General features: G+C 36.7%; 56 protein-coding genes and 1 other RNA gene (1 of these 57 only partly in view). 49 read left to right on the top strand and 8 right to left on the bottom strand.

What is annotated here, in order from left to right; all coding sequences use genetic code 11:
• The 3 genes in view from HMPREF1495_RS06455 to HMPREF1495_RS06445 are tightly spaced (each overlapping or abutting the next) and all read left to right on the top strand, a layout consistent with a single transcriptional unit that may run on beyond the window.
• Nucleotides 1-95: the 3' portion of an Lrp/AsnC family transcriptional regulator gene (locus HMPREF1495_RS06455; protein WP_007593174.1), read on the top strand. Its footprint begins 388 nt before the window's first position; the window shows 95 of its 483 coding nt (coding positions 389-483); its start codon lies off the left edge, out of view; it ends in the stop codon at nt 93-95.
• Nucleotides 92-1,252, top strand: a complete 1,161-nt coding sequence (locus HMPREF1495_RS06450; RefSeq protein WP_034213040.1) for an aminotransferase class I/II-fold pyridoxal phosphate-dependent enzyme — start codon at nt 92-94, stop codon at nt 1,250-1,252. Before HMPREF1495_RS06455 ends, HMPREF1495_RS06450 begins: the two co-directional genes overlap by 4 nt.
• Nucleotides 1,249-1,746 (top strand): tRNA (cytidine(34)-2'-O)-methyltransferase, encoded by a 498-nt coding sequence (locus HMPREF1495_RS06445; protein ID WP_034213039.1) that lies wholly within the window; start codon nt 1,249-1,251, stop codon nt 1,744-1,746. Before HMPREF1495_RS06450 ends, HMPREF1495_RS06445 begins: the two co-directional genes overlap by 4 nt.
• A gap of 51 nt (nt 1,747-1,797) precedes the next feature.
• Here HMPREF1495_RS06445 and HMPREF1495_RS06440 read toward each other — a convergent pair whose 3' ends face one another.
• A complete protein-coding gene (locus tag HMPREF1495_RS06440; protein WP_034213037.1) occupies nt 1,798-2,577 on the bottom strand; it encodes a hypothetical protein in 780 nt (259 codons plus the stop codon).
• Nucleotides 2,578-2,691: 114 nt separating this feature from the next.
• Between HMPREF1495_RS06440 and HMPREF1495_RS06435 the strand changes: the two genes are divergently transcribed.
• From HMPREF1495_RS06435 to ftsZ, 13 genes are all read left to right on the top strand, one after another.
• Nucleotides 2,692-3,240 (top strand): HD domain-containing protein, encoded by a 549-nt coding sequence (locus HMPREF1495_RS06435; protein ID WP_034213036.1) that lies wholly within the window; start codon nt 2,692-2,694, stop codon nt 3,238-3,240.
• Nucleotides 3,237-5,174, top strand: coding sequence for an NAD(+) synthase (locus HMPREF1495_RS06430; protein ID WP_034213034.1), 1,938 nt, complete (start codon nt 3,237-3,239; stop codon nt 5,172-5,174). The genes HMPREF1495_RS06435 and HMPREF1495_RS06430 overlap by 4 nt, the downstream gene beginning before the upstream one ends.
• Before the next feature lie 14 nt (nt 5,175-5,188).
• A complete protein-coding gene (locus tag HMPREF1495_RS06425; RefSeq protein ID WP_034213033.1) occupies nt 5,189-5,971 on the top strand; it encodes a TrmH family RNA methyltransferase in 783 nt (260 codons plus the stop codon).
• Between the two features lie 70 nt (nt 5,972-6,041).
• Nucleotides 6,042-6,989, top strand: a complete 948-nt coding sequence (gene argF / locus HMPREF1495_RS06420; RefSeq protein ID WP_034213031.1) for an ornithine carbamoyltransferase — start codon at nt 6,042-6,044, stop codon at nt 6,987-6,989.
• Nucleotides 6,979-7,266 (top strand): hypothetical protein, encoded by a 288-nt coding sequence (locus HMPREF1495_RS06415; protein WP_034213029.1) that lies wholly within the window; start codon nt 6,979-6,981, stop codon nt 7,264-7,266. Before argF ends, HMPREF1495_RS06415 begins: the two co-directional genes overlap by 11 nt.
• 156 nt (nt 7,267-7,422) lie before the next feature.
• Nucleotides 7,423-8,358, top strand: coding sequence for a 16S rRNA (cytosine(1402)-N(4))-methyltransferase RsmH (gene rsmH, locus HMPREF1495_RS06410; protein WP_007593149.1), 936 nt, complete (start codon nt 7,423-7,425; stop codon nt 8,356-8,358).
• Nucleotides 8,359-8,865, top strand: coding sequence for a hypothetical protein (locus HMPREF1495_RS06405; RefSeq protein ID WP_034213027.1), 507 nt, complete (start codon nt 8,359-8,361; stop codon nt 8,863-8,865).
• Nucleotides 8,834-10,867 (top strand): peptidoglycan D,D-transpeptidase FtsI family protein, encoded by a 2,034-nt coding sequence (locus tag HMPREF1495_RS06400; protein WP_034213025.1) that lies wholly within the window; start codon nt 8,834-8,836, stop codon nt 10,865-10,867. Before HMPREF1495_RS06405 ends, HMPREF1495_RS06400 begins: the two co-directional genes overlap by 32 nt.
• 15 nt (nt 10,868-10,882) lie before the next feature.
• Nucleotides 10,883-11,851 carry a phospho-N-acetylmuramoyl-pentapeptide-transferase gene (gene mraY / locus HMPREF1495_RS06395; protein WP_007593144.1) on the top strand — a complete coding sequence of 323 codons (969 nt, stop codon included), beginning with the start codon at nt 10,883-10,885 and terminating at the stop codon, nt 11,849-11,851.
• An 8-nt stretch (nt 11,852-11,859) separates the two neighbouring features.
• A complete protein-coding gene (gene murD, locus HMPREF1495_RS06390) occupies nt 11,860-13,206 on the top strand; it encodes a UDP-N-acetylmuramoyl-L-alanine--D-glutamate ligase (RefSeq protein ID WP_007593142.1) in 1,347 nt (448 codons plus the stop codon).
• Nucleotide 13,207: 1 nt separating this feature from the next.
• Complete coding sequence (locus HMPREF1495_RS06385) at nt 13,208-14,539, top strand: FtsW/RodA/SpoVE family cell cycle protein (protein ID WP_034213024.1); 1,332 nt, start codon at nt 13,208-13,210, stop codon at nt 14,537-14,539.
• A 1-nt stretch (nt 14,540) separates the two neighbouring features.
• A complete protein-coding gene (locus HMPREF1495_RS06380) occupies nt 14,541-15,239 on the top strand; it encodes a cell division protein FtsQ/DivIB (RefSeq protein ID WP_034213023.1) in 699 nt (232 codons plus the stop codon).
• Between the two features lie 123 nt (nt 15,240-15,362).
• Nucleotides 15,363-16,724: a cell division protein FtsZ gene (ftsZ, locus tag HMPREF1495_RS06375; RefSeq protein WP_034213021.1), complete on the top strand. Its 1,362-nt coding sequence runs from the start codon at nt 15,363-15,365 to the stop codon at nt 16,722-16,724.
• Nucleotides 16,725-16,769: 45 nt separating this feature from the next.
• Here ftsZ and HMPREF1495_RS06370 read toward each other — a convergent pair whose 3' ends face one another.
• On the bottom strand, nt 16,770-17,537 hold the full coding sequence (locus HMPREF1495_RS06370) for a type III pantothenate kinase (RefSeq protein WP_034213019.1): 768 nt from the start codon (nt 17,535-17,537) through the stop codon (nt 16,770-16,772).
• A 197-nt stretch (nt 17,538-17,734) separates the two neighbouring features.
• Between HMPREF1495_RS06370 and coaBC the strand changes: the two genes are divergently transcribed.
• The 7 genes from coaBC (at nt 17,735) to HMPREF1495_RS06335 (ending at nt 25,733) form a co-directional block, all read left to right on the top strand.
• Entirely contained in the window at nt 17,735-18,934 is a 1,200-nt protein-coding gene (coaBC, locus tag HMPREF1495_RS06365) for a bifunctional phosphopantothenoylcysteine decarboxylase/phosphopantothenate--cysteine ligase CoaBC (protein WP_034213017.1), read from the top strand.
• The gene (locus tag HMPREF1495_RS06360) at nt 18,935-20,521 is read left to right on the top strand and encodes a peptide chain release factor 3 (protein WP_034213015.1); all 1,587 of its coding nucleotides are present in this window, start codon (nt 18,935-18,937) and stop codon (nt 20,519-20,521) included.
• 12 nt (nt 20,522-20,533) lie between these two features.
• On the top strand, nt 20,534-21,937 hold the full coding sequence (pepV, locus tag HMPREF1495_RS06355; RefSeq protein ID WP_034213013.1) for a dipeptidase PepV: 1,404 nt from the start codon (nt 20,534-20,536) through the stop codon (nt 21,935-21,937).
• A gap of 8 nt (nt 21,938-21,945) precedes the next feature.
• Nucleotides 21,946-22,968 (top strand): methionine ABC transporter ATP-binding protein, encoded by a 1,023-nt coding sequence (locus tag HMPREF1495_RS06350; protein WP_034213011.1) that lies wholly within the window; start codon nt 21,946-21,948, stop codon nt 22,966-22,968.
• A 1-nt stretch (nt 22,969) separates the two neighbouring features.
• Nucleotides 22,970-23,617 carry a methionine ABC transporter permease gene (locus tag HMPREF1495_RS06345; protein WP_034213009.1) on the top strand — a complete coding sequence of 216 codons (648 nt, stop codon included), beginning with the start codon at nt 22,970-22,972 and terminating at the stop codon, nt 23,615-23,617.
• Between the two features lie 106 nt (nt 23,618-23,723).
• Nucleotides 23,724-24,599 carry a MetQ/NlpA family ABC transporter substrate-binding protein gene (locus HMPREF1495_RS06340; RefSeq protein ID WP_034213007.1) on the top strand — a complete coding sequence of 292 codons (876 nt, stop codon included), beginning with the start codon at nt 23,724-23,726 and terminating at the stop codon, nt 24,597-24,599.
• Nucleotides 24,600-24,602: 3 nt separating this feature from the next.
• On the top strand, nt 24,603-25,733 hold the full coding sequence (locus HMPREF1495_RS06335; RefSeq protein ID WP_034213005.1) for an N-acetylmuramoyl-L-alanine amidase family protein: 1,131 nt from the start codon (nt 24,603-24,605) through the stop codon (nt 25,731-25,733).
• Between the two features lie 71 nt (nt 25,734-25,804).
• Here the strand turns inward: HMPREF1495_RS06335 and HMPREF1495_RS06330 are convergent, their stop codons facing one another.
• Nucleotides 25,805-27,649 carry a VWA domain-containing protein gene (locus HMPREF1495_RS06330; RefSeq protein ID WP_034213003.1) on the bottom strand — a complete coding sequence of 615 codons (1,845 nt, stop codon included), beginning with the start codon at nt 27,647-27,649 and terminating at the stop codon, nt 25,805-25,807.
• A gap of 142 nt (nt 27,650-27,791) precedes the next feature.
• Between HMPREF1495_RS06330 and HMPREF1495_RS06325 the strand changes: the two genes are divergently transcribed.
• From HMPREF1495_RS06325 to nudC, 16 genes are all read left to right on the top strand, one after another.
• Nucleotides 27,792-28,559, top strand: coding sequence for a YARHG domain-containing protein (locus tag HMPREF1495_RS06325; protein WP_034213001.1), 768 nt, complete (start codon nt 27,792-27,794; stop codon nt 28,557-28,559).
• Nucleotides 28,560-28,568: 9 nt separating this feature from the next.
• The gene (locus HMPREF1495_RS06320; RefSeq protein WP_034212999.1) at nt 28,569-29,597 is read left to right on the top strand and encodes an N-acetylmuramoyl-L-alanine amidase family protein; all 1,029 of its coding nucleotides are present in this window, start codon (nt 28,569-28,571) and stop codon (nt 29,595-29,597) included.
• Between the two features lie 10 nt (nt 29,598-29,607).
• The gene (locus tag HMPREF1495_RS06315) at nt 29,608-30,312 is read left to right on the top strand and encodes an SH3 domain-containing protein (protein ID WP_034212997.1); all 705 of its coding nucleotides are present in this window, start codon (nt 29,608-29,610) and stop codon (nt 30,310-30,312) included.
• 202 nt (nt 30,313-30,514) lie between these two features.
• Nucleotides 30,515-31,021, top strand: coding sequence for a ribosome maturation factor RimP (rimP, locus tag HMPREF1495_RS06310; protein WP_009662356.1), 507 nt, complete (start codon nt 30,515-30,517; stop codon nt 31,019-31,021).
• A gap of 18 nt (nt 31,022-31,039) precedes the next feature.
• The gene (nusA, locus tag HMPREF1495_RS06305) at nt 31,040-32,227 is read left to right on the top strand and encodes a transcription termination factor NusA (protein ID WP_034212995.1); all 1,188 of its coding nucleotides are present in this window, start codon (nt 31,040-31,042) and stop codon (nt 32,225-32,227) included.
• Nucleotides 32,205-32,489, top strand: coding sequence for an RNase P modulator RnpM (gene rnpM, locus HMPREF1495_RS06300; protein ID WP_034212993.1), 285 nt, complete (start codon nt 32,205-32,207; stop codon nt 32,487-32,489). Before nusA ends, rnpM begins: the two co-directional genes overlap by 23 nt.
• Nucleotides 32,476-32,781, top strand: coding sequence for a L7Ae/L30e/S12e/Gadd45 family ribosomal protein (locus HMPREF1495_RS06295; RefSeq protein WP_007593108.1), 306 nt, complete (start codon nt 32,476-32,478; stop codon nt 32,779-32,781). The genes rnpM and HMPREF1495_RS06295 overlap by 14 nt, the downstream gene beginning before the upstream one ends.
• A gap of 3 nt (nt 32,782-32,784) precedes the next feature.
• Nucleotides 32,785-35,697 (top strand): translation initiation factor IF-2, encoded by a 2,913-nt coding sequence (infB, locus tag HMPREF1495_RS06290; RefSeq protein ID WP_034212991.1) that lies wholly within the window; start codon nt 32,785-32,787, stop codon nt 35,695-35,697.
• 15 nt (nt 35,698-35,712) lie between these two features.
• Complete coding sequence (gene rbfA, locus HMPREF1495_RS06285; protein ID WP_007593104.1) at nt 35,713-36,084, top strand: 30S ribosome-binding factor RbfA; 372 nt, start codon at nt 35,713-35,715, stop codon at nt 36,082-36,084.
• Nucleotides 36,077-37,024, top strand: coding sequence for a DHH family phosphoesterase (locus tag HMPREF1495_RS06280; protein ID WP_007593102.1), 948 nt, complete (start codon nt 36,077-36,079; stop codon nt 37,022-37,024). The genes rbfA and HMPREF1495_RS06280 overlap by 8 nt, the downstream gene beginning before the upstream one ends.
• The gene (gene truB, locus HMPREF1495_RS06275; protein WP_034212989.1) at nt 37,017-37,901 is read left to right on the top strand and encodes a tRNA pseudouridine(55) synthase TruB; all 885 of its coding nucleotides are present in this window, start codon (nt 37,017-37,019) and stop codon (nt 37,899-37,901) included. The genes HMPREF1495_RS06280 and truB overlap by 8 nt, the downstream gene beginning before the upstream one ends.
• Nucleotides 37,902-37,913: 12 nt before the next feature.
• Nucleotides 37,914-38,864 (top strand): bifunctional riboflavin kinase/FAD synthetase, encoded by a 951-nt coding sequence (locus HMPREF1495_RS06270; RefSeq protein ID WP_007593098.1) that lies wholly within the window; start codon nt 37,914-37,916, stop codon nt 38,862-38,864.
• A gap of 9 nt (nt 38,865-38,873) precedes the next feature.
• Nucleotides 38,874-39,197 (top strand): DUF1292 domain-containing protein, encoded by a 324-nt coding sequence (locus HMPREF1495_RS06265; protein WP_009662326.1) that lies wholly within the window; start codon nt 38,874-38,876, stop codon nt 39,195-39,197.
• A gap of 61 nt (nt 39,198-39,258) precedes the next feature.
• Nucleotides 39,259-39,864 (top strand): hypothetical protein, encoded by a 606-nt coding sequence (locus tag HMPREF1495_RS06260; protein ID WP_034212988.1) that lies wholly within the window; start codon nt 39,259-39,261, stop codon nt 39,862-39,864.
• 105 nt (nt 39,865-39,969) lie between these two features.
• Nucleotides 39,970-41,433: a nicotinate phosphoribosyltransferase gene (locus HMPREF1495_RS06255; RefSeq protein ID WP_034212987.1), complete on the top strand. Its 1,464-nt coding sequence runs from the start codon at nt 39,970-39,972 to the stop codon at nt 41,431-41,433.
• Nucleotides 41,434-41,458: 25 nt separating this feature from the next.
• Nucleotides 41,459-42,313, top strand: coding sequence for an NAD(+) diphosphatase (gene nudC / locus HMPREF1495_RS06250; RefSeq protein WP_034212986.1), 855 nt, complete (start codon nt 41,459-41,461; stop codon nt 42,311-42,313).
• 24 nt (nt 42,314-42,337) lie between these two features.
• Here the strand turns inward: nudC and HMPREF1495_RS14330 are convergent, their stop codons facing one another.
• Both HMPREF1495_RS14330 and HMPREF1495_RS06240 read right to left on the bottom strand, forming a co-directional pair.
• Nucleotides 42,338-42,727 (bottom strand): DUF2752 domain-containing protein, encoded by a 390-nt coding sequence (locus HMPREF1495_RS14330; protein ID WP_034212983.1) that lies wholly within the window; start codon nt 42,725-42,727, stop codon nt 42,338-42,340.
• A gap of 1 nt (nt 42,728) precedes the next feature.
• On the bottom strand, nt 42,729-43,103 hold the full coding sequence (locus tag HMPREF1495_RS06240; RefSeq protein WP_034212981.1) for a DUF4234 domain-containing protein: 375 nt from the start codon (nt 43,101-43,103) through the stop codon (nt 42,729-42,731).
• A gap of 363 nt (nt 43,104-43,466) precedes the next feature.
• On the opposite strand from HMPREF1495_RS06240, the gene rplS reads away from it, so the two are divergent.
• On the top strand, nt 43,467-43,817 hold the full coding sequence (rplS, locus tag HMPREF1495_RS06235; RefSeq protein ID WP_007593088.1) for a 50S ribosomal protein L19: 351 nt from the start codon (nt 43,467-43,469) through the stop codon (nt 43,815-43,817).
• Between the two features lie 48 nt (nt 43,818-43,865).
• Here rplS and lexA read toward each other — a convergent pair whose 3' ends face one another.
• On the bottom strand, nt 43,866-44,474 hold the full coding sequence (lexA, locus tag HMPREF1495_RS06230; protein ID WP_034212979.1) for a transcriptional repressor LexA: 609 nt from the start codon (nt 44,472-44,474) through the stop codon (nt 43,866-43,868).
• Between the two features lie 137 nt (nt 44,475-44,611).
• Nucleotides 44,612-44,949, bottom strand: a transfer-messenger RNA (tmRNA) gene (gene ssrA / locus HMPREF1495_RS13605).
• Between the two features lie 223 nt (nt 44,950-45,172).
• Between ssrA and HMPREF1495_RS06225 the strand changes: the two genes are divergently transcribed.
• The 3 genes from HMPREF1495_RS06225 to HMPREF1495_RS06215 are packed head-to-tail and all read left to right on the top strand — an operon-like array spanning nt 45,173 to nt 49,994.
• Nucleotides 45,173-45,856 (top strand): vitamin B12 dependent-methionine synthase activation domain-containing protein, encoded by a 684-nt coding sequence (locus tag HMPREF1495_RS06225; protein WP_034212977.1) that lies wholly within the window; start codon nt 45,173-45,175, stop codon nt 45,854-45,856.
• On the top strand, nt 45,849-48,215 hold the full coding sequence (locus tag HMPREF1495_RS06220; protein WP_034212975.1) for a homocysteine S-methyltransferase family protein: 2,367 nt from the start codon (nt 45,849-45,851) through the stop codon (nt 48,213-48,215). Before HMPREF1495_RS06225 ends, HMPREF1495_RS06220 begins: the two co-directional genes overlap by 8 nt.
• A gap of 6 nt (nt 48,216-48,221) precedes the next feature.
• Nucleotides 48,222-49,994, top strand: coding sequence for a bifunctional homocysteine S-methyltransferase/methylenetetrahydrofolate reductase (locus HMPREF1495_RS06215; RefSeq protein WP_034212973.1), 1,773 nt, complete (start codon nt 48,222-48,224; stop codon nt 49,992-49,994).
• Between the two features lie 58 nt (nt 49,995-50,052).
• Here HMPREF1495_RS06215 and HMPREF1495_RS06210 read toward each other — a convergent pair whose 3' ends face one another.
• Complete coding sequence (locus HMPREF1495_RS06210; RefSeq protein ID WP_034212971.1) at nt 50,053-51,186, bottom strand: cysteine desulfurase family protein; 1,134 nt, start codon at nt 51,184-51,186, stop codon at nt 50,053-50,055.
• Between the two features lie 184 nt (nt 51,187-51,370).
• Between HMPREF1495_RS06210 and HMPREF1495_RS06205 the strand changes: the two genes are divergently transcribed.
• From HMPREF1495_RS06205 to HMPREF1495_RS06180, 6 genes are all read left to right on the top strand, one after another.
• Nucleotides 51,371-52,381, top strand: coding sequence for a hypothetical protein (locus tag HMPREF1495_RS06205; protein WP_034212969.1), 1,011 nt, complete (start codon nt 51,371-51,373; stop codon nt 52,379-52,381).
• 8 nt (nt 52,382-52,389) lie between these two features.
• A complete protein-coding gene (locus HMPREF1495_RS06200; protein WP_034212967.1) occupies nt 52,390-52,872 on the top strand; it encodes a hypothetical protein in 483 nt (160 codons plus the stop codon).
• Between the two features lie 73 nt (nt 52,873-52,945).
• Nucleotides 52,946-54,037, top strand: coding sequence for a tRNA 2-thiouridine(34) synthase MnmA (gene mnmA / locus HMPREF1495_RS06195; RefSeq protein WP_034212965.1), 1,092 nt, complete (start codon nt 52,946-52,948; stop codon nt 54,035-54,037).
• Nucleotides 54,038-54,083: 46 nt separating this feature from the next.
• Nucleotides 54,084-55,361, top strand: coding sequence for a DUF6688 domain-containing protein (locus HMPREF1495_RS06190; RefSeq protein ID WP_034212963.1), 1,278 nt, complete (start codon nt 54,084-54,086; stop codon nt 55,359-55,361).
• Between the two features lie 286 nt (nt 55,362-55,647).
• A complete protein-coding gene (locus tag HMPREF1495_RS06185; protein WP_034212962.1) occupies nt 55,648-56,370 on the top strand; it encodes a LytR/AlgR family response regulator transcription factor in 723 nt (240 codons plus the stop codon).
• 329 nt (nt 56,371-56,699) lie between these two features.
• Complete coding sequence (locus HMPREF1495_RS06180; RefSeq protein ID WP_242832869.1) at nt 56,700-57,647, top strand: sensor histidine kinase; 948 nt, start codon at nt 56,700-56,702, stop codon at nt 57,645-57,647.
• Nucleotides 57,648-57,671 lie beyond the last annotated feature (24 nt).

Here is a 57,671-nt window from a genome sequence, read left to right as displayed (position 1 = left end):
CAACCGCAACACATTTTGTACTGAAAAAATATAAAGACCATGGAACAATATTATCTGCAAAGAAAAAAGATGAGAGGCAGCTGATAACACCATGAGAAATCCATTATCAAAAACAATAACATCAATAAAACCTTCAGGTATCAGAAAGTTTTTTGATATAGTCAATACTATGGAAGATGCAATATCTCTGGGAGTTGGAGAGCCCGATTTTGATACACCTTATTTTATAAGAGATGCAGGTATATATTCTCTTGAAAAAGGAAGAACTTTTTATACATCAAACTCAGGTTTGATGGAGCTTAGAGAAGAAATAAGAAAGTATCTTATAAGAAAGCTTAATGTAGAATATAATCCTAAAGACGAAATGATCATTACAGTAGGTGGAAGTGAGGGTATTGATATTGCGCTCAGAGCAATGCTTGATGCAGGCGATGAAGTTTTGATACCTCAGCCTTCATATGTTTCATATGAGCCTTGTACAATTTTGTCAGGAGGAAAACCTGTAATAATTGAACTCAAAGCCGAAGACGGTTTTAAGCTGAAAGCAAGTCAAATTTTGGAAAAAGTAACAGATAAGACAAAGATACTTATTTTACCTTTTCCGAATAATCCTACAGGATCAATACTCAATATAAATGAGTTAAAAGAGATAGCAAAAGTTTGTATAGAAAAAGATTTGTATGTAATATCCGATGAAATATACTGTGAACTTACATATGAAGGAGAACATGCTTCAATAGTTCAGGTAGAAGGAATGAAAGAAAGAACAATACTTATAAACGGTTTTTCAAAATCCTATGCCATGACGGGATGGAGACTAGGATACGCTACAGGTCCTAAGGAAATTATAGCTCAGATGACAAAGATTCATCAATATGCCATTATGTGTGCACCTACTACAAGTCAGTATGCCGCTGTTGAGGCTCTGGCGCATGGAGATGACGATGTGGCCAAGATGAGAGAGTCATACAATCAAAGAAGAAGATTTCTATTACATAAATTTGATGAACTTGGAATGACATGCTTTGAACCGCAGGGAGCATTCTATGTATTTCCGAGTATAAAAAGATTTAATATGACATCGGAAGAATTTGCAACAAGATTGTTGGAAGAGCAAAAGACCGCTATAGTTCCGGGTACGGCATTCGGTGCAAGCGGAGAGGGCTATGTCAGAGTCTCATATGCATATTCTATAGAAAGACTTAAGGAAGCAATCTCAAGAATTGAGAAGTTTGTAAGGAGTCTTTCATGAATATAGTATTACTTGAACCTGAAATACCTGCAAATACAGGCAATATCGGAAGAAGCTGTGTAGCAACGGGTACAAGACTTCATCTGATAGAGCCTCTGGGTTTTAGAATCAATGAAAAAGAGATAAGGCGCGCAGGTATGGACTATTGGAAGAATCTTGATGTTACAATATATTCAGATATAAATGACTTTTATGAAAAGAATCCTGCGGCAAGAGAGCATATGTATTTTGCAACTACAAAGGCGCATCATACGTATAAGGATGTAGAGTATAAGCCGGATGATTATATAATGTTCGGTAAAGAAAGTGCAGGAATACCTGAAGAGATACTTGCAGAAAATGAAGATACCTGTATACGAATACCTATGTGGGGAGATATCAGAAGTCTGAATCTGTCAAATTCGGTGGCAATTATCTTGTACGAAGCATTGTCACAAAACGGATTTGAAAAAATGCAGCTTACAGGAGAATTACACAGACTTACATATAAATAATAAAAAACTCCGGACCGTTTGGAATGGAGTTTTTTTATTATTTTAATTATATTAATGTTTTTCGTATAAATAGTCATCGTTTTTCTTAGGCGGTTTTTCATTTAAATTTCCGACATCGAAAGTAGTCTGATCGGAGATATCATTTTCATTATTTCCGGATTCTTCAACAGGAATATCATTTACTTCTGTACCTTCAGCAGAAACAAGTTTTGTCTGGTTGACTTCGCTGTTGTTAAATTCAACTTCTCCTTCATTCCCCGCCGTATCGGAAACATACGCCTTTATAGAGTAGGTATCAAATTCAAATGTAGCTCTGCCCTCTTCTTCATCTATTTTTGAAGGCTTTAACTTTCTGTCATCACTGTCTATTGCGTAGATGCTGTCATAGTCAATATCTGAATGTCCGTCTTCAAATGTTATATTAAGCACGCCTTTTTTCACCAACTGTGCAAATATAGTAGGTGCGGTGGAGTCGATATTATCTATTCTTTCATATATAGTCTGAGACATTGTATTCAGATTTGTAGCAACTACTTCCAGAGTACCGTTCTTTGTTGCTGTAGCCACATATGTATTACCGTTCTTTGTATATGAGAGCGGCGAGTCGTCAAGAGTCATTGTAAAACTTTGCAATGGGAAAAAGCTCTTTTGAGTCACTCTAATTTCTACAGATTTGGAATCGGAATCCGCAACTGTGGAAATTTCGAAATGAGGCTGTGAGGTTACAGCAAAAAATATGATTACATTTATGAATATAAATGCTATTATATATTTGAGTTTTGAAAACTTCCTTTTTTTAGGTTTTTCATTTACATTATTTTTATCTGCCATGGATTTTCCTCACTTTCAATTGTACAAGCAATCTTTGACTAGAATAACAGACTTAAAAAAAAACTTCAAGTTAAAAATTGACTTAAGAAAAATATAATAATTAAAGGAGTTGTTATGATAGAAAAAGCGGTGAAATTTGCGATTAAGGCACATGAGGGCCAATTCAGAAAGGGGAACACAATACCGTATATTACCCATCCCTTGGAGGTATGTACCATTGTATCCTTGATTACAGACAATGAAGAAGTAAGAGTAGCGTCATTACTACATGATACGGTTGAAGATACTTCCGTTACCATAACCGAGATAGAAAAAGAATTCGGGAAAAAAGTAGCGGCTCTTGTAGGAAGTGAATCTGAGGATAAGTCAAAGACATGGATTGAGAGAAAGATGCATACATTAAAAACTTTGAAAGATGAATCAATAGAAGTAAAGATAATAGCTCTTGGAGATAAACTGTCAAATATCAGAAATTCCGCAAGAGATTATCTTTGCCTCGGAAATGATTTTTTACTTAGGTTTAATGAGAAAGATAAGGTAAAGCAGGCAATGTACTATTATGGTATACTTGATGCATTGAAAGACCTTGAAAATAATGAGTTTTATAGGGAATATGAGAAACTTTGTGATTTTGTTTTTGGAGATGTGAAAGAGAAAATATGAGAGACGGTTTTATAAGAGTTGCAAGCGTATCACCTGATATCAGAGTATGTGATGTGGACTATAACAAGGAAAGCATAAAAAAGGCCATAGAAAAAGAATGGGAAAATAAAAGCAGTATTATAGTATTTCCGGAGCTTTGTCTGACCGCATATACATGTAATGATCTTTTTTTTCAAGATTCGCTTATCAGTGAAGCTAAGAAGGCATTGAAAGAAATAGTTGATTTTACAAAGGGACATAAATCTGTTATTTTTATGGGGCTGCCTTGGGATTATAAGGGAAAGCTTTATAATGTTGTAGCGGTTATATCAAACGGATTGATGCTGGGGCTTATAAATAAAATAAATCTGCCGAATTACGGTGAGTTTTACGAGGAGAGGTATTTTAACAGGGGATTTGAAAATGCGGTATGGGTTGATCTTTTTGATGATGTAATCCCTATGGGTTCAAAGATATTGTTTGAATGTACAAATATGCCCGGACTTGTTTTGGCAGGTGAGATATGTGAGGATCTTTGGGTTGCCGATCCGCCAAGTATAGGACATGCACTTGCAGGTGCAAATGTTATTATCAATGCTTCGGCATCAAATGATATAGTAGGTAAAAAAGCATACCGTGACAGCTTGATAAGCAATCATTCAAAGAAACTTATATGCGGTTATATCTATGCAAATGCAGGAGAGGGAGAATCTACTCAGGATCTTGTATTTGGAGGACAGGGAATAATAGCGGAAAACGGCAAAATTCTGGCCGAAAGTACAAGGTTTAAAAATGAAGCAGTAAGAATAGAGATAGATGTAAACAGGCTTAATTTGGAAAGAAGAAAGCAGACTACATTTAAAATAAGAGAAGGCAAAGAAAGTGATCGTAAAGATTACATGGTTATGGAGTTTGAGCTTGAGGATGAAGAGTTTGAACTTGAGAGAAACTTCGATCCGAAGCCTTTTGTACCTGATGATATGTCAAAGAGAAATGAAAGATGTGAGGAGATACTCACAATACAGGCACTCGGACTTAAGAAAAGACTCATGCATATCGGTGCAAAAAATGTTATTCTTGGAATTTCGGGAGGACTTGATTCCACTCTGGCACTTCTTGTATGTGTTAAGACTTATGATATGCTGGGACTTGATAAAAGCGGTATAAAGGCTGTTACAATGCCGGGATTCGGAACTACAGACAGAACATATAATAACGCCTGTGAACTTACAAAAAGCTTCGGTGCAACTTTGGAAGAAATCTCAATAGTTGAATCTATAAAGAGACATTTTCTGGATATCGGGCATGATATAAATGTAAAAGATATTACTTATGAAAATGCACAGGCAAGAGAAAGAACTCAGATTCTTATGGATATTGCTAACAGAGATAACGGTATAGTTGTAGGAACAGGTGATTTGTCCGAGCTTGTGCTTGGATGGGCAACATATAACGGTGATCATATGTCAATGTATGGTGTGAATGCTTCAATTCCAAAGACACTGGTAAGACATTTGGTAAATTACTATGCCGATACCACTGAGGATAAGAAGATAGCAAATATACTTTATGATATTCTTGATACACCTGTGTCTCCTGAGCTTTTGCCGCCTGAAAACGGGAAAATAGCACAAAAGACGGAAGATTTGGTGGGACCGTATGAATTACATGATTTCTTTTTATACAATGCACTCCGTTTCGGCTTTATGCCTTCAAAGATATACAGAATGGCAAAGAAAGCATTTAAGGATATCTATGATGCAGAGACAATTTTAAAATGGTTGAATGTTTTCTACTCAAGATTCTTCTCACAGCAGTTTAAGAGATCCGCACTGCCTGACGGCCCTAAGGTCGGAAGTATTGCAATATCTCCAAGAGGTGATCTTAGAATGCCAAGTGATGCAAGTAAGGCTTTGTGGATAAAAGACCTGGAAAATATAAAAATGGATCTGTAATATGGGAGAAGTTAATGATTACTTCATCAGGAAATAAGAAGATAAAAGATCTGGCGGCACTTATAAAAAAGAGCAATGCCAGAAAAAAACATAATGCCTATATTATTGAGGGCATCAGAATGTTTAGAGAACTTAAAAAGGATGAGATATTGGACGTATTTGCAAGTGAAAGCTTTGAGGCTGAAAACGGGGAAATATTGTCCGAAATCTATCCGGAGTATGAGACGGTCAGTGACAGAATATTTGAGTCCGTATCCGATACGAAAACTCCACAGGGTGTAATGGCTGTTGTAAAAAGAAAAGAATATACGCTTGAAAAAATATTGGAAAAAAGAGATACTCCACATAGTTTGCTTATTCTTGACAGCCTTCAGGATCCGGGAAATCTCGGTACCTTGGTCAGGGCCGGAGAAGGAGCGGGGATTACAGGTATAATAATGAATGAAACCACTGTGGATATTTATAATCCTAAGGTTATACGCTCTACAATGGGATCGGTTTTCAGAGTTCCTTTTATTTATGTAAAGGATCTTAAAGAAGTGATACAAAAGCTTTATTCAAAAAATATTAATATTTATGCAAGCAGTCTTGAAGGAGCAATTGAATACGACGCTTCGGATTATACAAAGGATATTGCATTTATAATAGGTAATGAGGCAGCAGGAATCTCAAAAGAAGTTTTAGATATAGTAAAAGATAAGGTTAAAATACCAATGCTTGGTGAGGTGGAGTCTTTGAATGCAGCGGTTGCAGGAAGTATACTGATGTATGAAGCTGCAAGACAAAAAAGAAAATGAATGAATCTTTATGCAGACAAATTTATATTTATATGATATACTGTTAAAATATTAAGAAAGGGGTATATTTATGAATTTATTTGGAAGACATTTTCTTACACTGAAGGATTTTTCAAGAGAAGAGATAGAATATTTATTGGACTTGGCTGCAAAGCTTAAGGATGAGAAGAAAAAAGGTATTACCGGAGACAGATTGAAAGGCAAAAATATAGCGCTCCTGTTTGAGAAGCCTTCAACAAGGACAAGATGTGCTTTTGTTGTAGGTGCAAGAGATGAAGGAGCATTTCCTGAATATCTCGGTAAGGATGATATACAGCTTGGACATAAGGAAAGCGTTGCCGATACGGCAAGAGTTCTCGGAAGAATGTTTGACGGTATAGAGTTTAGAGGTTTTAAACATTCCACGGTGGAGGAACTTGCAAAGTATGCAGGTGTACCGGTATGGAACGGCCTTACGGATGAGTATCATCCGACACAGATTCTGGCAGACCTGCTTACTATGAAGGAACATTTCGGAAAAATTGAAGGATTAAATTTTGTTTATGTCGGTGACGGCAGAAACAATATGGCAAATTCTCTTATGATCGGAATGACAAAACTTGGAGTAAATATGACGGTTCTGGCTCCGAAATCGCTGCAACCAAGTAAGGAACTCATAAGCTTGTGTGAAGGTTATGCAAAATCCTCAGGAGCAAAACTTCTTATAAGTGATAATACGGATGCTGTTAAGGATGCGGATGTAATATATACAGATGTCTGGGCTTCAATGGGTGAAGAGGATAAAGCGAAGGAAAGAATCGAACTTTTAAGGCCTTATCAGGTAAATACGGAACTGATGAAAAAAACAGGAAAGGAAAGTACAATATTTATGCACTGTCTGCCTGCCGTAAAGGGATACGAGGTAACTGAGGATGTGTTTGAAAGCGCAAAATCGGTGGTGTTTGATGAAGCCGAAAATCGTATGCACACTATTAAGGCAGTGATGGTAGCTACATTGGGTAAAGGAGATGACAGGTAGAAGAAAGCAGGGTTTTCTTTTGTTCAGGGATGTAATGCATGTGATACTTGCGATTGTTATCATAATGATGGTGGTATTTGCATTTTTATCACCAAATAAGTATGCAATATTTTTCCCTTTGATATTTTTATTGTTTTCAGTAAGTTGTCTGTTGGATGCAATAAAATATTTCAAAAATGAGGAACATTTAAAGTACAGTTTTATAAAAGCAATGATAATGTTTATTTTATTTTTGTTTATGCTTTTAATGTCGACTATAGGATTTTTAAATATTTAACTGATGTGCACCGGAAAATAAAGTTTATTTTCGGGTGCATATTAATTTTAAGAATATAAAAACTTGATTTTTTTACCGGAGTAGTCTAATATTCTTATAGTGGTGGAGTTGTGCTTAGGTATATCCTCCGCAGATATTATAGGGATGGGATTTATTATGACTTTCAATCACAAATCGGTGCTTTTGAATGAAGTGATAGAATCTTTGAATATAAAGGCCGACGGCTGCTATGTTGACGGCACTTTAGGTGGTGGAGGACATGCCTTAGAAGTGGTTAAACGACTGGGAAGCGGTAAACTTATAGGAATCGACCAGGACGCGGATGCTGTCAAGGCTGCTACTCAAAGATTGATTGATTATAGTAATAATGTTATTATTATAAGAGACAACTATGTTAATATAGAGAATATATTGAAAAAAGAAAACATAGACAAGGTTGACGGAATATACATTGACCTTGGAGTATCTTCATATCAGCTTGACACTGCCGAGAGAGGTTTTACCTATAGATATGATGCTCCGCTTGATATGAGAATGGATGACAGAAACGAGTTAAAGGCGTCTGATATTGTAAACGATTATTCGGAGTCTGAACTTTTTCATATTATAAGAGACTATGGTGAGGACAGATTTGCAAAGAACATTGCAAAACATATTGTTGAATATAGGAATAAGAAGAGAATAGAAACCACTTTTGAGTTGGTGGATATTATAAAAGCTTCAATTCCTATGAAAATACAGGTAACAGGAGGGCATCCTGCAAAGAGAACATTTCAGGCCATAAGAATTGAATTAAACAAAGAGCTTGAGGTTTTAACCGATTCATTAAATGTAATGATTGATTTATTGAAACCGGGGGGAAGGTTGTCTGTTATCACATTCCATTCTTTAGAGGACAGAATAGTAAAACAGGCATTTAAAAAAGCCGAGTCACCATGCGTTTGTCCGAAAAAATTTCCTGTCTGTGTCTGCGGGAATAAATCAAAGGGAAGAGTTATTACGAGAAAGGCGATACTGCCAAGTGAGGAGGAGTTGGAGGAAAATTCCAGATCCAAAAGTGCAAAACTTAGAGTATTTGAAAAGGGAGTCTAAATGAAAGAAACTGTTAAGAAAAAAAGGCAAGGAACGAAGAAAAAGTCAGGTACAGAGATAGAATATTATGTAGACGGTAATGTTGTAAGAAAAGTGGAAACAGCCGTTCCGAAAAAAGCACCTAAGCCTTCTGAAGGTGAAGCGACAAAAACAAACAGAATGATAAGGAAAAACAGGGAAAGAGCATTGTCCATGGACTTCCCTTATCTTGTTGTGTTTTCAGCGGCTATGGTAGTCATGCTGTTTTTGTGTGCAAACTATATTGCAATACAGTCAAAGTTGACTTCCACTATAAAGCAGACACAAAAAAATGAATCGAATCTCGAAAAGTTAAGAAATGAAAATGATTCGCTGGAGAATATGATTGCGACTTACGTTGATTTGGATCATATATATGATGTAGCTACAAATAAGTTGGGTATGATTTATGCTAAGAAGAATCAGGTTATAACATACGAAAAAACGGAAAGTGAATATGTCAGACAATTTGAAGATATCCCGAGATAAAAAGGGGAATAATAAAAAAGGTAAGGACGGAAGTACTTCCAATCCTTTAGATAATTTGCAGGGAAGGCTTGTAATCATCCTGTTTATGATTATACTTGCTTTCGCTGCATTGTTTTTTAAGATTCTAATGTTACAAGGAAGTAAGTCTAAGGAATACAATCAAAAGATTCTGTCACAGCAAAAATATGATTCTAGGGATATACCTTACAAAAGAGGTGATATACTCGATAGAAACGGAACATATATTGCTACAAGTGAAAAGGTTTACAATTTGATAATCGATCCGAAACAGATAAACAGCGATCAGGAAGATTACTTAAATGCTACAGTATCTATACTGAGTGAAGTTTTCGGATACAGCGTCGATGAGTTAAAAAATACAATTGCGGAAAAGTCGGACAGCTCATATGTAAAATATGCCAAAGATATAAGCTATGAGCAAAAAACAGCTTTTGAAGAAAAAAAAGAAGAGTACAATAAGTCTTACAAAGAGAGTAAAAGCTCTGAAAGAGTATACGGTATCTGGTTTGAAGAAAGTTATGTAAGAAGATATCCCTACGGTTCAAGTGCATGTAATGTTATAGGCTTTGCAAATAATGAAGATTTGAGCGGTAATTCAGGAATAGAGCAGTATTATAATGATAAATTAATAGGAGTATCGGGCAGGGAATACGGATACTTAAATGATGAATCGTCTCTTGAAAGAGTGATTAAAAATCCTACAGACGGAAATAAGGTGGTTTCGACCATAGATTTGAATATCCAAAAGATTGTAGAAAAACATATTGCAGAATGGCAAAGTTCTACAGGTTCAAATATGACTGCGGCAATAGTGATGAATCCTAATAACGGTGAAATTCTTGCTTTGGCTACCAGCAGAACATTTGATTTGAATAATCCTAGAGATTTGAATAATTATTACTCGCCTGAACAGCAGGCCGAGATGGATGACAAGGCAAAGGTGGAGGCGCTCAGTAATATATGGAGAAATTATGCTGTCAGCGATACATATGAGCCGGGTTCACCTTCAAAGGTATTTACGGTAGCCTCCGCCATGGAAGAGGGAATTATAACAGGCAATGAAAGCTATGAATGTAGGGGATTTGAAGAAGTTGGCGGCTGGAAGATAAGATGCGCCAACAGAAACGGACATGGTGTACTGAATGTTACGGAGGCTCTTATGGAGTCTTGTAATGTGGCGATGATGGATATTTCAAGAGCTGAAGGAAGTCAGAAGTTTTATGAATATCAAAAGGTATTCGGATTCGGTTCAAAGACCGCAATAGATTTGCCGGGAGAAGCGGATACAAGCGGACTTATACATACTGCGGATAATGCAAGTGCAACGGATCTTGCAACAAACTCTTTCGGACAAAATTATAATACAACTATGATTCAACTTGCGGCTGCGTATTCATCTGTTGTAAACGGCGGTTCATATTATCAACCTCATGTTGTAAAACAGATTTTGAATTCAAAGGGTGCAATAATAGAAAATATTGAGCCTGAGCTTGTAAGAGAGACGGTTTCCGCACATACCACAGCGTTTATAAATGAAGCGCTCAGGAGAACGGTAGCGGAAGGAACAGGTAGTGCCGCAGCGGTTGCGGGCTATGATGTCGGCGGAAAAACCGGTACTGCAGAAAAGTACCCAAGAGGAAACGGAAATTATTTGGTTTCTTTTATAGGAAGCGTACCTGCACAGGCACCGGAAGTTGTATGCTATGTTCTTGTGGATACTCCTCATGTGGCGGATCAGGCAAGATCGGCATATGCAAGCTCTTTGTTCTCAAAAATCATGACAGAAGTATTGCCATATATGAATATATATTCAAATGTAGACGAAAGTATAGATGTAAGTTCATTCCCGACTGCAGAGGGTATTACGGACAGCAATACTCCAAAGCAAGAGGAGACAAAGAACTATTCTACAGAAGAAGTAATACCTAACGACGGCGGAAACGGGCTTCCGGGAGCGCCTGCCGGAGAGGGAGAAGAATAAAATTTTGGAGTTATTATGTTAAGAGATACATTGATTGCATTATTGATAGGTTTTGTTGTCACTGCAATTGCCTGTCCTTTGTTTATTCCTGTTTTGCACAGACTTAAATTCGGCCAGATGGTAAGGGATGACGGGCCTAAGGAACATTTGAAGAAGACAGGTACTCCCACGATGGGCGGAATTTCATTTCTGGCCGGCATATTGGTTGCAAGCCTGTTTTTGATACCTAAATATAAAGAAGTGGCGGTAGTATTCTTATTTACTATATCCTATGGTATAATAGGATTTTTGGATGATATTTTGAAAATAAAGAAAAAGCAGTCTGAAGGACTGAAGTCATCACAAAAATTCATACTTCAGCTTGTAGTCAGTGTTATTTTTATAATATATCTGTATAAAATATATGGACTTGACTACGGTGTGCTTATACCTTTTACAGGTTCATTTGATAAAGGTATAATATTAAATCTCGGTATTATCTGGATACCTTTTGCACTTTTTGTAATACTGGGAACCGATAACGGTGTGAATTTTACCGACGGACTTGACGGATTATGCTCAAGCGTTACTGTTATAGTAGCATTATTCTTTATGCTTATAGGATTAAAGGGCGGTTTTTCGGTCACACCTGTTACAGGTGCGGTTATAGGCAGCCTTATGGGATTTTTGATATTTAACGCTTATCCTGCCAAAGTATTTATGGGAGACACGGGTTCTTTGGCACTTGGAGGTTTTGTCGCATCATATGCACTTATGTGCAGGATACCTGTATTTATTGCAGTTATCGGATTTATATATATGATAGAGGTAATATCGGTAATCATTCAGGTCGGATATTTTAAAGCTACAAAGGGCAAGAGATTTTTCAAGATGGCACCTATACATCACCATTTTGAACTCTGTGGCTGGTCTGAGACAAGGACCGTGACAGTATTTTGTGTAGTTACCATAATACTTGGTATTTTAGTTTATCTGTTTATGTAGGAGGCAATATGATTGGAGTTGCGGGCTTAGGAAAGAGCGGTATATCCGCCGCCACATTACTTTTAAAAAATAATGAGGCGGTAATACTCTTTGACAGTAATAAAGAACTTAATAAAGAAGAAATACTTGCAAAGTTTGATAAGGCATATCACAAAAACATAAATATTATTCTCGGAGAATTAAAAAAGAAAGATTTAGAGGATATGTCATATTGTGTTATAAGTCCGGGAATAGATTTGGAGACTGATTTTGTACAGGTACTTAAAGCAAATAACATTCCGATATGGAGCGAAATTGAGCTCGGGTTTAAATACGCTAAAGGCGGATTGATAGCTATAACAGGTACAAACGGTAAGACAACCACAACATCACTTGTCGGCGAGATAATGTCAAATTTTGCAAAAAGCAGCTTTACGGTCGGTAATATAGGAATACCTTATACAGACATTGCAGATAAAACGGATGAGGATTCGGTTACTGTGCTTGAGACATCATCTTTTCAACTGGAAACAATTATCGACTTCAGACCGAATATATCGGCTATTTTGAATATAACTCCGGATCATTTAAACAGACATCATACTATGGAGAACTATATCAAAGTAAAAGAAGATATAAGTAAAAATCAAACTGAAGATGACTTTTGTATTTTAAACTATGAAGATGAGGCTTTGAGAGAATTTGCAGACAGGGTAAAAGCCAAAGTCGTATTCTTTTCAAGCAGGAGAAAGCTTGAAGACGGATTTTATCTTGATAAAGATATTATTATGCAGAGTAAAAACGGTGTTGCAAAAGAAATTTTGGATACAAAGAAGTTGAATATACTTGGCAGACATAATTATGAGAATGTTATGGCCGCAATAGCGATAGCATCTTCATACGGTGTACCTATGGAGAGCATCGTAAATTCATGTTACGCATTTCATGCCGTTGAACACAGAATAGAATTTGTAAAAGAAGTAAAGGGAGTAAGATATTATAACGACTCTAAGGGTACAAATCCGGATGCGGCGATTCAAGCCGTACTTGCAATGCCGGCGGTAACATATATTATTGCCGGCGGTTATGATAAGGGCTCGGAGTATGATGAATGGATAGAGAGCTTCGGTACAAAGGTTAAAAAACTTGTACTTATGGGAGCTACAGCCGGGAAGATAGAAGAGTGTGCAAAAAAACACGGCTTTAATGATATAGTTACGGTTGACAGCATGCAGGAGGCCGTAAAAATATGTGCAAATGAAGCAAAAACGGGAGAATATGTACTTCTTTCACCTGCTTGCGCAAGTTGGGGAATGTTCAAAAACTATGAGGAGCGTGGAAGAATATTTAAGGACTGTGTTAGGGAATTAGGATAATATGGCTGATGATATAAAGAAGAATAAAGCCAAAATTAAAAATGTAGCAAAAAAAGAATTGAAAAACCAAGCCGTAAAAAGAAAAATAAAGGTGGAAAAAGGCGGACAGAAGAAAACAAAAGTTGATACTGCTAAAGAAAATAAAATAAGAAAAATCGGAGTTAAGAAACCGGTTGTTAATGACAGTAAAAAAAATGAAACTAAAAAAAGAAGGTTTTACGATTACAGTCTTATATTTACTATTTTGTTTTTGTTGGTGTTGGGCTTGATAATGATTTACTCGGCAAGTTCATACACTGCAGATTTGAAGTTTAAAAACTCCGCTTATTTTGTAAATAAACAGCTTATCTTTGTTGTTGCAGGTCTTATTCTGATGATATTTGTATCAATAGTACCTTACCAAGTTTGGATAAAACTGTCGAAGCTTATTTACGTGGTTGCGACTGCACTTGTCGGAGCTGTTTTAGTTATAGGTAGGGATGCAAACGGAGCAAGAAGATGGATTAATCTGTTCGGTATAAAATTCCAGCCTTCAGAGTTTGTAAAGGTGGCGATTATTATTTTTTCGTCTTACTATCTGGTAAAATATAAAAATGATTTACATTCTACAGACAGAAAGGTTGCTGAAAAGAAACTTTGGTTTTTGTTCGGAGTAATCTTTGTTCCGACAGTATTGGTTATGGTTGAAAATCTGAGTACATCCATAATTATATTTTTAATTGCGTTTTGCATGAGCTTTTTAGGTACATCAAATAAGAGACTTCACACAGTAGGTGCAATAGCAATGGGTGTAATTTTGTTTTTCTCAAAACCTTTTGTAAAATTTATATATGAAAGAGGAGCAAGAGATTATCATTTGACAAGATTGCTTGTTTGGGCGGAGCCGGAGAAGTTCAGCAGAGACGGAGGATATCAGGTAATTCAGGGACTATATGCTATAGGTTCAGGAAGTTTCTTCGGCAAGGGACTTGGACAGGGAATGCAAAAGTTTTTCCTTCCGGAGTCTCAAAATGATATGATTTTTGCTATAATAGTGGAAGAACTTGGACTTTTCGGTGCCGGACTTATAATGGGTGCATTTGTATTTTTAATATACAGAATGATAAAGATATCATTTTCCGTAACGGATCCTGAAGGAGTGTATCTTGTGGTGGGAATTTTGATACATTTGTCTTTGCAGGTTATACTTAATATTGCGGTTGTAACGGGAGTGTTGCCTAATACCGGAGTTTCACTTCCATTTATAAGTTACGGAGGTACATCTATTTTGGTACTGCTTGGAGAGATGGGAATTGTTTTGAGTGTCGCAAGATCAATAAAGCTGGACTACTGATATGAAGAAGTTTTACATTGTTTTATTTTGCCTTGCATTTATACTTGTCGGAATATTTTCGGTCAAAATAACCGATTTTAATTTCGGAGGAAATACAAGGTATACTGATGAAGAAATGAAGGAAATGTTGTTTCCGAATGAATTATCAAAAATAACACTTTATAATTTTATACGAAGTAAATTTAAAAAAGATTACAATATACCTTTCATTCAAGGGGTTGATATATATGTAACCGGAATGAACAGTGCCGATATCATAGTATATGAAAAAAGTGTTGTAGGCTGTGTAAAATATATGAGTTCATATATGTATTTTGATAAGGACGGAATTGTGGTGGAGAGTTCAAATAATCTTCTTGACGGAATTCCTATAATAGACGGTTTGGATTTCGGAAGAGTGGTATTATATGAGAAACTTCCAATCTCAAATGAAAAAGTTTTTGAAGAAATGCTCAATATTACGCAGGTTCTGGTAGGATACGGAATAACGGTAGATAAGATTACAATTTCTTCAGATAATAATATAACATTATATATAGGAAAAATAGAGGTCTATCTTGGAGATTCGAGTGAATTAAACGGTAAAATAGGCGAATTGAGAGATATATGGGAGAAAATAAAGGATTTGTCCGGAATACTTTATCTGGATAATTATAATCCTATAAAAGAAAATACAACATATACTTTTAAGAAGAGATAACTATATGATATACTTAAGTTATTACAGAAGACTTTAAAGAAAAATAAGTTGATATTTATATGAAAAACCTTTATTATAGGATGAGAGTTTGCTTAAGTGTAGGGGTACAGGAGGAATATATCTGTGTTAGAAATAAATAAACCGGTAAATGAGAATGCAGCGAAGATCATCGTGGTTGGTGTCGGAGGTGCCGGAAACAATGCCGTAAATAGAATGATTGATGAAAATGTAGAGGGCGTGGAATTTATTGGAGTTAATACCGATAAACAGGCCTTGGTTAATTGTAAAGCCGGGAGTATTATACAGATAGGCGAGAAGCTTACAAAAGGACTTGGTGCCGGAGCAAAGCCTGAAGTGGGAGAAAAAGCGGCAGAAGAGAATATTGAAGATATCACAAATAAGCTGAAGAATGCAGATATGGTGTTTGTTACATGTGGAATGGGCGGCGGTACAGGAACAGGTGCATCACCGGTTATTGCCAGAGCGTCAAAAGATCTCGGAATACTTACAGTAGGTGTAGTAACAAAGCCTTTCCCTTTTGAAGGCAGACAGAGAATGAAAAATGCACTTGCAGGTATAGAGAATCTGAAGCAGTATGTGGATACTTTGATTGTGATACCGAATGAGAAATTACTTCAGATAGTGGACAGAAAGACTACTATGCCTGATGCTCTTAAAAAAGCTGACGAAGTATTGCAGCAGAGTGTTCAGGGTATAACAGACCTTATCAGTGAGACCGCTATTATCAACCTGGACTTTGCAGATGTTCAGACTGTAATGACAGGCAAAGGACTTGCACATATCGGTATCGGTTACGGAACAGGAGACAACAAGGCTCTTGATGCTGTGAAGGCTGCTGTTTCATCACCGCTTCTTGAGACAAGTATTGACAATGCCACTCATGTTCTTATTTCAATATCAGGTGATGTCGGCCTTGTTGAGGCAGATGAGGCAACCGGCTATGTACGTGAGCTTGTAAGTGAAGAGGCAAATATTATCTTCGGTGTATCATATAATGATGCTGAGCCGGACAGTGTGAAGATTACAGTTATTGCTACAGGTGTAACCAATGCAATAAATGATACTCCTGTTGGAGAATTGATCAGAGATGTAAATACCAAGCATCATAACGATAATATGCCGAAAAGAGATGATGCATATTTGCAGAGAGTGAATACGTCGAGTATGGAAAGACCTGTACAGACTCAGCCTGAGCAGAATAATTATATAAATCCTACAGCAAGCTATACAGGAGAGAGCTATTCGGAAGGCGGTTATACCGGTGGATATACAGGAAACTTCGGGCAGTATGAGAGTGATTTTAACAATCCGAATTTGAACACTCAAAACAATCAGGGCTTGAATAATCCGAATATGAACAATCAAAGTTACAACGGAAATTATTCATCAGGACAGCGCCCGACTATTATAAGAACAGGTGAAGCAAAGATAAATGTACCTGATTTCTTAAAGAGAAAGAAATAATGCAATTAATAAGCCTTGGAAGAAATTTCCAAGGCTTTGTTGTGCTTATATATGATTTTTGATATATAGTTTGAGCAATCCCTTAAGTAAAAGATTGTCATCTACGATAATATTATGTGTACAAAGAGGTGTTACAAAAGGTGCGAGACCTCCTGTGGCTACTACATTAAGTTTTTCACCAAGTTCTTCTTCCATACGTGATATAATACCGTCCATCATACCTGCATGTCCGAATAGGATACCGCTTCTCATACTGTCTATTGTATTCTTTGCTATAACTTTTTTCGGCATATCGAGATTTACCTGTGGAAGCTGAGCGGTTTTTGAACTTAGAGTATCAAGTGAGATTCGAAGTCCGGGATGTATTATACCTCCTATATAATTTCCGCTTTTATCTACTACAGATATGGTGGTAGCGGTTCCCATATCTATGATTGCAAGCGGAAGAGGATACTCATCCATTGCAGCCACAGCGTCCACTATCATATCGGAGCCGACAGTTTTCGGATTGTCCATAAGTATATTCAATCCTGTTTTCATACCTGATTCTACAAGCATACATTCAATACCGAGTATTTTTTTGATTGCATTTCTGACGGTTTCATTCAGAGGAGGAACTACGCTTGATAGAATTGCACCTTCTATATCCGAAGGTTTTATTCCATGTATATCGAGGATACCTTTTATATACATAGAGTACTCAAGATCGGTTCTTGTAGTGTAGGTTGTGACTCTTTCAAGAAAATATGTTTTTTCATTGTCGATACCGCCGATGACAATATTTGTGTTACCCATATCGATTGCTAAAATCATAAAATTATCCTTCTTATGTAAGTAGATTTAAGGCTTTTAAAGTATGTATACCGTCTAAGCGTTTGAGAACGATATTTCAAATAAAAGCTTTATTTTATATAAAGTATACTAATCTCTGTTCTTGCTTGCAATAATAAAATAGCGTATAATCGTGTAAGCATTATATCTAAATAAAAATTAAGATTTATGGAGGCTTTATGCTGAAAGATAAAAATATATTACTTGGTGTAACCGGAGGTATTGCGGCATATAAAATCGCAAACCTTGCAAGTATGTTAAAAAAAAAGGGTGCAAATGTAAAAGTAATAATGACTGAGAATGCCTGTCAGTTCATCACACCTATGACTTTTGAAACTCTTACGGCACAAAAAGTATATATAGATACATTTGACAGAAATTTTGAATTTAAAGTGGATCATATAGAGCTTGGAAAGTGGGCGGATGTATTTTTGATAGCACCGGCCACCGCAAATGTTATAGGAAAGCTGGCAAACGGTATTGCGGATGATATGCTGACTACTACGGCTTTAGCAATGAGATGCCCTATAGTGGTTTCACCTGCTATGAATACCACTATGTTTGAAAACAAGGTGGTTAAGCACAATATTATGAAACTTAGAACCTACGGCATGGATATTATCATGCCTGCAAGCGGTCATCTGGCATGTGGAGATAGCGGAGCAGGAAAAATGCCTGAACCTGAGATGCTCTTGGAATATATCAAAAGGGCAGTATATAATAAAAAGGATCTTGTCGGTAAGAAAGTATGCGTAAGTGCGGGACCTACAAGAGAGGCAATTGACCCTGTAAGATATATATCGAATAATTCCACAGGTAAGATGGGAGTGGAGATTGCAAAGATGGCGGCTTATCGTGGTGCAAAGGTAAGTTTAATAATGGGACCGTCAAATGTCTTTGTACCTGATTTTATAAGCAGAATTGATATAAAATCAGCTGAGGATATGTATGAAGAGATTATGAAAATATCAGATTCACAGGATATTATAATAAAGGCTGCGGCCGTTGCGGATTATACACCTGCAAATTACAGTGATGAAAAGATAAAGAAAAAAGACGGGGATCTTTCTATTGAACTTTCAAGGACTAAAGATATATTAAAGGAAATTGGAGAGAGGAAAGAATATAATCCTAAGAAACAGTTTATTTGCGGATTTTCCATGGAGACCGAAAATATTGAAGAGAATTCAAAGAATAAATTGGCTAAGAAAAATGCGGATATGATAGTTGCAAATAATGTAAAGGTTGAGGGAGCGGGATTCGGAACCGATACAAATGTGGTTACCATATTTACAAAGGATAATGAGATAAGACTTGATAAGCTGTCAAAACTGGAAGTGGCAGAAAAGATATTTGATGAGATAGTGAGGAATTTTTAAGTGAACTTTGGAGAGATAAGTAAGAGAAGAACATTTGCCATAATATCACACCCGGATGCAGGAAAAACAACATTGACCGAGAAGTTTTTGCTCTATGGCGGTGCTATTAACTTAGCAGGAAGTGTAAAGGGAAAAAAGACTGCCAAATATGCGGTAAGTGACTGGATGGAGATAGAAAAGGAGAGAGGTATCTCTGTAACTTCATCTGTTATGCAGTTTAACTATGAGGGATTTTGTATCAATATTTTGGATACACCGGGACATCAGGACTTCTCCGAGGATACCTACAGAACACTTATGGCGGCAGATTCAGCAGTCATGGTAATAGATGCAAGCAAGGGTGTTGAGGCACAGACAATAAAACTTTTTAAGGTCTGTGTAATGAGAAAGATACCTATATTTACATTTATAAACAAGCTTGACAGAGAGGCGAGAGATCCGTTTGAGCTCTTGGATGAGATAGAGAATGTGCTCGGTATCAGAACATGTCCTGTGAACTGGCCTATCGGTTCGGGAAAGAATTTTAAGGGTGTATATGACAGACAGACAAAGCAGATAAATAAGTTCACAGCCGCAAATGCAGGTATGAAGGAAGTGGATACTCAGCTTATTGAACTTGAGGACGGTAAGCTTGACGATTATATCGGATTTGACTATGTGGATATATTGAGAAATGATATAGAGCTTTTGGACGGTGCAAGTGATGACCTTGATATGGAGAGAGTGTCCGCCGGTGAACTGAGTCCTGTATTTTTCGGCTCGGCTCTTACAAACTTCGGAGTGCAGACCTTCCTTGAGCATTTCCTAAAAATGACCACATCACCTCTTAAGAGAAAAACTCATGACGGATTTGTAGATCCTATGAAGGATGAGTTCTTCTCAGCCTTTGTATTTAAGATTCAGGCAAATATGAATAAAGCCCACAGAGACAGAATCGCATTTATGAGAATATGTTCAGGCGAATATGATGCCGGTATGGATGTTTTCCATGTACAGGGAAATAAAAAGATAAAGCTCAATCAGTCCACTCAAATGATGGCGGATGAGAGAAAGATAGTGGAAAAGGCATATGCCGGAGATATTATCGGAGTGTTTGATCCGGGTATATTCGGTATAGGTGATACACTTGCAACTGTAAATAATATCGAGTTTGAGGGTATACCTACATTCGCACCCGAGCATTTTGCCAGAGTACGTCAGGTGGACACCATGAAGAGAAAGCAATTCCTAAAGGGTGTGTATCAGATAGCTCAGGAGGGTGCAATCCAGATTTTCCAGGAGTATAACACCGGAATGGAAGAGATAATAGTTGGAGTTGTCGGTGTGCTTCAGTTTGAAGTATTACTTTACAGACTTAAGAATGAATATAATGTAGATGTAAAGCTTGATAAGCTGCCATATGAGCATATAAGATGGATTGATGAATCATCTACTGTAGATATAGACAAGATACAGGGAACAAGTGATATGAAAAAGATTAAGGATCTTAAAGATCGCCCTCTACTTATTTTTACGCATCCGTGGAGTGTAAGAATGGTTGAGGAAAGAAATGAAGGACTTGTTTTAAGTGAGTTCGGAAAGAACTAGGAAAGGAAAGTTATGAGAAAATACAGAGAAGAAATAGAAAAATATATAGATGAGCACAGAGACGAGATGGTAGCGGATATCATCAAGCTCTGCTCTATAAACAGTACCAAAGGTGATTATGTGGAGGGTGCACCTTTCGGTGAAGGACCTAAAAGAGCACTTACTATGGCACTGAGTATTGCACAAAAGTACGGTTTTGATATAACAAACTATGATAATTATGCAGGTGCAATAGATCTTAACAACAAAGAAAAGGGACTTGATATACTTGCACATTTGGATGTAGTACCTGAGGGAGAAGGATGGAGTGTTACATCACCTTTTGAACCTAAGGAAATAGACGGAAAGATCTACGGAAGAGGAACTTCAGATGATAAGGGACCTGCGGTTGCTGCGCTTTTTGCTCTGCGTGCGGTTAAGGATCTTAATATACCTGTAAAGAAGAATACAAGACTTGTTTTGGGTACGGATGAGGAGTGCGGAAGCAGCTGTATAAAGTATTACTATACCAAGGAAAAAGAAGCTCCTATGACATTTTCACCTGACGGAGAATTCCCGGTGGTAAATATTGAAAAGGGACAGCTGCAGGGCGAGTTTTCAGCCTCTCTTGAGGATGCGGGTAAAAAAAGACTTGTAAGTATTGAAGCAGGTACAAAGGTAAATGTAGTACCTCCAAAGGCAAAGGCGGTCATAGAGGGATTTGATATAGAAGAAGTGGAGGCAAAAGCCAAGGAAGTAACAAAGGAAACAGGCATACAGTTTAAGTATGATCTTGTGCCGGTTTTTGAGATTACGGCACTTGGTGCAAATGCACATGCATCAACTCCTGAAAACGGAAATAATGCCATTACAGGACTTTTGGAATTACTTTGCAGACTTGATTTTTCACCTTCAAAGAAGATAGAGACTATAAAGAAATTATATGCACTTATGCCGCATGGAGATACAAAGGGTGAGGCAATGGGTATTGCTGTAGAGGACGAAAAAAGCGGTGCACTTACACTTGCTTTTTCAATGCTCACGTTAAAGAATAATATAATGCACGGATTCTTTGACAGCAGAATTCCTGTAAGCGGTGACGGAGATAAGATATTAAAAACCGTCAGGGGAAAATTTGCAGGTATAGATGTGGAATTTTTAAATAATTCGGTTTTGGCACCACATGAGGTGGACGGAAATTCTACTTTTGTAAAGACATTGCTATCAATATATGAGGACTACACAGGTCTTAAGGGCGAATGTATTTCCATGGGAGGAGGTACTTATGTACACAATATTGAAAACGGTGTTGCATTCGGTGCGGTTTTCCCTGGTACGGATACAAAAATGCATGGAGCCGACGAGTTTGTTGTAATAGATGAGCTTATAGCTTCAGCAAAAATATTTGCACAGTCCATAGTGGAGTTGTGTAATTAAGGGGGAGTATGGATTCTATTGTAAGCTTAAAGTCCATGGGCAAAGTCTTTCATACAAAGAACGGAGATGTAAAGGCCCTGGATGATATAAATCTGGATATAAACAGAGGGGAAATATTCGGAATAATAGGTTTATCGGGAGCAGGGAAGTCTACTTTGGTCAGATGTATCAATTATCTGGAGGTACCTACTGAAGGAGATGTGTATTTTGAAGGTAAGCCTTTAAAGCAGATGGGTGAGTCGGGTATAAGAAATATCAGAAGGAATATGGGAATGATATTTCAGCAGTTCAACTTGCTTTCACAGAGAAATATACTGAATAATGTATGTTTTCCTCTGGAAATAAGCGGTGTTCCAAGAGCTGCGGCTGTAAAAAGAGCAAAAGAGTTACTGAAGCTGGTGGGACTCTCAGACAGAGAAAAGGCATATCCGGCGCAGCTTTCCGGAGGACAAAAGCAAAGAGTGGCTATAGCAAGAGCGATTGCAACAAATCCGAAACTTTTATTATGTGATGAGGCTACATCGGCGCTTGATCCTAAGACTACAAAACAGATACTTGATCTTATAAAAGATATAAATAAAAATATGGGAATTACGGTGATAGTAATAACTCATGAGATGAAAGTTATTGAGAGCATCTGTGACAGAGTTGCAATTATTGAAAACAGCCGTATTGCCGAGATGGGCAGAGTGGAAGACATCTTTGCCAATCCGCAGTCCGACATAGGTAAAAAGTTGATACTCGGTGATGTATTGCCGAATAAAGAAATTGTATCGGGAGTTAAACTTCGTATAGAATTTGACGGCAGAAGCTCTTTTGAGCCTGTACTATCAAATATGATTTTATCCTGCGGAATTCCTGTTAATATTCTTTATGCACAGACAAAGGATATCGGAGGCTCTGCAGTAGGTCATATGATTGTTCAGATATCCGGTGAAGAAGAGGCATTAAAAGCAAAGAGATATCTTGACAGTATCGGTGTGGTATATCATGAGGTGGAATTAATCGAAGGAAAGGAGATGACAGAATAATATGATATCAATGATTTTAAAAGGTCTGTTTGAGACTTTATTAATGACTGTTGCTTCATCATTCTTCTCTTACCTTATAGGAATTCCGCTTGGGGTTGTTTTGGTTGTTACAGATAACACAGGTATAAAGCCTATGCCGAAGTTAAACGGTATATTGGGTATGATTATAAATCTTATACGTTCGGTTCCCTTTATGATATTGCTTATTATGGTAATACCTCTTACAAGAATTATAGTTGGAACTTCAATCGGACCTGTTGCCGTAATACCGCCTCTTGTCATAGCGGCGGCACCCTATATCGCCAGAATGGTTGAGTCCTCACTCAAAGAAGTGGATGCAGGTGTAATAGAGGCGGCAAAGTCAATGGGTGCAAGTAATGCCCAGATTATATTTAAAGTGCTTTTACCGGAGTCAAAGCCTTCTCTTCTTGTAGGTGCTGCAATATCCGTTACAACAATACTGGGATATTCTGCTATGGCAGGATTTACAGGTGGCGGAGGTCTTGGAACAATCGCCATAAACTACGGATATTACAGATATCAGACGGAAATAATGTTTATTACCGTAGCAATCCTTGTGATTTTGGTTCAAATAATACAGGAAATCTTTATGAGAAGTTCAAAGAGTTCCGATAAGAGAATAAGGTAATATAACCTGTTATAAAAAAAGACTATAAACATATGTTGGCTAAATCATTGACATAATATCTTGTATGGTCTATATATTGTATATGAAATTTAAGGAGGAATAATAAATGAAAAAAAGAATATTATTAGCATTAGGTTTGGTATCACTTCTTGCACTTGCAGGATGTGGAAAGAAGGCAGCAGATACAAAGACAAGTGAAAGCGCAAGTGAGTCTGTAAGCGAGTCGGCACAAACAAGTGCAGTTTCAAAAGATTTAAAGACAATCACTGTAGGAGCAACTCCTGCACCACATGCTGAAATTTTAGAGGCTGCAAGGGAAGAGTTGAATAAAGAAGGCTATGATTTAAAGATAGTTGAATACAATGATTATATCCAGCCGAATGTGGCCCTTGATACAAAAGAATTGGATGCAAACTACTTCCAGCATTATCCATACCTTGAGAACTTTAACAAAGAGCACAATACAACACTTGTTTCAGCAGGTGCAATTCATTATGAGCCTTTCGGTATCTATGCCGGAAAGACTGCATCACTTGATGCACTTGCAGACGGTGCAAAGATTTCAGTACCTAATGATGCTACAAATGAGGCAAGAGCATTGCTCTTACTTGAGGCAAACGGACTTATAAAGTTAAAAGAGGGTGCAGGTATTAATGCTACAAAGCAGGATATCGTTGAAAATCCTAAGAACCTTGATATTCAGGAAATTGAGGCAGCACAGGTTGCAAGAACACTTAAAGATGTTGATGTTGCCGTTGTAAACGGAAACTATGCAATCGAGGCCGGATTAAAGGTAAGCGATGCACTTGCTATAGAGGATTCAAAGTCACTTGCGGCTACTACATATGCAAATATTATAGCTGTAAGAGAGGGTGATGAGAAATCAGATGCAACTCTTGCACTTATAAAGGCTCTTGAAAGCGATACTGTAAAGAAATTTATAGAAAGTAAGTATAATGGTGCTGTTGTACCGATGTTCTAATCTATGAGCGGATTTACAGGGAAAAAGATTATATTTACTCTGATTGCCTGTGTACTTGCTTTTGTTTCTGTCGGAAAGATTACATATGCTTCAGAGGCAAGTGTAAAGGCGGCTCTTGACAGTATTGATTTTGAAAGAAAGTCAAAAAATGAGATTAATCTGTTTTTTTCAGGCAGCGGTATAAATGAAGTTGGCAGATATGTCATCCTGAGAAAGGATGCATCTGCAAAGGACTTCAAAGAGATAAAGAGAATTTCATCAAAGGATGTAAATAAAACAGGAAATATCTCTTATACCGATAAAATAAGCACAAACGGATATGTAAAATATGAGTACAGAGTGGACGCATATTTAAAAAACGGGAAGCAGGTAAAGGGTAAATCAATATTTGCAAGTAATGTCCTTATATGTATTGATCCGGGACATTTTCAGACAAAGAATGCCATAGAGGGAGAGGACGGTTACGGTTACTCGGAATCTATGGCGGTATTAAAACTCGGACTGGCCTTAAGAGACAGTTTAAAGAAAAACTACGGTATATCTTCGGTTCTTACAAGAACAACGGAAAGTATTACCATTGACGGATTTACAGATAAAAATCTGGATGGAGGTCATATTTCACTTAGAGGAGATATGGCGGGAAGAAGCGGTGCGGATTTGTTTATATCATTGCATACTAATTCAAACAATTCACATGCAAACGGATATCCTACAAATTCACAGCCTGTTGCAATTAATAAGCCGCTTATTATATTAAATTCGCTTGCAAAAGAAAATGAACTTTGTATAAATATTGCCAATAAGATAGGAGAGAATCTTTCAACTGTAAACTTTAATGAAGGACTTGCAAAGAGTAAGGACTTTGATTCGGTTAAGAAAGGTTCCTTAAGTGAGTGGACTGTTGCAAAAAATGACAGTATTACAATAAACGGCAGTGTATACTACAGAATGGGAGAAAACGGAGACTATTACGGTGTACTTAGAGGTGCAAATGTAGCAGGAGTACCCGGAATGATAGTGGAACACGGTTTTCACTCGGTGCCTGAAGTCAGAAAAAAGGCTATGCAATCCGATTTGATAAATAAATGGGTTGATGCGGATGCCGAGGCAATAGCTTCAGGTTTCGGATTTTAAAAATTAACATAAATAAGAGTTATTACAAATAAAACTCCTCAGCAGGTAAACCGACTGAGGAGTTTTTATTTTTAGTAAATAACCATGGCATCATATATCGCAATGGTTGCATTGGATCCCGGGTCTACAGAGTACTTTGAGAATCTCCATATACCGTCACTGCCTTTTTTTAGAATATATTCGGGCTTTTGGTTTACTCTTTCCCAGATACGTATCTGACTGTCTGCATTTGCACTCCATGAGTTTTTATATAGAGCGGTATTGACTTGAGTCAGCTTGTCTCCTGTAAATGAAGAGTATTTTCTGTCAAGTATAACATCATAATCTTCGTTGGTAGCAAGTTTTATGGTATTTTCATCCACCACAGTTATAGAACTTACATTGTAGGACATAAGACTTTCACTTACTACATTGGCAAAGCCACCTGTAACCTGTTTAGTCATCTGATATTTAAGTCCTGTTTCATCTGTAGGACTTACTGTATCGTCAATTTTTGAAGCCATCTGATTGTAGCTGTGTGCATTCATATCTTCAATATAGCTTCTTAGGAAATTGCCGAGAAGGGTGTTGAAGAAGTCATTTCCTGAGTTTGTTTCTATATCCGCACTTCCTCCGACTCCGTCTCCCTTCACATATACACTGATATCTCTCTTATCCGTATAATTATTTGCGTCAGGCATTTCATACTCTATCTCATAGTACTGCTTCATACCCTTGTAGATGCTGCTGTAGAAATTGCCCATATCCATACCGAAAGAGTTGAAGTATTTAAACTCACCACCTGAAGCGGAGGTAATCTGAATAAGATCACTGTCATTTGCACTGTAATTATCACCTATTCTGACTATGTAAACAGGAATCTTATATGCCGATACCACATTTATAACATCACTTGCACTATTGTAGCTTCCGACATCTTCGCCGTCGGTAAAAGCAAGGACACATTTTGCACCGGGTATTCCGGATACATCCTGAACGGCATAGATAAGTGTATCATACAGTTTAGTTTGTCCTGATGCAATATATGAAAAAATCTTTTGGTTTAACGCGTTTACATCGGAAGTGAATACACCGCTTTTATAAATATATGAGTTGAATTCTGTAAGCTTTACCTTATCACCTACATTAAACTGAACCGTATTAAGGAAGGTGGACATTACAGTTTTTGCACTGCTCAGTCTTTCTCCTTCCATACTTGCACTTGTATCTGCAACCATATCAATATTTAATGCATCCTTTTGATCAAGCATTGAAATATTTTTAATTGTAACAGACTGAAAGTCACCGTTTGCCACGCTTTTTTGTGATACATAGAACATATTCGGTGAGAGATTTGTGACAACATCACCCGAAGAGTTCTTTACATCCACATACATTCTGACTGTAGGATAATTGGTGTAGTCAAATTGAACTATATTTACATCCAGACCGGTAAGTTTTGTACTGGAGTATTCTACAAGTTTGCTCCAGTTTTCTGAAACCTCCTTGTAATTGATAAAATCATGTTTCTTTAGCATTTCGGAAACGGTTTCACTGTATTCTGCAAGTTTTTTCTTTTCATCTTCCGAAGCATAGGGTACATCGGCATTATCTAATTTTTCTACAAGTTCTTTAGCTGAAGTCTCGATTCTGGATTCTACTTGTGAAGTCAGTTTGACAAGCTTTTTTGCAATCAAAAGCTGATTCTTGTAATCATTGTCTCCGATATCATCACATTCGGCATCAATCTTTTGAAGCCTCTCTTTTTCATTCTCCTCCAGACCGTAAGATTCAAGTTTTTCCACCAGATCCATTTCCCATGCGTTGAACTCCTGACCTTCAGTTATCTTTTTCAGACTGCCCTTGTCAACAAGTCCGCATGCAGTCAAAGAAACCGACAGAGTCAAGAAAGTAACAGCGATTATGACTTTTTTCATATTCAATAGAACTCCTTACTTTATTATTAATATTATACATCTTAAAATATTAAGTGTAAATCAGGAACAGAGGTCGATTATATAGTATTCAGGAAAAAATTATGGTAAAATTGTTATATAAAGAAGATAAGGGAGAATGAGCATGTTTTGTTCAAAATGCGGAAAGCAAGTCAGAGACGGAATGAATTACTGCACAAACTGCGGTGAGCCTGTAAAAAAGGATGAAGGTGGAGTAAATCTTAAAAAAGATGACGATAAGGTAAGTTCGGAAGCTGCTTTACCTCACGGTAATGTTTCGGGTAAAAGTAATAAGGCTAAAAAAACCAAGAAGAATAAAGGCGTTAAAATTGTATTTATTACAATAGCGGGTATTATCCTTGCACTTCTTTTGATTTTATTTGCATTGATTCAGACAGGAATTATCAGCATATCAATTGATGACAGTACAAATCAGGAAAGTGTGCTTGATAAAAAAAGCAAGTCGTCAAAGAGAGAAAAGGAAAAGGAGAGAAGAGCCAAGGAAAAAGAGAGCGAAGAGGGAGATGTAACAACACAGGCACAGACAGAGCCCGTTTCTACAGAGGCACAGACCGTACAGCCTGCTACAATGCCAAGTACAGTCGCAATAAATAATGAATTTATTTTGCCTGACAGCAGCGTAAGAGTACTGGATAAAAGTGAATTGGCAGGCCTCGGTGCCGAGCAGTGTCGTCTTGCAAGAAATGAAATCTATGCAAAACACGGAAGAATGTTTGATGATGCAGGATTGCAAAACTATTTCAATTCCCGCAGCTGGTATCACGGCACCATACCTGCAAAACAATTTAACGACAATATGTTAAGTGATATTGAGATACAAAACAGAAATTTGATAATCGCCTTTGAAAAGGAGATGGGATATACAAAGTAAGGAGTGAATATGAAAAGAATTAAAAAGTATAATTTGTTATGTACATGTGTATTGGTTATATCTATAGCGACAAGTATAAGTGTAAGTGCGGGTTTGGCAAAAAGAAAAGTAACTCCGGTAACAAGACACGGTACTGCAGAGACTACAGCTGCTACTCAGGCAGTTAATCAGCAGGAGGATAAGAATTCAAAGGGAAATAGTAAGATAATTACAGATAAGGGCGTGTATCATCTAAGTGAAAACTCAAAGTACAGACCGTATTTGTGGAAAAATGCCGACGGTAGTGCTCCCGACTATAAGGCCTATGTATTTGAGCCGGCTGTATTCAACGGACATACCGTATTTGTAGACCCCGGACATGGTGACAATAATGCACCCGAAGCCAATCATAAAAGAGAAAAATATTATCCTGTTGATGATTCAATGCTAAAGCCCATGAAGACTTCTATGGTAGGTGATAAGGGTTATGGAGTAGGTGTTGAAGCAAGAGACAGTAAGAATATCTATGACAAAACAGAGACGGAGCCTGAATTCAGTCTGAAAGTAGCACTGAAACTTAAGGATTTGCTTATAGATAAGGGATATCGTGTGGTGTTGAGCAGGACTGATTTTAATCAAAATATTTCAAACGGTGCCAGAAGTGCTTTAGCCGGTGAGACCTCGGATATAATGATATCAATTCACTCAAATACAGGTAAAAACTCAGGTACTCTAAGCTTCTATCCGGGAGACAATGATTATATATCGGGTAGTGATTATCCCGGATATACAAGTATAATGGGACTGACAAAGACAAATATAGAGTTGTCAAAGAAACTTGCCGAAAATATGGAAAGCAATATTACGGCCGCTACAGGTCTGAAGAATAAGGGAACACATACTGCAGTTCTTAGAATATTCTCATATTCATCTATTCCCACTTGCTTGGTAGAGGTAGGATTTGCCGATAACGCTATTGATGCCAAGATACTCTCAACGAAAAAGGATGAAATTGCAAAATCTATGGCAAATGCTATAGATCAGTACTTTAATAAATAGTGGAGGTTTTATGAGAAAAATAATATATTTAATTTGTGTATTTGTAAGTATATGTATTTTGTCAGGTTGCGGTTCAAAAAGTGTTACCATAAAATTTGGAGGTGATACTGAAACCGTAGCAGAAAGTAAGGATGAGTCTGAAACGAAAGAGGAGAGTGCTAAATTGGAGGAGAGCAACATAGCTGAGAAGTCTGCTGTTCAGGAAACGGTAGCAGAGGTTGCACATTCAGAATCTTTGCAGGAAACTCAGCCTCAAACTGTAGCTGTTACTCAGGCACAGGTTTTGACAACTCTTTATGTAGTGAATTGTAATGAAAGCATTACGCTTCGTGTATCAGATTCCACAAATGCAAAGGAGATAAAGCAGATACCTTTAGGTGCGGCGGTAAGCTTTATGGAGAATGCGGCAAACGGTTTTTATAAAGTAAGTTACAATGGAAGCACAGGTTATGCACTGGCATCATATTTAAGTGTCGACCCGTATGATCATTATGTTGCATCTACAAAAGCAAGCACGGTATGGTCAGGAAAAGTGGTAAGATGCAATGAATATATAACACTTCGTAGGACTCCAAGCACAAAGGGAGAGGAGATTACAAAGATTCCGCTTGGAGCTATAGTTACAGTTTATAGCGGAGCGGATAAAGGATTTTATTATATAGATTATGACGGATTTGAAGGCTATGCATTGGCAGGATATATTGATGCATATTGATATTCTATTGTTCAGTAAGCTGTATTATTTGGTATAAGTATCAGTATTATAAATATCGACTAAATATATACCGTGGTATATACTACTTGTGAAGTGACGGTGATTATATGTTGACAGCATTTCAAATTTATCTTTTCCCCCTTGCATTTATGTAAGAAATGTGCTATAGTGATTAAAATATGTTTGACAGGAAAGTGGGCCGGTGGGTCCACTTTTTTATGCATATGAAAGGATAGAAATGAGCAAAAGTGAAACTTATGTAAAAAGAACGGAAGAGTTCTTGGAAAAACTTAGCGGTGAGCTCCAATTTGAAGTGGTGGATGTCGAATTTGTAAAAGAGGCGGGAGAGTACTACTTACGAGCATACTGTGATATGGACAAAGAAGGCGGCATAGGAATAGATGACTGTGTCGAAATTTCAAGACATCTTAGCGATTGGCTGGATGAAAAGGACTTTATTGAAGAGGGATATATTCTGGAGGTTTCCTCTCCGGGACTTGGAAGAGCACTGAAAAAAGACAAGGATTTCATAAGAGAACTTGGAAAGGAAGTGGAACTCAAGCTCTATAAGGCAAGAGAAGGTGTTAAAGATTTTGAAGGAATATTAAAGGCTTTTGACGGTGAAAACATTACTGTAGAAACAGAAGGTGGAGACGAAGTCTTTACAAAAAAAGAAATTGCAAATATCAGATTAAAGATAGATTTTTAACGGAGGATAATACTAAGGATGAATAAGGAATTACTGGAGGCACTTGATCTCCTGGAAAAAGAGAAAAATATAAGTAAGGCGGCAATTTTGGAAGCTATTGAGAACTCTTTAATTTCCGCATGTAAAAACAATTTCGGAACAGCGGATAATGTAAAGGTAAGTGTAAATCCTAACACATGTGATTATTCCATAATACAGGCAAAAGAAGTTGTAGAGACTTTGGGCAGCAAGCCTACTATAGAAGACAAGGCAACAAAGATATCACTTGCAGATGCCAGAATGCAAAATCCTAATTTAAGCATCGGTGATACAGTACTTGTACCGGTTATTTCAAAGGAATTCGGAAGAATCGCCGCCGGTGTTGCCAAAAATGTTATCTTACAAAAGATAAGAGAAGAAGAGAGAAAAGTGATATTCAACGACTACTATATGAAGGAGAGAGATATAGTAAGCGGTGTTGTTACCAGATTTATGGGTAAGAATATTGCAATCAATCTCGGCAGAATAGATGCCGTGCTTGCAGAGAGTGAGCAGGTAAAAGGAGAAGAATTAAAACTCGGAGACAGATTGAAGGTATTTGTGTTGGAGGTAAAGGACAATCCTAAGGGACCGAGAATATCGGTATCAAGAACACATCCTGAATTTGTAAAGAGACTCTTCGAGTCTGAAGTACCTGAAATCAGAGACGGAGTGGTAGAGATAAAGTCAATTTCAAGAGAGGCCGGATCAAGAACAAAGATTGCCGTATGCAGCCATGAAGCCGATATTGACCCTGTAGGTGCCTGTGTAGGTGTTGACGGTGTCAGAGTAAATGCTGTGGTGGAAGAGCTTAGAGGAGAGAAAGTCGATATAGTAAACTGGGATGAAAATCCGGGATACTTGATAGAGAATGCACTTTCACCTGCAAAAGTAATTGCTGTTGTTGCGGATGAAGAAACAAAAGAAGCTGATGTAATAGTTCCTGATTATCAGCTTTCACTTGCTATCGGTAAGGAAGGACAGAATGCAAGACTTGCAGCCAGACTTACAGGATATAAGATAGATATAAAGAGTGAGAGCCAGGCAAGAGAAATGGGAGTATTTGATTCTTTGGACGGCAGTGAAGATATGTCTGATGATATGCCTGTTGACGAGGGATATACACCGGATACTGAAGAATTTGGTGCTGAGGCAGAAACAAAAGATGACAACGACATTGAAGAATAAAACACCTCAAAGAAAATGCATCGGATGTAATGAGTCAAAGCCTAAAAAAGAATTGATACGAATAGTAAGGACACCCGAAGGAGAGATGCTTTTAGACAGCACCGGCAGAGCAAACGGAAGAGGTGCTTATATATGCAATAATATAGATTGTCTGCAAAAAGCAATAAAGACCAAGGGACTTAACAGAGCATTTAAGATGAATGTTGATAATGATGTTTTATTAAAGCTTAGTGAGGAGATGGCGGAACTTGGCAAGAGATAGGATATTAAATTTAATCGGACTTGCTATGAAAGCAGGTAAAGTGGTGTCGGGAGAGTTTTCAGTTGAAAAGTGCATAAAATCCGGTAAGGCGAGGCTGGTAATAATAGCATCGGACGCATCTGAAAACACGAAGAAGAAATTTGAAGATAAATGTAAATTTTATCATGTTCCTATATTAATATATTCCACAAAGGAAGATTTGGGAATGATTTTGGGCAAAGGGCTTAGATCATCAATAACATTAACTGAGGACGGATTTAAAAATGCAATATTAAAAATCACGGAGGAATGATAATTGAGAGTAAACGATCTGGCAAAAGAATTAGGCAAAAATAATAATGAGTTGACAGCATATTTGAAGGAGAACGGCATATCAAAGGTGGCCATGTCAAATATATCAGCTGATGAAGAAAAAATGCTTAGAGAAAAATTCAATAAAATAGATGGAAATAAAGTAGTGAATAATAATAAAGAAAATATGGAAAACAACAGAACGGTAGAGACTACACAGGAAGTATCGGAAACAAAGAAGGAGGAAGCGCCTAAGAAAAAGGTTGTAGTATTCAGACCGCAGAATGCACAGCAGATGCCTGCAAAAAAGTCGGGTTCAAAATCTGCGCAGGCTCCTAAGAAGAATACAAAAAAGGATGCGGAAGCAACAAAGCAGCCTCAAAAGAAGGCTACGGAAGAGAAGAAAACCGACATTTCAAAATCCGATATTTCAAAAGAAATAAAGAAAGAAGAAAAGGCGGTTGAGACTGTAAAGACAGAGGAAGTTGTTACAGCAAAAGAGCCTGTAGCAAATGTAGAGAGTAAAACACCTGTTGCTACAGAGGAGAAGAAGGCACAAGCTCCGGTTTTAGAGAGTGCAGAGCCTGCTAAACCGAGAAATGTATATGCGGAGATGGAAGCCGCTAAAAAAGCTAAGGAAAGTGCTCAGCCTATAAGAAATATCTTCAAAGAAAGAGAAGAAAGAGATAAGGCAAGAGGTAAGGATTCCCGTCCGCAAAACAGAGATAAAAAGCCTTTTAACAAAGATAAGGACCAAAAGGGAAACTTTAAGAACGACAGAAACTCAAAGGTCAGAGACGGTGCCGGAAATAACGACAGAAACAGAAACTTTGCCGGAAAAGACAATAAAAACTTCCAGGGCTCAAATGACAGAAACAACAGAAATGACAGAAATAAGGATTTCTCCAAGGATGAGAATACCGGCAGAAGTTTCGGAAACAACAAGCAGCAGGGATTTAAGAAAAATGATGCTGCAGCAGGAGTTCCCGTACTTGACGGTTTAGGCAAGAAAACTTCCAACAGAGTTAATAAGAATAATTTCAAGAATAACAACAAGAACGATAAGAAGCACAGAACCGAGGACGGTCCTGCAAAGGGCAAGGTGAGCAAGCATCCGTTTATAATGCCTGTAAAGCAAAAGGTTGAAGAGGTACAGGATGATATCAAAGAAATCATCATTCCTGAGACAATTACAATCAAGGAGTTTGCTTCAAAGCTTAAGCTTCAGCCGTCAACAATTGTAAAGAAGCTTTTCTTAAAAGGTCAGATAGTTACACTTAATACGGAGCTTACTTTCGAGCAGGCTGAAGAGATTGCTCTTGAGTATGATGTAATCTGTACTATGGAGGAGAAGGTAGATGTTATCGGCGAACTTTTGGCGGAGGCTGAGGATCCGGAAGAGACATTGGTGTCAAGACCGCCTGTAGTGGTTGTAATGGGCCATGTCGATCACGGTAAAACATCACTTCTTGATGCTATTAGAAAAACAAATGTTACCAGCAGAGAGGCCGGAGGTATTACACAGCATATCGGTGCCTATATGGTAAAAATAAACGGAGAGCCTATAACATTCCTTGATACACCGGGACATGAGGCGTTTACAGCAATGCGTATGCGTGGTGCACAGGCTACAGATATTGCAATACTTGTAGTAGCTGCAGATGACGGTGTAATGCCGCAGACTGTAGAGGCTATAAACCATGCAAAGGCGGCAGGAGTTGAAATAATAGTTGCTATCAATAAGATAGACAGACCGGCCGCAAATATTGACAAGGTAAAGCAGGAGCTTTCAGAGTATGAGCTTATACCTGAAGATTGGGGCGGTTCCACAATTTTCGTACCTGTATCCGCAAAGAACGGTGACGGTATATCAAATCTCTTGGAGATGGTAATACTTACAGCGGAAGTAAAGGAGCTTAAGGCAAATCCTAACAGAAAAGCAAGAGGTCTTGTAATAGAGGCTGAGCTTGACAAGGGTAAGGGACCTGTAGCGAGAATACTTGTTCAAAAGGGTACTCTTCATGTAGGAGATTTTATAGCGGCAGGATCATGCTCAGGTAAGGTTCGTGCCATGATGAATGATAAGGGAGTAAAGGTAAAGTCGGCAGGACCTTCAACACCTGTTGAGATTTTGGGACTTGACAGCGTACCGAATGCCGGTGAAGTATTTGTGGCTACAGAAAACGATAAGGAAGCAAAGGCATTTGCGGCTACATTTATCTCAGAGAGCAAGAATAAGCTTATCGAAGATACAAAGGCCAAGCTTTCACTTGACGATCTCTTCAGTCAGATTAAGGCGGGAAATGTCAAGGAACTTCCTATAGTTGTAAAGGCTGACGTTCAGGGTTCTGTAGAGGCTGTAAAGCAGTCACTTACAAAACTTTCAAATGAAGAAGTTGCAGTAAAGGTAATCCATGGCGGTGTAGGTGCAATTAACGAGAGTGACGTTGTACTTGCGGCTGCAAGTAATGCGATTATTATCGGATTTAATGTAAAGCCGGATCAGATGGCAAAGGCTACAGCAGAAAGAGAAAATGTAGACCTTAGACTATACAGAGTAATCTATCAGGCAATTGAAGATATAGAGAGCGCTATGAAGGGTATGCTTGAGCCTATCTATGAGGAGAAGGTTATCGGACATGCTGAAATCAGACAGATCTTTAAGGCTTCAGGCGTAGGTAATATCGCAGGAAGCTATGTGCTTGACGGTAAGTTTGTAAGAGGCTGTAAGGTAAGAATTACAAGAGACGGAGAGCAGATCTTTGACGGAAATCTTGCATCACTTAAGAGATTCAAGGATGATGTTAAGGAAGTTGCAACAGGATATGAATGCGGTCTTGTATTTGAAAAGTTCAATGATATTAAGGAATTTGACCAGGTAGAAGCATATGCTATGGTAGAGGTTCCAAGATCATAATAAAGAAAGGAATGTATGAGAAAGAACAGTTTAAAGTCTACTATGATCAACTCGGAGGTAATGAAAACCGTATCTGAAATCATAAGAGGTGATGTAAAGGACCCAAGAGTCGCACCTATGACAAGTGTAACAGATGCGGAAGTTACTACAGACTTAAAATACGCAACAATTTATGTCAGCGTATTGGGTGATGATGAGCAGTCAAAGAAGACATTACAAGGTCTTAAATCTTCTTCAGGATTTATAAGAAAAGAACTTGCAAGAAGATTAAACTTAAGAAATACTCCTGAATTAAAATTTGTTTTGGATGAGTCATTGGCTTACGGCATGAAAATGGATAAGCTGATAGATGAAGTAATAAAAAAAGATGAGAAGGGCAATGAATAAACTAATAGAGCTTATTGAAAATGCAAAAAATATAGCTATAACAGGTCATGTAAGCCCTGACGGAGACTGTACAGGATCCACCTTGGGATTGTATAACTATATAACAGAAAATTTTGAAGACAAGAATGTAAAAGTATGCCTTGAAAAGCCTTCAATGAAGTTCTCATTTATGAACGGGTTTGAGCTGATAAGTGAGGACCCGTTTATGGAGGCGGACTTACTTGTTTCTTTAGATGCGTCAGACAGAGAAAGACTTGGAAGTAGAGGTGTAATGCTTGAGAGTGCCGCACAAAGTATATGCATAGACCATCATATCACCAATACAAAGTTTGCAAAATTTAATATAGTGGAAGATTTCAGAAGTTCTACTTGTGAACTCTTGTACACTTTGCTGGATAGTGATAAAGTAAGTGTAGAGACTGCAAAATGCTTATATACAGGTATAGTCCATGATTCCGGAGTGTTTAAATATCAATCCACCACAAAGGAAACCATGGATATAGCCGGAGAGCTGATTTCAAAAGGTTTTGATTTCACAAAAATCATAGATGATACATATTTTAAAAAAGATTTTAATGCGAGCAAGCTTTTGGGACTGGTACTTACAAATTCCAAATTGGAATTTGACGGAAAGTGCTGCTACGGTGTTCTGGATTATGATACCTGGAGTAAGTATATTTCAGATAAAAAGAAAATGGATGGAATCATAGACAATCTGAGAAATATAGACGGTGTGGAGATCGCATTATTTATGTATGAGACCGCTAAAGATGAATACAAAGTAAGTTTGCGTTCTATAAATAAAAATGTCAGCAGTATTGCGGCTGCACTTGGCGGAGGCGGTCATATCAGAGCCGCCGGTGCTACAGTGTACGGCAAGGCTGATGAAATTTTAAAAAACACACTATTGCCTATGATTGAGAAAGAATTGAATGGCTAAGAATGCTTATAACGGAATAATAAATATATTCAAAGAAAAAGGATTCACATCTCATGATGTTGTAGCAAAAATGAGAGGAATTCTTAAGCAAAAGAAAATCGGGCATTCGGGAACATTGGACCCGGATGCTGTCGGTGTACTTCCGGTATTGTTAGGCAATGCTACCGTATTGTCGGATATGTTGACTGACAAGTCGAAAGAATACGAGGCGGTACTGCTTTTAGGAGTGTCTACAGATACACAGGATACTTCAGGAGAAATTTCGGAAAAAAAAGACACTTCACATTTGACCGAGGATGAAGTTAAAGAGGCAATAAATTCATTTCTTGGAGAGTATATGCAGCTTCCACCTATGTATTCGGCATTAAAAGTAGGCGGAAAAAAGCTTGTTGATCTGGCAAGAGAAGGCAAGGAAGTAAAGAGAGAACCGAGAAAAGTTGAAATTTTCCATATTGATATAATCGATATGGATTTGCCGAGAGTAAAGTTTAAGGCCAAAGTATCTAAGGGAACTTATATCAGAACATTATGCCATGATATAGGAGAAAAACTTTCGGTAGGCGGTTGTATGGAGTCTCTTGTCAGAAAGAGAGTGGACAGATTTGATATAGACGGGGCAATTACCCTAAAACAACTGGAATCAGAGAGAGATAATATAGATAAAAGGATAATGAGCGTGGAAGAGTATTTTTCCTTCCTGCCAAAAATAAATACCTCCCCTGACTTTGATAAATATCTGCATAACGGAAATAAATTAAAATTTGAAAAAGATTTTGAAGACAGTGACTTATATAGAGTCTATGATTCTAATGACATATTTATTGCAATATATAAAAAAGAATCGGATGAATTAAAGCCATTCAAGATGTTTTTATAGATAGGTGATAATGTGATTACATTTATAAATACTACAGACATAAAGATAACAGAGAGAACAGCTGTTGCTATAGGGAAATTTGACGGTGAGCATAGGGGACACAGAAAATTATTCAGAACACTGAAGGAAGAGGCTAATAAAAAGGGTTTAAAGACTGTAGTTTTTTCTTTCAAAACTTTACCGTCAAATATTGTAAGAAATAATCATACCACACAGATATTTACAAATGTGGAAAGACAAAAAAAATTGGAAGAACTTGGCATTGATTATTATATAGAATATCCTTTTGATATGGATATTGCAAAGCTGTCAGGTGAAGAGTTTTTGACAGATATCCTTATCAAAAAACTTGGTATGGCTGTGATAGTTGCAGGAGCTGATGCGGCTTTTGGATATAAAAAGAGCGGAAATGTTGAGCTTTTGAACAGATTGTCAAAGACTTTGGGATATGATGTAAAGATAATTGAAAAGGAAAAGGATGATTTCCATAATGATATAAGCTCAACACTTATAAGATCAAAGCTTGATGAGGGCGATATGGAAGAAGCAAATAAGCTTCTTGGAGGAATATACTCTATAAGCGGTGTTGTTGAGGAGGGAAATAAGATAGGGGCGACCATAGGTTTTCCGACCTTAAATATTTTCCCTTCAAACCAGAAGCATCTGCCCAAGTACGGAGTTTATGCATCCAGAGTAAGAATCGGTGATGATGATACTCTTTATCTCGGACTTACAAATGTCGGATCAAATCCAAGTATTGAAAATGATAAAAAAAATCATATTTCAAGAGTTGAGACATACCTGTATAACTTTGAAGCAAACCTTTACGGCAGAGAAATAGAGGTATATCTTTATAAATATATAAGACCTGAGATGAAATTCGGAAGTCTTGAGGAATTAAAAAACCAAATAAGTAATGATAAACAGGAAGTTTTAAACTTCCTTAACAGTCAAGTAAAATAAAGGAGAACTATGGACGATAAGAATTTATTTGAAAACGGTATAGTGGAAGAAGGTAATGTTTCAGTATCTATAACACTTGAGGATGATACTGTACTTGAATGTGTTGTGCTCAACATTTTCAGTGCAGGAGACAGAGAGTATATTGCGGTAATGCCTGAGGATGACAATGATGAGGGGACTGTATATCTTTACAGATACTCGGAGACCGAGGACGGACAGCCTGAGCTTACCAATATAGAGACCGATGAAGAATATGAGATAGTTGCAGATGCTTTTGACGAGCTTCTTGATGAAGAAGAGTTTGAAGACCTGCTTGGTGAAGAAGATTTATAGTTTTTAATATGGAGCAATGTAGTACGATTGTATTATATTGCTCCAAAATTTTAGAGAGAATATGAAAAAAGAACTGGATTATTTTTATATTGACGGAAAATACGGATGGAATCAGGAAGATTTCAAAAATCTGTGGATGAATAAGGGTGGATGCGCCTGTGTTACAGCCTGTGACAGCTTTGTTTATATGAGAAAGTATTTGGGTAAAGATAATCTCTACCCATATGATATAGAGAATGTGAACTCACTTGATTATGTGGATTTTTCAAATGATGTAAAGCCTTATCTGAGGCCAAGGTGGACAGGCATAGACAGACTTGAGATATATGTTGACGGTATAAGTGATTTCTTGGAAGATATTGATGAACACAGTATAAGTTTGTCTGAGTTTTCAGGTGATAATGATATCGAGGATGCCGTTAAGATTGTAAAATCTCAGATAGATAAAAAAATGCCGATACCCATGCTTGTACTGATGCATAAAAATCCGAAATTCAAAGATTTCGTGTGGCATTGGTTCTTACTTACAGGATATGAGGAAGACGGCGAAAAATTTATGGTTAAAGTTGTAAGCTATGGAAGTTACAGATGGTTTGACTTTAAAGAGCTGTGGAATACAGGGCATAAACGCAAGGGCGGACTTATATTGTTTAATGAAAACAAGTGATTTATCTTAGATTAAAATTAATTAGCTTGACAATACATTAAATAAAGCATAGATTGATAGAGATAAGGCTTGTGTAGTTGCCGGAAAAAAGGATGGAATAGAATAATGGAAAAAAGAAATTTGACACTGTTGACTGACTTGTATGAACTTACAATGATGCAGGGCTACCATTTGGAAAATAATGTAAACGAAACGGTTATCTTTGATATGTTCTACAGATCAAATCCGAATAAAAACGGATATGCTATCTGTGCAGGACTTGATCAGGTGATAGATTATATTGAAAATTTGCATTTTGACGATGAAGATATTGAATATCTCAGAAAGACAAAGCTTTTTAGAGATGATTTCCTTGAGTACCTCAGAGATTTTAAATTTACAGGTGATATCTATGCTATACCTGAGGGAAGTGTTATATTCCCAAGAGAACCGCTTGTAAAGGTCATTGCACCTATAATGCAGGCACAGCTTATAGAGACGGCTCTTTTAAATATCATAAATCACCAGTCACTTATAGCAACAAAAGCTGCCAGAGTGGTTTTGGCCGCAGACGGTGACGGAGTAATGGAGTTCGGACTCAGAAGGGCACAGGGACCTGATGCAGGTATCTACGGCGCAAGAGCGGCTGTGATAGGAGGTTGTGTAGGAACAAGTAATGTGCTCTGCGGAAGAATGTTTGACGTACCGATACTTGGAACACATGCTCACAGCTGGATAATGAGTTTCCCTGATGAGCTTTCAGCATTCAGAACCTATGCAAAGACTTTCCCGACAGCATGTACACTTTTGGTAGATACATATGATACCCTAAAATCAGGTGTACCGAATGCTATAACTGTATTTAAGGAGATGAGGGCTGCCGGTATACCTCTAAAGAATTACGGTATCAGACTTGACAGCGGAGACCTTGCATACCTTTCAAAGAGAGCCAAGGAGATGCTTGATGAAGCAGGCTTTAGTGATGCAGTTATATCGGCTTCAAATGATTTGGACGAGAATATTATATCTTCATTGAAATTGCAGGGCGCCGCAATCAACAGATGGGGTGTAGGTACCAACCTAATTACATCAAAGGATTGTCCGGCATTTGGAGGAGTATATAAGCTTGCGGCAGTTATGAATGAAAAAACAGGAGAGTTTATTCCTAAGATAAAACTGTCGGAGAATGCCGAGAAGATAACAAATCCGGGAAATAAGAAAATATATAGAATTTACAATAAAAAGACAGGCAAGATAATAGCCGATTATATCTGTTTGGAAGAGGAGAATCTGTCTACAGACGAGTCGCTTATGCTCTTTGATCCGGTTGAGACATGGAAGAGAACAAAGCTTAATGCAGGTTCATTTGAGACTAAGGAACTCTTGGTACCGATATTTAAAAAAGGTGAATGTGTATACAAATCCCCTTCGGTAATGGAATTAAGAGAATTTTGTAAAAAAGAGCTTGATACCCTTTGGGATGAGTCAAAGAGACTTGCATATCCTCATGAGACATATGTGGACCTTTCACAGAAGCTATGGGATATGAGATACGAGCTGTTACAAAAGTATAATTATCAGGAGTTATAGATTTAAGCAGTAAAGAAAGATTAGTATGATACAGGAAATATATCCGAAAGTATTTTATCCTGAATATAGGAGAAAGAAAGCCACAAAGGAAAATAATAAAAAATCATTTGTTTTACATTTTGAGTACAATAAGATAATGCTTATAAAGGATGCATTGACAGGAGCATTGAGTATTCCGAGATTTGAAGATTTGGAAGACGAAGATGAAAATATATATGAAAAATCCTACTATGTAAACTCTGTAGATGATGAGGAATTTTATCTGGTAGATGATATAAGTATTCCTGAGTTTGGCGGATTCTATATGGAGGGAATACAAGCTTTGCGTGAGTTTGAGCCTCGTTATCAGGCTTTTGCAAGTGTAAGTGCTTCACAGTTATACAGATGGATGCAGAGCAGAAAATATTGCGGATACTGCGGTACAAAGACTGAAAAATCCGCCACTGAAAGAGCATTGATTTGTTCGAAGTGTAAAAATATAGAATACCCTAAGATATCTCCTGCAGTTATAGTAGCGATCAGAAACGGAAACAAACTTCTTCTTACAAAGAATGCAAAAGGTACTTATAAGTATTATGCCTTAGTTGCAGGCTTTGTTGAGGTAGGTGAAACACTTGAAGAAGCTGTTGCAAGAGAGGTAAAGGAAGAGGTCGGACTTAAGGTAAAAAATATAAGACCTTATAAATCCCAACCGTGGTCGTTTTCAGATACTATGATGCTTGCATTTATTGCGGATTTGGACGGAGATGACAAAATAACTTTGCAGGAAGAAGAGTTATCCGAAGCAAGGTGGTTTGAGAGAGAAGATGTACCTGTACTGCCTTTCCATATAAGCGTAGGACATGAGATGATTCAAAAGTTCAGAGACGGTGAAATATAAAAAAGTCGGGGTTTCCCGACTTTTTTATGGTAGTCTGTACGGATAAAAAGGAAGGTTCCTTATTATTCCATATATTAATAATATAACAATTATAACAATCATGATATTGTTTTCAAGTTTACTTATTTTTCTTTGCCCGGTTTTTATATATCGTAACTGATAAAAAATATAGTAGATTACGATTAAAGGAAAAAGAAATACAAGTATCTGATTATAGTAAAAAGCGGACCTTATATCACCATGAGAAAGTGATACACACATTCTGCTGACCCCACAGCTTGGACAATCCAAATGAGTTATAGTCTTAAACGCGCATGGGATACGAATATGAACGAAATACAGTATATATAAAAAAATACCAAGGCAAGAAATTGCAATGGTATTTTTTATTACTCTTTTAATTCTGTCTTGCATATTAGAATGGAGACTTGTTGCTGTCGCTTTCTGCAAGCTTATTGATAGTATCCTGCATTAAAGCATATGTTACAATTGAAAGACCGAAGAATGAAAGTACAACATAAAGAATAGGACGGCTTTCTGCTGTTCTTCCTGTATCTACCATCTTCTGATCCAAAAGGCTACCTGACTTATACACCCAGTATAAGAAGAAAAGCCCGCAAGTAACAAAACTGAGAACAATAACAAGTACAGGTGACATTGCATTAGGATCGTCTGATATTGCATTAATATCAGATGCGATGCAATAAAGCCAATAAAGACTGTAGATACCACATGTTACGATAGATAAAATTATACATGTGACAATATTTTTACTTTGTAAAGTACTCATAAAAATACTCCTTTCAAAATAATGGTATTTTTACATGTAAGCCTGTTAGAGAAATCAAACATACATGTACCATTTTGTTAAATTCGAGAAGATTCTAACAAAAAAATATGACATAGTAAATACTATAAATACAATTGTAAAGTTTTATAAAGAATAATGTAATAATAAACCAATACAGTATGAGAAGGGTTATATTATCCATCCTATATAATAAATAAACTAAACAGATGATTATTTAAAAATATTTGAGAGAGAATATCTATTGCTTTGTAAAAGAACATATGATACAATACTGTAGTTGTGAATAAGGCGATGGTCCTCTGGAAGAAATTTTAAGAACATCAAAATAATAGGAGGTTTCACATGAACGATTTAATAAGAAGTATTGAGGCAGAACAGCTTAAGGCAAGTGTTGATGACTTTAGTGTAGGTGATACAGTAAGAGTACACAACAAGATCCGCGAGGGTAACAGAGAGAGAATCCAGATATTTGAGGGAACAGTTCTCAAGAGACAAAACGGTGGTGCAAGAGAGACTTTCACAGTTAGAAAGAACTCAAACGGTATCGGTGTTGAGAAGACTTGGCCATTACACTCTCCATCTGTTGACAGAGTAGAAGTTGTAAGAAAAGGTAAAGTTAGAAGAGCTAAATTATATTATCTTCGTGACAGAGTCGGTAAGGCTGCTAAGGTTAAAGAAGCAGGCTCAAGATAATCTGAACTTAATATTTTTAATGGCTGCTACATATGTAGCAGCCATTTTTTACATAAATCTGAACAATCCGATAACCTTTCCGAGAATACTAACCTCTTTTACCAAAATAGGTTCCATAGAATCGTTCTCAGGTTGGAGTCGATAGAAATTTTTCTCTTTATAGAATGTCTTTACAGTAGCTGAATCCTCAACCAAAGCTACGATAATATCGCCGTTTTTTGCCGTATTTTGCTTGGATACAATAATCTGATCGCCATCATGTATGCCGACATTAATCATAGATTCACCTTTGACTCTCAGCATAAATATATCGGTATTTGGCAGAAATTCACTTGGAATGGGAAAATAGTCCGTAATATTTTCTGTTGCCAGTATAGGAATACCTGCAGCAACAGTGCCGACCATCGGCACATTGACCACTTCTCTACGTGTCAGATTGAAAGTATCATCTGTAATTTCTATGGTTCTCGGTTTAGTAGGATCCTTTCTTATAAATCCCTTTTTCTCAAGAGTGTTTAAATGGGCATGTACTGAAGATGTGGACTTCAGTCCCACAAGTTCTCCGATTTCACGAACAGACGGCGGATATCCCTTACTTAAGATAGAATCCTTGATAACATTATATATTTCTTCCTGTTTTTGTGTTAATGTATCCATCGAATCTCCTTTGTTTTTCAGATATAATTCTACTACTATCCTAACATATGTTCGATTAAAATGCAAACAAAAGTTCGATTACAAAGATGTTGAAATAAAATTGAAATAAAAAAAGCCTTGAAAATCAAGACTTTCTAAGATGGAGATGACGGGAGTTGAACCCGTGTCCAAAAAACAATTCCCTGTTCTTCTACTATTATAGTTGCTTGTCAAAATTCCCCTTTAAAACAGTCAAACAACAAACTGTAGTAAAGAGTAGCTTCATGATACATCTATATACTCAAAGCTTTGTATATAAGGTTTCTCACATAAGTCGATACAGATTCTATAAGTGTGAGTGCTTATAGGTCTGCAACTGCCTTAGGCAGCGTATGCTAAATTTTCTTCAGCGTTTATATTTAATTTTGCCATTTAACGCATTGCATACGAATAGCTTCACCAGCTGCATGTTCCCTGTCGAAACCGGTACATCCCCAAAACATATGTAAATACAGAATTTACATATGATATTCTAACATATATAAAGAAAAATGCCACTTAAAAATTTCTTACATCAAAGAGTATACACTATATATCATGCATAACAGGTTATAAGATATATATATAATGTAAAACTTTACTTTTTTTATAAATTATCTTACTATAGTAAAACGAAACAAGTCGACAGACTTTTAATATATATGTTAGGAAGTAGAGAAATGTTTAATATAGATGTAAAACTTACACCGGATGATGAGTCGGAGGTACTTAGGTATCTTCAGCACAACGGTAAAGAAATAGATGAAAACCTGCATGCACAGGTGCTCGAGTGTATGGATAAAATAAATGCCGTAGCAAAGCCGAACTTTGTTTTCAGGGAGTGGGATCTTGAAAACAAGGGAGAATTTCCGGCGGAGCTTGACTTTTTTGTGGGAAACAGTATCAAAAAGCATATAAAAGATTGCCATAAGCTTATTTTAATGGCTGCTACAATAGGAGTCGGAGTTGACAATGCCATAAGAAAAGAAGAACTTAAGAATGTAGCAAATGCACTTATTATGGACTCATGCGGTTCGACACTTATAGAAGCTGTATGTGACAGCATAGAAGCAGGCTTTAGAGAGCAGTATTTAAAGGAAAATAATTATCTGACATTCAGATTTTCACCGGGATATGGTGATTTACCTATATCAATACAAAGACAGTTTGTAAATATTGTCAATGCAACAAGAAGAATAGGAGTAAATGTCAGTGACAGCGGAATAATGTTACCGAGAAAGTCGGTGACAGCTATAATAGGTGTCAGCGATCAAAAACTGGAGACGCTTAAAAAGACCTGCGCAGGATGTAATCTTTTGAAATCCTGCAGATATAGAAAGATAGGAGTCAGATGTTATGCATAAATTATTGATACTTGACGGTGCAATGGGAACAATGCTTCAGGCCGCCGGTATGAAGGCCGGAGAACATCCTGAGGTTTTCGGATTTGACAATCCGGATATAGTAAAAAATATACATTTAAAATATATAGAATCAGGAAGTAATGTAATATATACAAATACATTCGGGGCAAATGCGCATAAGCTTGAAGGTTGCAAGATAGATGTGGATACGGCCGTAAAGACTGCAATTAAATCCGCAAAGGAAGCAATAGCGGAGAGTAAAAAAGATGTAAAGATAGCTCTTGATATCGGACCTATAGGAGAGCTTTTGGAGCCGCTTGGCGTACTGAGATTTGAGGACGCCTATGAAATTTATAAAGAAATGGTAGTTGCAGGTGAAAAATACGGAGCCGATGCTATCATATTTGAGACGTTTACAGATCTTTATGATGTAAGAGCGGGTGTACTTGCGGCAAAAGAAAATACAAAGCTCCCTGTATGGGTCACAATGACATATGAAACCACAGGAAGAACTTTTACCGGAACAAAGATAGAATCTATGGCGGTAACACTTGAGGGACTTGGAGTGGATGCGATAGGTTTTAACTGTTCACTTGGACCGAAAGAAATACTGCCGCTTGCAAAGAAGCTTAAAGAATGGACTAATCTGCCTATTATAATAAAGCCTAATGCAGGACTTCCAAATCCTTCAACAGGTGAATACGATCTGCTTGCAACAGATTTTGCAAAGCTGATGGCGGAATTTGGAGAAATAGGAATAGAGTACGCAGGAGGATGCTGCGGTACATCACCGGAATTTATCAGTGAGTTAAAAGCGGAGTTTGAAAACAGAGAGTTTTCCGAGATAAAGCCGGCAAAGGCAAAAACAGGTATATGCTCCGGAAATGAGATGGTGGAGCTGAACGGCGTAAGAGTTGTAGGAGAGAGATTAAATCCTACCGGAAAGAAAAGATTCCAGGAAGCACTCTTAAACCATGAAATGGAGTATATATGTAAGGTTGCAATAGAGGAAGAGGAATCTGGTGCGGATATACTTGATATAAATGTAGGTGTTCCGGGCGGTGATGAAGTTGCACTTATGATAGAGGCTGTAAAGGCGGTACAGTCTGTAGTTAATATTCCGTTACAGATAGATTCATCAAATCCTGAGGCAATAGAAGCCGGACTTCGTGTATATAACGGTAGAGCGATAGTAAACTCCGTAAATGCAGAGGATGAAAGACTTGATCTTATACTTCCTATTGTTAAAAAATATGGTGCGGCAGTTATAGGATTGGCTTTAAATGAGAACGGTATACCTACAACAGCACAGGAAAGAGTTGATAATGCAAAGCATATACTTGATAAGGCACTTGAATACGGTTTAAAGAAAGAGGATGTTATTATTGACTGCCTTACACTTACAGTTTCGGCACAGCAGGATCAGGCAAAAGAAACTCTTGAGGCTGTAAGAAGGGTGACAAAGGAGCTTGGACTTCATACAACCCTCGGCGTCAGCAATATTTCATTCGGTCTTCCTGCAAGAAGTCATATTACGGAGAATTTCCTTATACAGGCAATGTATGCAGGTCTTGATCTGCCTATAGTAAATCCGAATATTGAAGGCATTATGAATGCAATATACTCATTTAAGGTGCTTTCAGGCGAGGACAAGGACTCAGTAAAATATATTGAGAGATTTGCGACTGTAAAGGCTGAAACCAAGGTGGTAGCAGTATCGGACAATGGTGAAGTTACAAAAGAAGTTGTGCAGGATGCAATATTAAAAGGACTTAAGGAAGAGACATATAATAATGCAAAGAAGCTTTTGGAGACAAAAGGAGAGCTAGAAATAATAAATGAATACCTTATACCGGCACTTGATACGGTGGGAGATTTATATGAAAAGCAGGTAATATTCCTTCCACAGCTTATAAATGCCGCCAATGCCGCAAGCTCCGCCTTTGAGCTTATCAAAGAAAGAATAGCAAACAAGGGTGAGCACAATGTAAGCAAGGGAAAGATAGTTGTATGTACCGTAAAAGGCGATATACATGATATCGGAAAAAATATAGTTAAGGTAATCTTAGAGAACTACGGTTACAGAATGATTGACCTTGGAAGAGATGTGGATATTCAAAAAGTTGTGGATACGGTTATAAGAGAGGATGTAAAGCTTGTAGGACTTTCAGCGCTTATGACCACCACATTACCTGCGATGAAAAAGACTATTGAAGAGATTAGAAAAGTATCAAATGATTGTAAAGTATGGGTAGGCGGTGCCGTACTTACAAAGGAGTATGCCGACGAGATGGGAGCGGATTTTTATGCACCTGATGCCAGAAGTTCGGTTGACATTGCAAAGACAGTTTTAGGATGATAAATTATGGAAAATATTAGAGATTATTTAAAGAATAATGTTTTGCTCTTTGACGGAGCAATGGGAACATACTACGATGAACTTACAGATGACGGTATCGGATGCGAACTTGCAAATATAAAAAATCCTGAGCTTATAAAGGGTATACATAATGAATATATCGAAGCGGGAGCAAAGGCGATACTCACAAATACCTTTTCCACAGGTATAGATGCATTCTCAGGTGACAGAGAATTGCAGAGAAAAGTAATAGTTGCGGGTATAGACATAGCGCTTGAGGTTGCAAAATCCAGAGCATATGTATTTGCGGATATGGCGTCAATAAATACCGACAGCAATAGTGCGGCATTTGAGGAATACAAGATCATTGCGGATATTTTCCTTGAAAAAGGGATAAATAACTTTTACTTCGAGACAAGAAACAGCACCATCGGTTTGAAATCTATAGGTGAGTACATTAAGGAAAAATCACCGGGAGCTTTTATTATAGCATCCTTTGCTGTAATGCCTGACGGTTATTCAAGTGAAGGTTATTATTATAAAACAATGTTTAAAGAAATCTGTGAGTCAGGTTTCTTTGACGGAGTGGGACTTAACTGTGTTTCCGGTGCAAATCATATGGCAAAACTTTTAAAGGATGTGGACACTGAAGGATTATACCTTGCAGCTATGCCGAATGCCGGATATCCTATAGTAAGAGATAATAAAATATACTACGGATCATTGGCAAATTATTTTGCGGCTCAGATAGAAGATATTCTTGATATGGGTGTAAACGTAGTCGGAGGATGCTGCGGAACAACTCCGAAACATATAGAGCTTTTAAAAAAGAGTATGAGCGGAATGCTTATAAAGCCGAGAAAATCCGTAAAGAAAGAAAAGAATATCTCACAGAAGATAAGATTAAACAGATTTGAACAAAAGCTTATATCCGGACAAAAGCCTATAGCCGTAGAGCTTGATTCGCCTATAGATACCAATATTGCCAAGTTTATAGACAATGCGGCTAAATTAAAGTCGGCAGGTGCGGATATAGTAACTATAGCGGATAATCCTATAGCAAGAGCAAGAATGGACAGCTGTTTGCTTGCTTGCAAAGTAAGAAATGAACTTGACTTTGATGTGCTTCCACATATGACTTGCAGAGACAGAAATGTAAATGCTGCTAAGGGCCTATTACTTGGTGCAAGTGCAATGGGAGTTGACAATGTACTTGTAATCACAGGAGATCCGATACCGAACGCCCAAAGAGATGAGATAAGATCCGTATTTGAGTTTAATTCAGTGAAGTTTGCAAACTTTATCAAATCTTTGAATGATGAAGTTTTTGAAAGTCCTATGAATATCTGCGGTGCATTGAATGTAAATGCCAGGAACTTCAGTGCGGAACTTAGAAAAGCAAAAAGAAAACAGGAAAACGGTGTAAAGGTACTTTTTACTCAGCCGGTTTTGACACAGAGAGCCATTGATAATCTTAAAGAAGCCAGAGAAAATCTGGATGTTAAGATAATGGGCGGAATTATTCCTATAGTAAGTGAGAGAAATGCCAGATATATGCAAAGTGAAGTAAACGGCATATATATTACCGATGATATAGTGGAAAAGTATATCGGTAAAGAAAGAGAAGAAGCGGAAGAGATCGCACTTTCAATGTCAAAAGAGATAGCAAATGAAATCTATGATCTGGTGGACGGATACTATCTTATTACTGTTTTAAACAGAGTAAACTTGATGGAAAGACTTATAAAGACTGTAAAAGAGGTTTGTGAAAACAGATAATATTTTATAATATAATCCTGTGAGTTGAGTTCAAATCACAGGATTACATATTTAAAATCTAGATCCTAAGCTTTTCTATACTTGTTTTTAATATTTCAAAGGTTTTGTTGACCTCATCTTCAGTATTGTACTTGCTTAATGTAAGTCGCAAGGAGGATGAGGCTCTTTTTTTATCATTTGAAATTGCCATAATTACATGAGAAGGGTCTATACTGCCGGTGGTACATGCTGAGCCAAGAGATGCACATACACCGTTTTGATTTAATAAAATCAGGAGCAGCTCACCGCTTATATTTTCAAAGTGGATATTTATATTGTTAAAAAGTCTGTTATCCATATCACCGTTTATATGAGAGCCTTCTATATTCTCAAGTATCAAAGAAAATAACTTATCTCTTAGAGATTTTACATATAAACTGTCTTTATCCAAAGTTTCATAGGAGTTTTTCAAAGCATTTGCCATAGCGATTATACCGAAGGTGTTTTGTGTACCCGCTCTGCGATTTCTTTCCTGACTTCCGCCATGTATTAAAGATGTAAGCTTAATACCGCTTCGTATATATAAGAATCCGACTCCCTTCGGTGAGTGGAATTTATGTCCGCTTGCACTGAGTAAATCAATATTCAGCTCATTTACATCAATAGGAAGGTGTCCTACAGCCTGTACAGCATCGGTGTGAAATAAAATATTGTGCTCATGGGCAAGCTTTCCGATTTCTTTAATCGGCTCTATAGTGCCTATTTCATTGTTTGCAAACATTATGCTTATAAGGACTGTATCCTCTCGGATAGCAGACTTAAGCTCATTTATATCAATAAGCCCTTTTTCATCAGTACTTAGATAAGTGACTTCATATCCTTTTTTTTCAAGGTAAGAGAGTGTATGCAGTACAGAGTGATGCTCAATCTTTGAACTGATGATATGCTTTCCTTTATTTTCCATAAGTTCAGAAGCCTTTAGAATTGCCCAGTTATTTGATTCACTGCCGCCTGAGGTAAAATAAATCTCATTATATCTTGCACCGAGGATATCTGCTATCATCTCTCTGGCATCTTCCATATCGGCCTTTACATCATTTGCCATAGAATAGCTTGATGAAGGATTTGCATAGTTTTCAAACAAATATTTTTTTGCTGTATCAAAAGCCTCCTTATCCACAACAGTGGTAGAGGCGTTGTCCATATATATCATAGTACTCCTGTTCTTTATTAGAGGTATGGCAAAGCGTTTCTGCCATATAGTATAAATAATATTAACAATAAAATAGTAAATGATTGAATTTGAATTGACAAGTATAATATGAGTATTGTATAAAAATCCTATAATTTAAAAAGAGGTGATATACCGATTCCAGAGCAATGATATAGAGGTGATTATGAGATTTGAGGGTAGAATACTGGGGAAAGCCGGTGTCAATAAGATAAAGACAGCATATACGGTATATAATATGCTTATAGATATGGGCTACAGTATGAGATTTTCCTTTGATAAAAATGAGTACAGCATATCATATATGAAAGAGGAGAATGATATTTTGTTCTTTAATGATGCGGAGCATATGATAGAGGTGTACAATTATGAAAGAAATTTTGAAATACCGACCGAAAGAGCAAATGAACTTGGGCTTGAGACATATTATCGTTTTTCAAATATATATGGAAAAGAATTGATTATTCTTGAATTGTTGCACAGATATTTAGAGGAGAATCCCAATGATATCTTTTATGTGGATAATGGAAGATACTATAATAAAGCGATGATAGACAGTATTTATAACGGAAAGCCTGATAAGAATTGGATTTATAAATCACCATACAGCATAGAAAGTATTGATTATTATATAAATATATGTCTTACGACAATCGGGGCTTTTATGAATGGTATGCTAAAGACATTGTACTCTAAAAATATTACAGAAGGTGTCGAACTTAGATATGAGGGAAGAATAATCGGAAAAAGACTTCAATCAAAGCAGGGTATTCCTTACAGAATGACACAAACATTGAGCAAAATGGATAGAAGAAATACTGTTATGGTTAAAAGAGAAAGTTATAATATATTATATGAAAAATTTAATAGAGACGATTATTTTAATTATGACGATGACAAAGTGATTGAAATATATTGTAACACTGAGATGACAGATATCCCTACAGATGAAATAAAACAGATGGGCTTTGAGACATATTTTAGGATTACCGATCTTATAGGAAAAGAGATGCAGGTGCTTGAAATAGTACATAGCTATTTAAATAAGTTTCCGGATGATATTTTATATATTGATAACGGTTGTTTCTTTACTAAATTACAGATTGATGAAATATTTAATAATAAGGACAAAAACGAAAAATGGATATTTAAGAAAAGAGAAAGGGACAGATTTTAGTAGGTATCATGGCTGGAGATGTAGGAATTTTAAGAAGAAAAGATGATAACAGTTTTAGAGATATAAAAGATATTGTAAATATACTGATGTCAAGAGGGTTTACTTCGGAATCTTTATATGATTATGGTAATTGTTATATGTTTTCCGTAAATAAACCGGATTATGATGATGATTTCAGATGGTATTTGGATGACAGATCTTCATGGGCAATTATGTATATTAATATAATAAAAAGGGAGCATTCGTATTGCTTTACAGTAGAAGATTCTTCCGGAAAAAAGATAGACTACTATAGATATGTATATATTGAGGGAAGCGGTGACCGAGGTTTTATGTATTTGAATTTTTTACATGAATATTTTAAACTGTTTCCGGAAGATATATTTAAAGGGGAAGCAGATTATTTATATACAAAAGAAGATATTGACAGGATATATGAAAAAGAAATATGGCTTGGGCATTGGCATTGTCTTGATCCGAAGACTTTATAGTATAATGCTACAAATCAAATAAGTATATGATATACTGTCTGTTATAGACTTTAATAAAATTTTTGGAGAATATATGGAAAAGAAAAAAGTAGTGGTAGGTATGTCGGGTGGAGTGGACTCTTCAGTGGCTGCCTATCTTTTAAAAGAAGCCGGATATGATGTCACAGGTGTGACTATGCAGATATGGCAAAGTGAAGATGAAGAGGATATGTCAGGCAGCGGAGGCTGTTGTGGACTTTCAGCTGTGGATGATGCCAGAAGAGTGGCAAGAGATATCGGCATACCTTATTATGTAATGAATTTCAGAGATGAATTCAAAGATAAGGTAATAGATTATTTTGTAAATGAATATGTGCAGGCAAGGACACCTAATCCATGTATAGCCTGCAACAGATATGTAAAATGGGAATCTCTTTTAGAGAGAAGTATGATGCTTGGGGCTGATTATATTGCTACAGGGCATTATGCAAGAATAGAAAAGCTTGAAAACGGAAGATATGCACTCAGAACATCAAAGACAAGTGCCAAGGATCAGACCTATGCACTTTATAATCTTACACAGGAGCAGCTTTCAAGAACATTGATGCCGGTGGGAGATTATGAAAAAGATGAGATAAGAGAGATTGCAAAAAAATTCAATCTCAGAGTGGCAAATAAGCCCGATAGTCAGGAGATATGCTTTGTTTCAGATAATGACTATGCTTCATTTGTAGAGAGTGAAATAGGAAAAAAGATGCCTGAGGGAAACTTTGTGACAGCCGACGGAGAGATTCTTGGAAAGCATAAGGGAATACTTCACTATACAATCGGACAGAGAAAAGGACTTGGTATAGCGCTGGGGCATCCTATATTTGTTACCGAGATAAGGCCTGAAACAAATGAAGTTGTGATAGGTGAGAACGATGATGTTTTCGGATACAGTCTGGAAGCTGACAATCTCAATGCCATGGCGGTTGAGAAGTTTTATGACGGCATGAGAGCCGTCGGGAAGATAAGATATTCACATAAAGGTGAACACTGCACAGTCAAGGTACTCGGAGAAGACAGGATAAGAATAGACTTTGATGAAAAGGTAAGAGCAATCACACCGGGACAGGCGGTTGTACTGTATGATGAGAGCGGACTCGTACTTGGTGGCGGAACAATTATAGGAAGAAGCGATTAATTGATAAACACTTTATAGGCCGTAATAACAGAAAGGTTATAGATATATGAAAAAATATCTTTTTAGAATTTCGTTAATATCAAGCATGGGTATAAGCTACATAATAGCAATGATACTTTTTGTAATGTATCAGTTGGCTGAGTCTTTAAGACCATATGGTTACGGTTTGGGTAGGCTTAGTTTACCTGAATTTTCACAGGAATCAATTATTTGGAGTTTATTTGTATCTTTAATATTTGTGTATCCGATAGTATTGACGGGGTATCATATTGTACTTTTGTATCTTGAGGTAAAAAAGAAGCTTCTAAAACCTTTTATCAGATTTGATCAGGTAGCTATATGGTATGGATTGATATTGGAATTTTTGTACCTTACAGAAGGAAAATATGTTACAGGTTCCGACTGGAGCGTACAGCTAAAAAATCTGGAAATGCATACACCGATTTTTTCCGAAGCTGCACCCACAATTATTTTTATTTTTACAATCGGTATTGCAGGGTACTTTTATCTGAGAGTCAGACCGTTAAAGAAAATACCGCCTTTGATGGCAATTATTTCAATATCTGCAATGTATCTTTGGGTAATTGAAGTGCTTGTCTTTACGGTACAGGTTTTTAAAGGCGATTTATCGGGTGACAAATGGCTTGATTTATACCTCCTTGTTTACCCTGTTTGTATTATCTGCATTGTTGCAAGAACTGTGATTTCAAAGGTACATGAATGGCAGGAATATGAAATGGAGAGAACAAAAATACAAAGCAATCCACTTTTAAATTTTGCAGATAAAATACTGTCGAACTCAAAACTTTGGCCTATATATGCTATCGTTCTTATGTTTCCTTTACTTGGAATAATAATAGGAATACTACTGCTTTTCGGTCAGGCACCTGATTCCGTTATAAAGGCATGGACCGAAACTGCAGATTGGACATTGTCACTAAAGGAAGCACCTCAAAATATCGAATATGATGAGCATTACCTTTGCACTGTAGCGGCAGGCGGGCACAGAAAAGTGGTAAAGCCTGTAAGAAAAGGAATACGTCACGGTCACGAGGTTATAGTAAACAGGCAGCTCTGTATAGCCAATGCCTTTGAACAAATCTTAGAGGAGAAAACACCTCGCTTCCACAAACTTGTGAGGGGAGTATATGATCGCTACGGCTTCTCTGTTGCAAGACTTATAAAGAGTAAATGGATTGCAGATATTATATATATCATGATGAAGCCCTTAGAATGGATATTCTTAGCGGTAATATATATGAGCGATGCACATCCGGAAAACAGAATAGCGACCCAGTATATGGGAAAAAATGATTTATATTAAATGTACTGTAAGTAGAAAATTAATGTAATTTCTTCAGTACAAAATAAAAGTATCCTGTAAAGTACAAGTTTTTAACTAAGTAACTTTTAGAGGATATTTTTATTTACTAACATGAGGATTTTGTAGAAAAACAAAAACACAACTAAATATACAATTACTTATATAATTTAGATAATATTACGACAAAAAAATATGGGTATATTGCCTGTGCTTATAAATATTTGATATAATATATTTGTTCAACGATATGTTTATATAATGTTAACTAATATGCGAGGAATATACTATGTTTAAAATTGCCATTTGTGATGATGTAGAGGACGTGTGTAGTGAACTAAAGACAATGATTATAGACATGAAGGATAGTTTAATATGTGGAGATATAATCATAGATACATTTTATAGCGGAGAAGCATTATTAGAAAATATAGAAGAGAGCCCATATGATTTGATCTTTTTAGATATTGAACTTGGGGAGATAAACGGGGTAGAGGTAGGACATATTATTCGTGAACAAATGGAAGATTATATAACAAAAATTATATATATATCATCGAAGGATATATATGATAGACAGTTATTTGATGTGCAACCGCTTCACTTTTTAAAAAAGCCTATAGACAGTAAAAAGGTATTTGCTGATATTCAATTAGCTATGAAAATATCTGAAAAGGAAAATAAGAGTTTTGAATTTAAAAGTTTCAGAAAAACTGTGAAAGTCCCTTATAAAGACATTTTATATTTTGAAAGTAAAGGAAGAGAGATTTTTTTGTTCGGTACAAAGAATAACTATAATTTTTACGGCAATATTAAAAGTTTGGAAGAAGTTTTACCAAAGTTTTTCATTCATCCAAATAGGAGTTATTTTGTAAATTATGAGTTTATTACTTGTTTTAAATTCGAGGAATTGATAATGACGGATGGAAGTATAATCCCAATAAGCAGAAATAAGAGAAAAGAGATAAGAGAGCTACAGCTGGTATTTGAAAGGAAAGGGCAGTTGAAATGAGATTGGTGCATAGTGTATTTGTGATTACAAACACACTGGGAGTTATTTCAATATTTAAACTTATAAGTATTTTTTTTGAGAGACAAGATATAAATAAAAAAATAGAGTTCATATCTTACAGTTTATATTTTGTGTTAAGCTCTTTGGTTTTTATTTTTCTACCAATACCTTTGTTAATGCTGTTTTTCCATATAATAAGCATTTTTGCACTGACATTTAATTATGAAGGGACAATTAAGAGCAGAATAACGGCAACAATATATGTGTATTTGATTATTTTTGCTGTTGAAATTATATTTATGTCTCTGTTCGATCATAGAAAGATATTTGTGTTTAAAGCACAAGAATTACATTCGATATATCTTATTATATGTGTTAGAGCTGTAGTATATATTGTATCACTGATATTATCCGGTAAGAAAAATAATCTGATAAAATATAAAAATATTTCAATAGGATATTGGACCGGAGTTATCAGTATACCTATTGCAAGTCTGTTTGTCATTATTATGTTTTTAAATATTGCCAATGTTACAGAACATAAACAAATATTATTTGTTGTATCGGCGCTTATTATGATTAATTTGGTAAGTTTTCAACTATATAATTATACATTAACAATGTTACAGGAAAAAAACAAAAAAATTATTTTACAAAAACAGAACTCATCATATCTGCAACAATTAAGGATTATACAAGCTGATAATGCAAAGATGTCCCTAATCAGACATGATATAAAAAACCATTTGTTTGCACTCAAGTCATTGTATGAAAAAGGCGATATTGATTCATTTAAGGACTATTTTAACTGTATATTGTCAAATATAGACATGGAGGAAAAGCTATGTAATTCGGGTAATATAATCGTTGACAGTATGATTAATTACAAATTGAAGGGAGTAGCAAATACCGATATCAGTGTGGATGTATGTATTCCGGAGAAACTTGATATATCAGATATGGATATTACTGTAATACTTGGAAACCTTTTGGACAATGCTTTAAGAGCTATAAAGGAAGTAAATGAACATGGTGAAGAATCGATGTTGCACTTAAATCTAAATTATACAAAAGGTAGGCTTATATTGCGAATAGAAAATTCATATCTTAATGTAAATTTAGTTCAAGGAAATTTCTTAACAACAAAAAAAGATAAGAAAGGACATGGTTTAGGACTGGAAAGTGTAAAAGAGGTATTAAGCAAGTATGACGGAGTTCTGCAAATCACCTGTGATAAAGGGGTATTTATAGTGGAAGCAGTTTTATATTGCCGATAGAATAAAAAGAAGTTTTGATTTTGT

This window comes from Lachnoanaerobaculum sp. MSX33 (assembly GCF_000512995.1).
In the GTDB taxonomy this organism is placed as follows: Bacteria; Bacillota; Clostridia; order Lachnospirales; family Lachnospiraceae; genus Lachnoanaerobaculum.
This window is presented reverse-complemented; position numbering and strand designations above follow the sequence as displayed.

Bases quoted from the DNA above. Each gene is read 5' to 3' on its own strand.
- truB (WP_034212989.1), top strand. From the start codon at position 37,017: ATGGCTAAGAATGCTTATAACGGAATAATAAATATATTCAAAGAAAAA.
- murD (WP_007593142.1), top strand. From the start codon at position 11,860: ATGATTGGAGTTGCGGGCTTAGGAAAGAGCGGTATATCCGCCGCCACA.
- HMPREF1495_RS06280 (WP_007593102.1), top strand. From the start codon at position 36,077: ATGAATAAACTAATAGAGCTTATTGAAAATGCAAAAAATATAGCTATA.
- rplS (WP_007593088.1), top strand. From the start codon at position 43,467: ATGAACGATTTAATAAGAAGTATTGAGGCAGAACAGCTTAAGGCAAGT.
- HMPREF1495_RS06400 (WP_034213025.1), top strand. From the start codon at position 8,834: ATGTCAGACAATTTGAAGATATCCCGAGATAAAAAGGGGAATAATAAA.
- HMPREF1495_RS06450 (WP_034213040.1), top strand. From the start codon at position 92: ATGAGAAATCCATTATCAAAAACAATAACATCAATAAAACCTTCAGGT.
- nusA (WP_034212995.1), top strand. From the start codon at position 31,040: ATGAATAAGGAATTACTGGAGGCACTTGATCTCCTGGAAAAAGAGAAA.
- HMPREF1495_RS06265 (WP_009662326.1), top strand. From the start codon at position 38,874: ATGGACGATAAGAATTTATTTGAAAACGGTATAGTGGAAGAAGGTAAT.
- HMPREF1495_RS06425 (WP_034213033.1), top strand. From the start codon at position 5,189: ATGATTACTTCATCAGGAAATAAGAAGATAAAAGATCTGGCGGCACTT.
- HMPREF1495_RS06210 (WP_034212971.1), bottom strand. From the start codon at position 51,186: ATGATATATATGGACAACGCCTCTACCACTGTTGTGGATAAGGAGGCT.
- HMPREF1495_RS06220 (WP_034212975.1), top strand. From the start codon at position 45,849: ATGCATAAATTATTGATACTTGACGGTGCAATGGGAACAATGCTTCAG.
- HMPREF1495_RS06345 (WP_034213009.1), top strand. From the start codon at position 22,970: ATGATATCAATGATTTTAAAAGGTCTGTTTGAGACTTTATTAATGACT.
- HMPREF1495_RS06385 (WP_034213024.1), top strand. From the start codon at position 13,208: ATGGCTGATGATATAAAGAAGAATAAAGCCAAAATTAAAAATGTAGCA.
- HMPREF1495_RS06260 (WP_034212988.1), top strand. From the start codon at position 39,259: ATGAAAAAAGAACTGGATTATTTTTATATTGACGGAAAATACGGATGG.
- rnpM (WP_034212993.1), top strand. From the start codon at position 32,205: ATGACAACGACATTGAAGAATAAAACACCTCAAAGAAAATGCATCGGA.
- HMPREF1495_RS14330 (WP_034212983.1), bottom strand. From the start codon at position 42,727: ATGCAAGACAGAATTAAAAGAGTAATAAAAAATACCATTGCAATTTCT.
- HMPREF1495_RS06325 (WP_034213001.1), top strand. From the start codon at position 27,792: ATGTTTTGTTCAAAATGCGGAAAGCAAGTCAGAGACGGAATGAATTAC.
- HMPREF1495_RS06445 (WP_034213039.1), top strand. From the start codon at position 1,249: ATGAATATAGTATTACTTGAACCTGAAATACCTGCAAATACAGGCAAT.
- pepV (WP_034213013.1), top strand. From the start codon at position 20,534: ATGAGAAAATACAGAGAAGAAATAGAAAAATATATAGATGAGCACAGA.
- HMPREF1495_RS06370 (WP_034213019.1), bottom strand. From the start codon at position 17,537: ATGATTTTAGCAATCGATATGGGTAACACAAATATTGTCATCGGCGGT.
- HMPREF1495_RS06255 (WP_034212987.1), top strand. From the start codon at position 39,970: ATGGAAAAAAGAAATTTGACACTGTTGACTGACTTGTATGAACTTACA.
- HMPREF1495_RS06185 (WP_034212962.1), top strand. From the start codon at position 55,648: ATGTTTAAAATTGCCATTTGTGATGATGTAGAGGACGTGTGTAGTGAA.
- HMPREF1495_RS06215 (WP_034212973.1), top strand. From the start codon at position 48,222: ATGGAAAATATTAGAGATTATTTAAAGAATAATGTTTTGCTCTTTGAC.
- HMPREF1495_RS06200 (WP_034212967.1), top strand. From the start codon at position 52,390: ATGGCTGGAGATGTAGGAATTTTAAGAAGAAAAGATGATAACAGTTTT.
- rsmH (WP_007593149.1), top strand. From the start codon at position 7,423: ATGACTTTCAATCACAAATCGGTGCTTTTGAATGAAGTGATAGAATCT.
- HMPREF1495_RS06350 (WP_034213011.1), top strand. From the start codon at position 21,946: ATGGATTCTATTGTAAGCTTAAAGTCCATGGGCAAAGTCTTTCATACA.
- HMPREF1495_RS06405 (WP_034213027.1), top strand. From the start codon at position 8,359: ATGAAAGAAACTGTTAAGAAAAAAAGGCAAGGAACGAAGAAAAAGTCA.
- HMPREF1495_RS06440 (WP_034213037.1), bottom strand. From the start codon at position 2,577: ATGGCAGATAAAAATAATGTAAATGAAAAACCTAAAAAAAGGAAGTTT.
- rbfA (WP_007593104.1), top strand. From the start codon at position 35,713: ATGAGAAAGAACAGTTTAAAGTCTACTATGATCAACTCGGAGGTAATG.
- mnmA (WP_034212965.1), top strand. From the start codon at position 52,946: ATGGAAAAGAAAAAAGTAGTGGTAGGTATGTCGGGTGGAGTGGACTCT.
- HMPREF1495_RS06380 (WP_034213023.1), top strand. From the start codon at position 14,541: ATGAAGAAGTTTTACATTGTTTTATTTTGCCTTGCATTTATACTTGTC.
- HMPREF1495_RS06415 (WP_034213029.1), top strand. From the start codon at position 6,979: ATGACAGGTAGAAGAAAGCAGGGTTTTCTTTTGTTCAGGGATGTAATG.
- HMPREF1495_RS06330 (WP_034213003.1), bottom strand. From the start codon at position 27,649: ATGAAAAAAGTCATAATCGCTGTTACTTTCTTGACTCTGTCGGTTTCT.
- HMPREF1495_RS06335 (WP_034213005.1), top strand. From the start codon at position 24,603: ATGAGCGGATTTACAGGGAAAAAGATTATATTTACTCTGATTGCCTGT.
- lexA (WP_034212979.1), bottom strand. From the start codon at position 44,474: ATGGATACATTAACACAAAAACAGGAAGAAATATATAATGTTATCAAG.
- HMPREF1495_RS06430 (WP_034213034.1), top strand. From the start codon at position 3,237: ATGAGAGACGGTTTTATAAGAGTTGCAAGCGTATCACCTGATATCAGA.
- HMPREF1495_RS06190 (WP_034212963.1), top strand. From the start codon at position 54,084: ATGAAAAAATATCTTTTTAGAATTTCGTTAATATCAAGCATGGGTATA.
- HMPREF1495_RS06340 (WP_034213007.1), top strand. From the start codon at position 23,724: ATGAAAAAAAGAATATTATTAGCATTAGGTTTGGTATCACTTCTTGCA.
- HMPREF1495_RS06315 (WP_034212997.1), top strand. From the start codon at position 29,608: ATGAGAAAAATAATATATTTAATTTGTGTATTTGTAAGTATATGTATT.
- HMPREF1495_RS06225 (WP_034212977.1), top strand. From the start codon at position 45,173: ATGTTTAATATAGATGTAAAACTTACACCGGATGATGAGTCGGAGGTA.
- HMPREF1495_RS06240 (WP_034212981.1), bottom strand. From the start codon at position 43,103: ATGAGTACTTTACAAAGTAAAAATATTGTCACATGTATAATTTTATCT.
- HMPREF1495_RS06205 (WP_034212969.1), top strand. From the start codon at position 51,371: ATGAGATTTGAGGGTAGAATACTGGGGAAAGCCGGTGTCAATAAGATA.
- nudC (WP_034212986.1), top strand. From the start codon at position 41,459: ATGATACAGGAAATATATCCGAAAGTATTTTATCCTGAATATAGGAGA.
- coaBC (WP_034213017.1), top strand. From the start codon at position 17,735: ATGCTGAAAGATAAAAATATATTACTTGGTGTAACCGGAGGTATTGCG.
- HMPREF1495_RS06435 (WP_034213036.1), top strand. From the start codon at position 2,692: ATGATAGAAAAAGCGGTGAAATTTGCGATTAAGGCACATGAGGGCCAA.
- argF (WP_034213031.1), top strand. From the start codon at position 6,042: ATGAATTTATTTGGAAGACATTTTCTTACACTGAAGGATTTTTCAAGA.
- HMPREF1495_RS06320 (WP_034212999.1), top strand. From the start codon at position 28,569: ATGAAAAGAATTAAAAAGTATAATTTGTTATGTACATGTGTATTGGTT.
- mraY (WP_007593144.1), top strand. From the start codon at position 10,883: ATGTTAAGAGATACATTGATTGCATTATTGATAGGTTTTGTTGTCACT.